The 57671-nt window shown below is 59.9% G+C and carries 32 protein-coding genes, 1 tRNA gene and 1 pseudogene (1 of these 34 running past the window's edge); 16 read left to right on the forward strand and 18 right to left on the reverse strand.

Annotated features, from left to right (window positions below; genetic code table 11):
• Positions 1-441: 441 nt before the first annotated feature.
• The 10 genes from lysM to OE747_RS20200 form a co-directional block, all read right to left on the reverse strand.
• The gene (gene lysM / locus OE747_RS20155; protein WP_263830274.1) at positions 442-870 is read right to left on the reverse strand and encodes a peptidoglycan-binding protein LysM; all 429 of its coding nucleotides are present in this window, start codon (positions 868-870) and stop codon (positions 442-444) included.
• 63 nt (positions 871-933) lie between these two features.
• On the reverse strand, positions 934-2733 hold the full coding sequence (locus tag OE747_RS20160) for an ABC transporter transmembrane domain-containing protein (protein ID WP_263830275.1): 1800 nt from the start codon (positions 2731-2733) through the stop codon (positions 934-936).
• A gap of 517 nt (positions 2734-3250) precedes the next feature.
• Positions 3251-3324, reverse strand: a tRNA-Gly gene (locus tag OE747_RS20165).
• A 286-nt stretch (positions 3325-3610) separates the two neighbouring features.
• Positions 3611-4387, reverse strand: coding sequence for an HNH endonuclease (locus OE747_RS20170; protein ID WP_263830276.1), 777 nt, complete (start codon positions 4385-4387; stop codon positions 3611-3613).
• 4 nt (positions 4388-4391) lie between these two features.
• Positions 4392-5546, reverse strand: a complete 1155-nt coding sequence (locus OE747_RS20175; RefSeq protein ID WP_263830277.1) for an ImmA/IrrE family metallo-endopeptidase — start codon at positions 5544-5546, stop codon at positions 4392-4394.
• A gap of 3 nt (positions 5547-5549) precedes the next feature.
• The gene (locus OE747_RS20180) at positions 5550-9461 is read right to left on the reverse strand and encodes an Eco57I restriction-modification methylase domain-containing protein (protein ID WP_263830278.1); all 3912 of its coding nucleotides are present in this window, start codon (positions 9459-9461) and stop codon (positions 5550-5552) included.
• Between the two features lie 2 nt (positions 9462-9463).
• Positions 9464-12265 (reverse strand): DEAD/DEAH box helicase, encoded by a 2802-nt coding sequence (locus tag OE747_RS20185; RefSeq protein ID WP_263830279.1) that lies wholly within the window; start codon positions 12263-12265, stop codon positions 9464-9466.
• A complete protein-coding gene (locus OE747_RS20190; protein WP_263830280.1) occupies positions 12237-17414 on the reverse strand; it encodes a DEAD/DEAH box helicase in 5178 nt (1725 codons plus the stop codon). The genes OE747_RS20185 and OE747_RS20190 overlap by 29 nt, the downstream gene beginning before the upstream one ends.
• Before the next feature lie 462 nt (positions 17415-17876).
• Positions 17877-21326: a YhaN family protein gene (locus OE747_RS20195; protein ID WP_263830281.1), complete on the reverse strand. Its 3450-nt coding sequence runs from the start codon at positions 21324-21326 to the stop codon at positions 17877-17879.
• Positions 21323-22666, reverse strand: a complete 1344-nt coding sequence (locus OE747_RS20200) for a metallophosphoesterase family protein (RefSeq protein WP_263830282.1) — start codon at positions 22664-22666, stop codon at positions 21323-21325. Before OE747_RS20200 ends, OE747_RS20195 begins: the two co-directional genes overlap by 4 nt.
• Before the next feature lie 424 nt (positions 22667-23090).
• On the opposite strand from OE747_RS20200, the gene OE747_RS20205 reads away from it, so the two are divergent.
• From OE747_RS20205 to OE747_RS20255, 11 genes are all read left to right on the forward strand, one after another.
• Positions 23091-24086 carry a helix-turn-helix transcriptional regulator gene (locus OE747_RS20205; protein WP_263830283.1) on the forward strand — a complete coding sequence of 332 codons (996 nt, stop codon included), beginning with the start codon at positions 23091-23093 and terminating at the stop codon, positions 24084-24086.
• A gap of 73 nt (positions 24087-24159) precedes the next feature.
• Positions 24160-26751: a PD-(D/E)XK nuclease family protein gene (locus OE747_RS20210; protein WP_263830284.1), complete on the forward strand. Its 2592-nt coding sequence runs from the start codon at positions 24160-24162 to the stop codon at positions 26749-26751.
• Entirely contained in the window at positions 26748-29891 is a 3144-nt protein-coding gene (locus tag OE747_RS20215) for a UvrD-helicase domain-containing protein (protein ID WP_263830285.1), read from the forward strand. The genes OE747_RS20210 and OE747_RS20215 overlap by 4 nt, the downstream gene beginning before the upstream one ends.
• Positions 29891-31060: a DUF6361 family protein gene (locus OE747_RS20220; RefSeq protein WP_263830286.1), complete on the forward strand. Its 1170-nt coding sequence runs from the start codon at positions 29891-29893 to the stop codon at positions 31058-31060. Before OE747_RS20215 ends, OE747_RS20220 begins: the two co-directional genes overlap by 1 nt.
• Entirely contained in the window at positions 31050-32882 is a 1833-nt protein-coding gene (locus tag OE747_RS20225; protein WP_263830287.1) for a phospholipase D family protein, read from the forward strand. Before OE747_RS20220 ends, OE747_RS20225 begins: the two co-directional genes overlap by 11 nt.
• Complete coding sequence (locus OE747_RS20230) at positions 32879-36049, forward strand: helicase-related protein (RefSeq protein WP_263830288.1); 3171 nt, start codon at positions 32879-32881, stop codon at positions 36047-36049. Before OE747_RS20225 ends, OE747_RS20230 begins: the two co-directional genes overlap by 4 nt.
• 234 nt (positions 36050-36283) lie before the next feature.
• A complete protein-coding gene (locus OE747_RS20235; RefSeq protein WP_263830289.1) occupies positions 36284-38344 on the forward strand; it encodes a hypothetical protein in 2061 nt (686 codons plus the stop codon).
• The gene (locus tag OE747_RS20240; RefSeq protein WP_263830290.1) at positions 38341-39456 is read left to right on the forward strand and encodes an OmpA family protein; all 1116 of its coding nucleotides are present in this window, start codon (positions 38341-38343) and stop codon (positions 39454-39456) included. The genes OE747_RS20235 and OE747_RS20240 overlap by 4 nt, the downstream gene beginning before the upstream one ends.
• Positions 39453-40790, forward strand: coding sequence for an EH signature domain-containing protein (locus OE747_RS20245; protein WP_263830291.1), 1338 nt, complete (start codon positions 39453-39455; stop codon positions 40788-40790). Before OE747_RS20240 ends, OE747_RS20245 begins: the two co-directional genes overlap by 4 nt.
• Positions 40783-43902 (forward strand): DEAD/DEAH box helicase, encoded by a 3120-nt coding sequence (locus OE747_RS20250; RefSeq protein ID WP_263830292.1) that lies wholly within the window; start codon positions 40783-40785, stop codon positions 43900-43902. The genes OE747_RS20245 and OE747_RS20250 overlap by 8 nt, the downstream gene beginning before the upstream one ends.
• Positions 43903-43926: 24 nt before the next feature.
• Positions 43927-44796: an ASCH domain-containing protein gene (locus OE747_RS20255; RefSeq protein WP_263830293.1), complete on the forward strand. Its 870-nt coding sequence runs from the start codon at positions 43927-43929 to the stop codon at positions 44794-44796.
• 101 nt (positions 44797-44897) lie between these two features.
• On the opposite strand, the gene OE747_RS20260 is transcribed toward OE747_RS20255, so the two are convergent.
• The 4 genes from OE747_RS20260 to OE747_RS20275 form a co-directional block, all read right to left on the reverse strand.
• The gene (locus OE747_RS20260) at positions 44898-45581 is read right to left on the reverse strand and encodes a thermonuclease family protein (protein WP_263830294.1); all 684 of its coding nucleotides are present in this window, start codon (positions 45579-45581) and stop codon (positions 44898-44900) included.
• A gap of 80 nt (positions 45582-45661) precedes the next feature.
• A complete protein-coding gene (locus OE747_RS20265; protein WP_263830295.1) occupies positions 45662-46849 on the reverse strand; it encodes a COG3904 family protein in 1188 nt (395 codons plus the stop codon).
• Positions 46833-48440, reverse strand: coding sequence for a coiled-coil domain-containing protein (locus tag OE747_RS20270; protein ID WP_263830296.1), 1608 nt, complete (start codon positions 48438-48440; stop codon positions 46833-46835). Before OE747_RS20270 ends, OE747_RS20265 begins: the two co-directional genes overlap by 17 nt.
• Before the next feature lie 184 nt (positions 48441-48624).
• On the reverse strand, positions 48625-49482 hold the full coding sequence (locus OE747_RS20275) for an OST-HTH/LOTUS domain-containing protein (RefSeq protein ID WP_263830297.1): 858 nt from the start codon (positions 49480-49482) through the stop codon (positions 48625-48627).
• Positions 49483-49907: 425 nt separating this feature from the next.
• Here OE747_RS20275 and OE747_RS20280 point away from each other — a divergent pair, with 425 nt between their 5' ends.
• From OE747_RS20280 to OE747_RS20295, 4 genes and pseudogenes are all read left to right on the forward strand, one after another.
• On the forward strand, positions 49908-50732 hold the full coding sequence (locus OE747_RS20280; RefSeq protein WP_263830298.1) for a tyrosine-type recombinase/integrase: 825 nt from the start codon (positions 49908-49910) through the stop codon (positions 50730-50732).
• A 12-nt stretch (positions 50733-50744) separates the two neighbouring features.
• Positions 50745-51080, forward strand: a pseudogene (locus OE747_RS20285) (IS91 family transposase); the annotation flags it as partial.
• 326 nt (positions 51081-51406) lie between these two features.
• The gene (locus OE747_RS20290; RefSeq protein ID WP_263830299.1) at positions 51407-52240 is read left to right on the forward strand and encodes a macro domain-containing protein; all 834 of its coding nucleotides are present in this window, start codon (positions 51407-51409) and stop codon (positions 52238-52240) included.
• Positions 52241-52312: 72 nt separating this feature from the next.
• The gene (locus tag OE747_RS20295) at positions 52313-52867 is read left to right on the forward strand and encodes a TIR domain-containing protein (RefSeq protein ID WP_263830300.1); all 555 of its coding nucleotides are present in this window, start codon (positions 52313-52315) and stop codon (positions 52865-52867) included.
• A gap of 43 nt (positions 52868-52910) precedes the next feature.
• On the opposite strand, the gene OE747_RS20300 is transcribed toward OE747_RS20295, so the two are convergent.
• Together OE747_RS20300 and OE747_RS20305 are read right to left on the reverse strand one after the other, a co-directional pair.
• On the reverse strand, positions 52911-53906 hold the full coding sequence (locus tag OE747_RS20300; RefSeq protein WP_263830301.1) for a hypothetical protein: 996 nt from the start codon (positions 53904-53906) through the stop codon (positions 52911-52913).
• Between the two features lie 310 nt (positions 53907-54216).
• Positions 54217-54450 (reverse strand): hypothetical protein, encoded by a 234-nt coding sequence (locus OE747_RS20305; protein WP_263830302.1) that lies wholly within the window; start codon positions 54448-54450, stop codon positions 54217-54219.
• A gap of 225 nt (positions 54451-54675) precedes the next feature.
• Here OE747_RS20305 and OE747_RS20310 point away from each other — a divergent pair, with 225 nt between their 5' ends.
• A complete protein-coding gene (locus tag OE747_RS20310) occupies positions 54676-55341 on the forward strand; it encodes a HEPN domain-containing protein (protein WP_263830303.1) in 666 nt (221 codons plus the stop codon).
• A gap of 985 nt (positions 55342-56326) precedes the next feature.
• Here the strand turns inward: OE747_RS20310 and OE747_RS20315 are convergent.
• Positions 56327-56695, reverse strand: coding sequence for a hypothetical protein (locus tag OE747_RS20315; protein WP_263830304.1), 369 nt, complete (start codon positions 56693-56695; stop codon positions 56327-56329).
• 28 nt (positions 56696-56723) lie between these two features.
• Positions 56724-57671 carry the 3' end of a virulence-associated E family protein gene (locus tag OE747_RS20320; protein ID WP_263830305.1) on the reverse strand. It continues 1833 nt past the right edge of the window, so 948 of the gene's 2781 nt are visible here — the last part of the coding sequence; its start codon lies beyond the right edge, outside the window; its stop codon occupies positions 56724-56726.

Raw genomic sequence — 57671 nt, forward strand, 5'->3', positions numbered from 1 at the left:
ACCATGGAAAGCTTCCTGGGTTTCATCGACATTACCTCCATCCGGCTTTGGCTCAGACATTTGTCAACATGACCTAGACCGTCCGCAACTTGGGCAAACATAGGTGCGCTCAGCTCCAGACCCGGAGACCTTGCCTCGCGCCAAGTTCGAACCAGGAGTCGCTGGTCGGCCGCGCCCATCTCTTGGGTCAGGTAATACGCCGTAAAGGTCACAAATTGGATTGCGGCAGAAATTGACTGAGAAACCTCCAGGCAGGCGAGGAAGCCGAGTTCTCATTTTGTTCGCAGATTTTTGCGAAGCCTTCTTGGGTTCCGGTACGTCACAAGCTCTTATTTCTAAACGAAAACGACCAGCAGCCTAACTGCTAGTCGATAGCTCGTCAACATTTACCTATAGTGGCTTGCCGGCGGGCCGCCCCCTTCCTTTGCCCGATGGCTGGCCTCAGTTTTGCGGGATACGCAACATCTGGCCCGGATAAATCTTGTCGGGATGGCTCAACATCGGTCGGTTGGCCTCGAAAATCTCGTTATAGCGGGTGCCCTTGCCGAGGGTCTTTTCCGCAATCGCCCACAGGGTGTCGCCCTTGCCCACGGTGTGGAACACCGGTTCCGCTCCGCCGCCTGTGGTCTGGTCATCGACCGCACCCACACCTTCGACATTGCCGACGGCGAGGATTATCTTTTCCTTCAACTCGTCGCTGGCCGCCGCGCCTTCAAGTTTGACAGTATCACCCTCGACCGAGATATCGACACCGCTGGCATCCAGGCCCAGATCAGCGATCTCCTTTTTCAGCGCCTCGACCTGCGGGTCTTCGTCCCCGCCGCCAAAGAGTTTCTTGCCGCTGTCCTTTGCAAAACTCCACAAACCCATCTCTGTCTCCTTTGGTTTTTCACCGCCGAAGATGGAGGGAGGGTACGGCCAGGATAAGGGGAATTATTCCGCCGCAAGCCCATCGGTGAACTGGAGCCGCGCCAGCCGGGCATAAAGCCCGCCGCCCGCCACAAGCTCGTCATGGGTGCCCTGGGCGACGATGCGGCCTGCTTCCAGCACCACGATGCGGTCGGCCTTTTTTACGGTCGCGAGCCTGTGCGCCACGATCAGCGTGGTGCGGTCGGCGCTCAACCGTTCCACCGCCTGCTGCACCGCACGCTCGCTTTCGGCATCGAGCGCCGAAGTGGCCTCGTCCAGCAGCAGCACCGGCGCGTCGCGCAGGATGGCGCGGGCGATGGCGATACGCTGTTTCTGGCCGCCCGACAACATCACGCCGCGTTCGCCCACGAAACTGTCATAGCCTTCGGGCAGGGCCGCGATGAACTCATGCGCGGCGGCGGCGCGGGCGGCGTCCTCGACTTCGGCGTCAGAGGCGGAGGGGCGGCCAAAGCGGATGTTCTCGCGCGCGGAGGCGGCAAAGATCACCGGATCCTGCGGCACCAAGGCAATATGGCGGCGGAACGCGGGCCGTGCCAGCATGGTCAGGTCCTGCCCATCCAGCAGCACCCGGCCCGATTGCGGGTCATAGAACCGCTGGATCAGCTGGATCACCGTGGTCTTGCCCGCACCCGAAGGACCGACAAAGGCCACCGTCTCGCCCGGCTGCACGGTCAGGCTCATGCCGTCGAGCGCCACCTGATCGGGCCGCGCCGGATAGCGGAAAGTCACGTTGTCAAAGGTGATCTCGCCCCGCACCGGCAGGGTCAGCGCCGCCGGGGTCGATGGATCGGTTACCGTATCCTCGGCATTGAGCAGTTCGACAAGCCGCTCGGTCGCGCCTGCGGCGCGTTGCAGCTCGCTCCAGATTTCAGAGAGCGCGGCCACCGCACCGGCCATGATCACCGAATAGATCACGAACTGGATCAGCGTGCCCTCGGTCATCAGGCCCGCGCGCACGTCGTTGGCCCCCATCCACAGCACCCCGACGATGCCAGAAAACACCAGGAAGATCACGATCACCGTCAGCACCGCGCGCGTGGCGATGCGGCGGCGCGAAACGTCATAGGCGGTTTCGGTCACCTCGGCGAATGCCGCCCGGCTGGCGGTCTCGTTGGTGTACGACTGCACCGTCTGCACCGCGCCCAGCGCCTCGCCCGCATTGCCGGAACTGGCGGCGATCCAGTCCTGATTTTCGCGGCTGATGGTACGCAGGCGGCGGCCCAGCACCAGGATCGGCACCAGCACCAGCGGTACGATCAGCAGCACCATCGCGGTCAGCTTGGCCGAGGTCAGCAACATCAGCACAAGACCGCCCAGGAACATCAACAGGTTACGCAGCGCGATCGAGGCCGAGGACCCCAGAACCGACTGGATCAGCGTGGTGTCGGTGGTGATCCGGCTCAGCACCTCGCCGGTCATGATGCGTTCGAAGAACTCGGGGCTCATGCCGATGACGCGGTCGAACACCGCCTTGCGGATATCGGCGACCACGCGTTCGCCCAGCCGGGTGACAAGCGTGTAACGTAGACCGGTACCCAGCGCCAGCACAGCGGCGATACCAAGCGCGGCCATGAAGTAGACATCCAGCATGTCACCGTTTTCAATACGGAAATTGTCCACCACCCGGCGCACCGCCAGCGGCAGGACCAGCGATGTCGTGGCGGTCAGGACAAGCGCCGCCAACGCGCCGAACATCAGCGCCTTGTAGGGCGCGATGAACGGCCAGAGCGAGGCGAGCACCCCCACTTTGCGCGAGGTTGCGCGCTGTTCGGTCGCTCCGGGAGCCGGGTTTGATCGTGCCATGCGGTATGCCGTCCTGCCTGTGCGTCTGATGTCCCGCAACTGCGGGCCTAGGCTCAGCTTCTTGGCCTCGTCCCGGCCCGGGGTCAAGCAATCAACGCCCGGAAGGCCGAATTGACGCAAGTCTGGCAGCGGCAGCGGGGATCACCCCGCAACTGCCGAATTGACCGTTTTGTACAGGCCTTACGGCGGCATTTGTCCGTTTTGTACAGGTCGGTACATGTTTCCGGTGCAGCGCCCACAGGCTGACTCAGACAGAGAACGATCGCAGCGGATGCCGAACCGAGCGCGACCGATGTCTGGCGTGGCGACTTGCGCCCATCCAGTCTGCGCGAATAGAGGCATCACGCAGCCTTGGCGACAATGTTGCGGAAGAAACTGTCTGGAGCGGGCTACGGGAATCGAACCCGTATCTCTTGCTTGGAAGACTACAGCGTAAATCTCGCAAAATGTCTAAATATCAATGCCATGCAAGATCACGGCGACAAAAATTGTAGGCAATGTGTCGGAAAAGATTTTTTGGAGCGGGCGACGGGAATCGAACCCGTATCTCTTGCTTGGAAGGCAAGGGTCTTACCATTACACAACGCCCGCTCGACGTGGTTGGACGTATGACATCGTTGTTCCGAGGTCAATAGTCTGTCTTTGAGGTCTAGTATTTTGCCGACTATTCACGTCCCGTAGACTGACTGCGGAGGCGACATGCTGGTTGATAGGATGGTCGTCACCGATATACCTGCAGCGACCCGACTCTTCGGCGCACGCGACTTAGTCAACAACGGCTCGACCGAGGAGACCGTCAACTACGATTGACCAAGGATACATGTCGAAATGGATTCTTGGTCTCCCGACGGGGTAATCCTCGCCTTGTTTTCTTGGCTCAATCAGCAGGCGTGACGGTGGGGGTTTTAACCTCGAACACTTTCGTTCTGTGCCAATCCAGGAAGTTTCGATGCTTGTCTGTAAGATGAAGCGGTCCATCGAAGTGTAGACTGGCACGGGCTCGCTCGCTTAGGCGCTCCGAAAAGACCGGACCCCCATCGTTATCGAAGGTAACCAGACCGCCATCGAATACGGCGTCCCAAAGAGCTGACAGAAGCAGGCCGTTATGGACATCCAGACGCTCTGCGTCGTTGTCACAGTCGCGCCATGGCTTGATATGAGAGGCCCGGAGAAGCGGCTTGTCGACAATCCCGGTCAAGGGGCAACGACCCTGCCAGTATTTTATCAGACGCTCGCGAAAGATGTTCTGGCCAACGCGTTGAACCACAAGTCGTTCCGCCTCAGTCGTCTTCGGCAGGTTTTTCGTTCTGTGGATGAACTCCAGAAGCGGTGCATCGGGAAGGCTTGCGGCAAGCTCATAGATCCTTGGCATCACGCCATAAAGCATAGGCAACGAGGCAAACCGGAACCGTGCGAGGCCTGGTCCTGCGGCATCGGACGCCTCAATCCCGATCTCTGCAATGACCCCGGCGTGATCCAGGGCGAGGAGCCACGGACCGGAAGTGTCCCGAGCGAGCCAGATCGACCCCTGCGCGGTCGTCGAACTGTACCGCTGCCAGCCATCGAATTCGCCATGGGGGCGCCGGAAGCCGTTCTGGTACGTGACCTTCTCGCATTCCTGGCGGGTCACGAAGGATTGGGGCGTCTCGATCATTCCCTCACGCCTTCTCGTTCCAGAGCTTCTGGGCGGAGATGCCCATCGCCGTTTCTACGGCATTCGCGGTCCTCGTCACCGCGTACAGGTTCAGGTCCTCGAAGGCGCCCTTGTAGTTCGACAGGTAGCTTTCGCTCCTCGGCGTGAGTCCGTTGCGCATCGCCACCAGGTAGGCCGCCATCTCGGCCTCCACTTCCATCAGCGCGTGGGGCGTGTCACGCCGATCCGGAACACGGCGTCCGTTATCGGCTCCGAGGTGGCCGAGGTACAGGTGCGCCAGTTCGTGGGCGACAGTCACGAAGCGCGTCGGTGCGGCGTGATTCCGGTTGTAGGCCAGCTGGTAGACGTTCTTGCCCTTGTCGTTCTTCGCGCGGGCGAGCAGTCGGATCCAGCCTGCCTGACCGTCACCTGCGTCCAACTGCACGAGATCGATCTTCTCCTTGCCGACCGCCCGCATGAACTCGGCGAAGCGGTTGTCGCTCAAATTGCCGAAGGTCGGGAAGGAGAACGCATCGACCGGCAGGTCCTTGCCCTCGGTATCCTGCACGTCGAACACGAAATCGACCGGGCCCTTCATGCGCAGCACCAGGAGGGGTCGTGCGCCCTTCTTTGGCACGCGACCGAACCTGTGCCACCAGTCATGCGCGCTTGCCGCATGCGTCAGGCCCGGTTTCTGGATGTGCAACAGCATCGCGTTGAACGGTGCAAATTCGCGAAGGCGGACCGTGAAGGCGAACAGCTCCTGGATCGCCTCGCTGCTGTCATAGAGCTTTGTCGCCGCGATCAGCTGGTCGATCAGGGCGCGCTCGGACTCGGTTCTCGTGCCCGTTCCGTCGAACAGGTCCTTCTGAGCGTCGGGCGATGCGGGCGGTGTCAGCAGTGCGTCGAGGTCGAACTTTGGCGGGTAGTCGACGAAGGGCTCATCGTCGACCTGCGGACTGAAGCCGCTGACCTCGCCCTTTCGGGCCTGTTCGACGAACAGATCGAAATAGGGGCGAAAGCGGCGCTCCTGCTCGGGCGTCATGCCACCCTCGCGCATCAGCACGAGGATGGACTCGGCATCCGGCGTCCAGTCGAAGCGCGAGTCGAAGATCGACTGGACCGCGCCGCGGATGAAGTCGGCCACGCGACCGTTGACGACGGGGTCGATGACCGCCATCGCTCACATCCCCATCGCCGCGAACTCGCCGTTCGCTTCCATCCGGTCCCAGGCTTCGAGGACGAGGCGGCGGGTGCGGTATTCGCCGTGTTGGCGGATTTCCTTTTCCTTGAGGACGCGGAAGGTTTCCGAGGGGTAGTCGGGGCCCTTCACGTCGGCGGGGTCGAGGATGTAGCGCAGCTCGTCGCGGGTCAGGCCGTAGGCGCGTGCGTAGAAGGCGTCGAGATCGGCGCGGAGGTGCGCGCGGCGGTCCTCGTCCCAGGCGAAGGGTGGGCCGTCATGGCCCAGATCGCGGGCGAAGGGGGCGAGGCTGTGCGAAGTGTAGGTGAGTTCCAGCACCTTCGGGGTGATGAAGGCGAGGCGAGGTTCGGTGTAGAAGTCGGGAGGGCATACTGGCAATTGTTTTAGGTAAACATGAGCGAAAGATGTGCTGCTCAACTTCTGTCGAGCCACAAAGTCAAACGGAATTGAAGAAAAATTGCACAATAACGCAGCAGCCAAAAATGGATCCTTAGAAGTTGAGAATATTGGAAGCTTGTGGTTTGCCCCCCAGCGAGGGAAAACTGAGCACACCATTGTACGCTCCACCTTGGAGTTGGCAACATCACGCCATCCCATAAGCCAATTTCGCTCGTACCCATATTCCTTTAACCTTACTTCGAGTGTTTCTTGACGAACCCAGTACTGAGGTAAAATCTCGAAATCTGGATCGGCGTACTCTTCCTCTAGCACAGGCGGAAGCCCTCTACCGCCGCGACCTTTAATTTTTCCAACATTGTGATATGAACTGAAGCGGTGATCGAAATGCCAAATGAACTTTCCCTCATACAAAGGAAATAGAACTTCATCTGCGCCAGTATACTTGCGCACGCCGTTTTTACGCGTAGAAACTCCGTCGAGCTCAGTATCTTCTATAAATAGGCCACTGTCGCTAGTCATATTGAATAGGCTTAGAAACATAACCTCCCAAGGGTTTTTAGCTTCGCCTCCACTTTCGTTGACTAAGACAGGTAGTCTTTTATAGATCGCTGCGGTGACATGAGAATCTTCCTCTGTTCGAAAAACTGGGCAAGTTAGAGTGTTTGGGTTGAGTAACTCAAAATCGGAAGCCTGAAGAGAGAATCTACGTTCGCGGCGATCAAGGTGTTCCGGTCTTCGAAGGTAGAATGCAAGCTCTATAGCCGATTGGTCGCTGTGCCCAGAGCCCAAAGTCAATAGGGTGAAACGATTAACATTTGCAATTCCTGGAAAGATGAACTCTTCATTTTCAAATGAAAAAGCTGATCGAAGATTATTGTTTCTGACGATATCTTGAAAGAAGAATTTGGAGTTATCGCCAGATAATATGTCTGCCGGAACTATGATCCCAACCCTACCGCCTTTGCGAATTAGGTCTTTAGAAAGCTCAGCAAACAAGCCATATGTGTTGATCTTACCTCGCGCGGTAAGATTAAATCTGGCGGATTCTCGAGTAAATTCGGTTCCCGCTTCGGCATTGCGCAATGCGAGCTGGTAATTCAAATATTCATCTGGTCTATTTTTTTGCAGGGCGGAAATAGCCTTCTTTCTTTTGGCGCCGGTCATCACTGCGATGCTGGAATCAATAGTTGCAAAGTACTCCTTTTCTGAAAGCTGCATCACCTCCCAAGGCGGGTTGCCCAACACAACATCGAATCCGCCGCGCTGCATCACGTCTGGGAACTCCAGCGGCCAATGCAGGGCACGGGCGTTGCGGGCGGCCTTGGGAGCCTCGACCATTGCCTGGCGCATCTTGCCCTGATTGAGGGCCATCCACAGTTCCTCGGTCGTCGGCACCGTCCGCTCCGACGCCCCCGCCGGTGCGCCGCCCGTCTTGGGCAGCAGGAAGGCCGCCACATAGAGGTCCGCCGCCGCCTTGGCGCGGACAAAGGTCTGCCCCTTGCGCAGTTCCTTGAACCGCTTGGCCTTGGCGCCGATCTGCTCGACCGTATCCTCGGGCAGGTCGCGGAAGCCCGAGAAATCCAGCGCCAGCGGTTTCATCGCGGGCATCGACGCCTGACCGGTGCCGAAGTCGAAACCGCCTTGCCCCGCCGTCGCATCGCGATTGGCCTTGAGGTAGTATTTCGCGGTTTCCTTGTCGTCGCCGGTCAGCGGCTTGTAGGCAGCATCGGGAATGCCGTCCTGCAGCACCTTCAGGTCGAACACCCCCAGCAGCGCATCGCCGCAGCGGATCTGCGCGTCGAAGAAGCCGAGGGGAAGGCCGGGGTCCACCGTCTCGATCCAGAGCGCGACCTTGGTCAGCTCCACCGCCATTGGGTTGCGGTCCACCCCGTGGATGCAGCAGCGCGCGACATCGCGCAGCGCATGGCGGAAGTCGGCGAGCGAGGGCGTGCCCTCGGCCCGAATGCGCGCGAGCCGCGTGGCGATGCGGCGGGCGGCGGCCAGCAGGAAGTGGCCAGAGCCGCAGGCGGGGTCGATGACCGAAAGCTTCAGCAGTGCCTTGGCCGGATCGTCCGCCTCGGCCTCTGTCTTGTCGAGCACGGGGTCGAGCGCGGTATCGAGGAGCGCCTGCACGAGGCTGTCGGGCGTGTAGTAGGAGCCGGTGGTCTTGCGCTGGTTGCCCTTCTGCTCGGCCGCTTCGGAGGCGAAGACGAGCGTCTTGCCGTCGTCGCCCAGCTGGGGCTGGAGTTCGAGGAGGGATTCGTAGACCGAGCCCAGTTCTTCGGTCTCCATCGCGCGCCAGTTGACGGGGACCATGCCGTTCTTGTCGGCGAGCCAGGAGAGGCGGTAGAGCGCCTCCATGAAGGCGCGGTTGCGCAAACGGGCGGTCTCGAGATGGGGCAGCCGGTCCTCGGCAAAGAGGCCGCCGAGGGCGGGCAGCGCAAGGGCGGGCTGGCCCTGCGTGAGGGCGCGGAAGACGATCTTCACCCCCTCGTAGCGGTCATGGTGCTTGTCCCAGGTGGCGGCGCGGTAGCATTGCTTGCGCAGCGACTGGAGCGAATAGCCCTGGGCGTAGAGGGCGCGGGCCTCGGGCTTGGCCTTTTCAGGGTGAAGTAGGTTCCGGTCCTCGGCCACCATCAGGAAGATCAGGCGGTAGACGAGACGCAGGAGTTCGTTGAACCATTCGGTCAGGTTCACTTCGCCGGAATGCAGTTTCGCGGCAAGGTCGGGGTTGGCCTCGAGGAAGCCCGAGCCGAGCAGTTTGAGGGCCAGCTGGACCTGACCGGCCAGGCGGTCACGCGCGGCTTCGCCCTCCTTGGAGCCGGCATCGCGCCAGCGTTCAAGGGGGCAATCGGTGGCGGGGGTGTCTGCCGCGCCGAAGCGGGTGCGGTGGATCAGGAGCCAGAGCACCGCGAAGGACGCGATGTCCTCGTTGGTGAACATCTGCGCCAGATCGGCCTCGATATAGGCTGGACGGGTCAGCGAGGCATTGTCGCGCATGAGGCGCAACTGCATCCCGTTGGTCACGATGCCCCAAAGGGCCTCGTCCCGATCATTCAGGTGGTCCTGAAGGGCGAAGGCCGGAGAGCGCGACCTGTCCGTCGAGAGCGTCGGGCTGCGGCGATCAAGCAGCTCGGACGGCGGCACGACGACAACGGGCACACGGTCGGACGCGATCAGCGCGATCGGTGCCGCCGCTACCGCGAGGTCGGTGTACCCGAAGGTTTCCTTGAAGAAGTCTGCGATGAAACGCGAGGTGGCGGCGGCCGAGGGGTGCTCCATCTTCGCAAAGGCATCGAAATGTGATTGGCCTACGCGGAAGGCGGTGGCGATTTCCTCGCGGATCTGTAGGCCTTTGCGAACCCCGTATTCCTCGGGGGATTGCTCGGGGGCCTGGCGCTGATCGATCTTGGCGATCATCGCAGGCGCGATCAGGTTGCCTTCGAGGCTCAGCGACGGCCACGCGGACATATCGGTAATTGGTTTGCGGGCCATGATTACACCTCCCCCGGAACAAGAACGAAGAGGCCGATGACGTCTGGGGGAATGATCGGCTCGACACTGACACGCGACGCGGACCCGGCGGCAGCACGAAGGCGGGCGTGGTCTTCAACCAGCTCCGCGGCACGCTTTTGCACGAAATCGGCAATCGGGCCGCCCAGCAGGTCAGGAAGGGCCGCCTTCGCCGTATTGATCATCCGGTCGCGGGCGACCGGCGCGAGATCAGCAGTCGCGGGAGAGGCAAGCAGCGCGCGCGCCTCGTTGCCAGAGGCGATCACCGTGTTGCTGTCGAGGGCGACAAGAGCGGCTTCCTCTGCCAACAGCAGGCGTTCGCGCCGTGCATGAACCGTGAGCTTGTAACGAATACGCAAGAGCGCGACACGCGTCATCTGAGTGACGGCGGCACTCGGCCAGGCCCCGACACGACCGATGCCCAGATCCGGCAGCGCTTCGGTGTCAAGAGAGGCTTCAAGCAGGCTTTCTGCCAGGGACGATGTCAGCGGATGGGTTCTGGTCAGAAGTGAAGCGCCTGAGGGCACCGGTTCTTGCGTGGCCAGTTTCAGAGAGCCCTTCAGCCCACGCTGCTCCAGCTTTTCCTTGAGGCTATCCTGAAGGGCATGCACGTGGGCGAACTGCAGCGATTTCTTCTTCTCGAGGGGCACCCCGAACCGAGACATCGCGCGCTCGAGAAATTCGATCGTTTCTGCTGGCGATCCAAGCAGGGACTTCACCTTGTCCCATTCAGGAGCGACTTCACTCGGCTTCATGGCGTTTTGTGCAAACCGGGCGCGTGACCGCTTTTCGTTCTCGCTTGCATCGCGCCAGCGGGTCTCCATCACCTGGATCCCGTCGCCGATTTGCAGGTCCAGCGTCAGCTGCTTGTGGCTGCCACCACCACGGCGGAGCATCATTGCAGCCATCAGCGCATCGGTGACCGGTCCCCGCTCGTCGGGAAGAGGCACAGTCACGCCCGTCGCCTTGCGGATTTCTTCAGCCTTGCGGAGAATGACGTCCAACACGGCACCGTCGATGGCGCTGTCGGGCGAAAACATCATGATCGAGCGAACGAGTTCGGCGGGTTGCCCGAAGCGATCCACGCGACCTTCGCGCTGTTGATGTCGCGTCGGATTCCAGGAAAGGTCGTAGTGGATCACGGTGTCGAACAGCTGTTGAAGGTTAATCCCCTCAGACAGGCAGTCCGTGGCGACAAGGATGCGCTGATCTGTGGCGGCACTTTCTTCCGCCGCCATTTCCGCGACGCGATCGCGACGTTCGTCCGGCGTCAGTTCACCCGTCACGGCCTGCACTTTGAGTTTGGGGAAGGCCTTACGAAGCCCTTCCTTCACGTGTTCGGCAGTGGCGAGATAGCGGCAGAAGACCACGGGATTAGCGCCGTCTTTGATCAAGGGTTTGAGAGCCTTGATGAGGGCGTTCAGTTTGGGATCTTCGGCCGAAAGAAGTTCGCTGGCCTTGTCCAGGAGCCCTTGGAGAGCGGGGTCACTTGAGAAGACGGTGTTTGGCTCAATGTCCACGGCGTCTTCGTCATCGCCATCTTCATCGTAAATTTGCGGCTCGAGGCGGTCGTCTTCATTGGACGCCCGGTTTCGCAACGCGCTCATTGCGGCTGCGGGTGACGATCCGACACAGCGCATCAGCGCCAGAGTGCCCCAAAAGGCAAGCCGGCGATCCTTTTGTGCGTCTCCGGCCCGTGACACGACCGAGAAGCAATAATCAAGTACGGCCTCCTGGAATGCCAAATGCTCGTCGTTCAGGCGATACGAGTATTCGGTCGTCTCGTGCTTGGGGAACGAGCGGTTCTCATCCCAGTCGCCCTCGACCAGATCGACGCGCCGCCGTTGAACAAAGTGCCTGACAAGGCGCTCGCGGTATTTCTGGTTGTCGAAGTTGACGTTCCCGAATTCCGTGTCGATCAGCGACAGAAGCCGAGCGAACGCATCTTCATCCCCTGAATGTGGCGTGGCGGTCAGCAGGATCAATCGACGTGCAGGATCGCGTGCGAGGCCTTGGAGCAGGTCGAAGCGCTGCTGCTTTCCCTTGTGCGTGCCAACGCAGGAATGCGCTTCGTCCACGATGACAAAGTCTGGGCACGCCCTGGCAAATCCATCCCGGCGTTTCTCGGCTTTGATGTAGTCGAGGCTGACCACCGTGAAGGGATAGGCATCGAAGAGGGTTTGCGCCAATGGGAGATTGCGCTCCAGACGTGCCGCAGTGCCGGAGGTGACAGCAACGGCATCGATCCCGAAGCGATCCTTCAGTTCGGTGATCCACTGGTCCACGAGATGCGGAGGGCAGAGAACCGAAAACGCATCGACCTCTCCGCGATCCATCAGTTCGCGCAGGATCAGACCCGCTTCGATGGTCTTGCCGATGCCAACGTCGTCGGCAATCAACAAACGCGGGACCTGAAGCCGAAGGGCCATGAGAAGCGGGACGAGCTGGTACGTCCGAGGCTCAAAAGCAAGCTGTGCGGCGGATCGGAACGGGCCTGCCCCCCGGCGGAGGGTCAGTCGCAACGCGTCAGCAAGAAGGGCTGCCTTGGACTGCACTGTCGTACGTGCATCGTCAGGTAGGTCGAAGCGAGCAGCTTCTACCGGTGTAAGCTCGAGATCCGGAGCAAGAACCACGATGTCGTTTTCATTGCCTGAGAGAGGGCGCAGGGCGAGCAAGCCCTCGCCTGGTGTCGGCAAGGTTACCCATTCACGGCCGCGTGCTCTGACGAGATCTCCGGGAGTAAAGTTTACTGTCATATCAACCTTCAAAATTCTTGGTGAGGCCATCCGGCAGTCCTTCCGACGGAGCCGAAGGCAGCCCAAAAACGACCCAGCCCTTGTTCATTGCGTCTGCCTTAGCTTCTGGTGTCAGTTCTGCGGTCGTCGCGGCGACCGCATATGCGCGCCAGACGAACTCGAATTCGTGTCCGCCAAAGATTGCGGACATCATATCGACGGGTGGGATGCCTGCGGCGCTGAATGCCTCAAGCCAAGGTGATGGCACGGTTCCGGTGGCCGGCTTCGCAGCAAGGGAAATCTCTCCGCGTGCAAGATCGATCAGGAATTGCGCAACTTCCGGGCTCGAGCGGTCGATCAGTTCATGATCCGGTTGGTTGAAGTAGGACAGAAGGCAACGGTAGCAGCCGCGAACACAGGTTCCATCTTTCTTCTCCTTCAAAAGATCCACGTCACCCGCAGCAATCGCAGCATCCACATTCTCGAAATGCATCAGGCCCAGAGCGGTCTTCGCCACCTCGTTGATTGCCTTTCCGTCATCAATCAGGCGCGTGAGCACACCTGCGCCGCCCTCTGTTGCCTCGTAGGCAAGGATTGCGCGTCGGTTGTCTCGTGCAGGCAGCGGTTCACCGAGGATTTCGCCTTCCTCCAACTGGAAGACCACTTCGATTCCACGAAGCAACGCGTGCGGAACCGTCGTGATAGTCTCGGGCGCGTACTGCTCCGGTTTTTCAAAGCGGAACAACAGGGCATTCTTTCTGTCACGTACGATAGGGACAATCCGCACCGGCTTGACCACGTCAGGTGGGACATCCGTGTCGCTGTCCTCGTCGTCGGATTTCGCCCAGTAGCCGGACCTTGGATCAATGTTGAAGCCGAAGACAGTCTGGTCCTTGCGGCGCTTCAAGCCCTTGTTCAGTCGGCTGATTTCCGCGCTATTGGCGTATTGAAGTGCCAGCAGCGAGGTTTCTCCACAGACGAATTTGGCGTTGGTGACTTGAACCTGCCCATCCCTCTTCGGCCAAGAGAAAACAGTCTGAATATCAAAACCCTGTCGAACGCGTTCTTCGTCGTTAGCAGTGATGCGCTCGGTAGGAGCTGCTTCAACGTTGTCGATGCGCAACGTCTTCTTGATGGGAACCTCGCCCGCCATGTGGTTGTTACATCCATGGCAGCGCTCGACTTCGCCTTCATGCGACGCACCGCAGTTCGAGCAAATGTAGATGTCCTTGGTTGCCAGTTCCGATCCGTCGCCCTGACGCGCCTCGGGCGGCAGTTTGGCTTTCATGACTCGGTAGGCGCGGCCTTCATGATAGATCAGACTGCGCGGGCCGAACTCAGAAATGGCTAGGAAGCGGGCTCTGGAAAGGAATGATCCCGTTTTACCTTCTCCCGGAACAAACGCGTAGAGTGGAAGGCGCGGGAAGTTGTACCCGGGCAAGAAGCCCTCCGTGGCCAGATACCGATACGAATAGAAATCAGAGCCATTCGAGGCTTTGCCTTGTTCGAGGATGGCGATCTGATCCTGGGCCTGCATTTGCACGGCCTTGATCTTGCGCCGGTCGGCTCCCGAGAGCCCCGTAATCTCTGAACGCTTGTTGGCCTCGGCCAACTGCGTCCTGGCGGAGCTGTAAAGCTCTCGCCAACGGTCGAAGGCGCGGTCAAACTCCTTTGGGGCATTCATGGCCGTGTGGAGGACGAACTCGTCTGGGTCGTCCATCCAGATCGGGACTTGTCCTCCGTCGGACGCCAGAATCTGTTTCAACACACGCGCCATCGGCCCCCGTGCCTGCGAAACCAGCGCGGGTTTCGAGATGACCTCCAGAACGTCCTCCTTCAGCGGGAATTTGTCCCCGTGAAGGTCCAGAATCTCTGGGATGTCGGGGGATAGTGCCAACTTCGCTTCCGCAAGCCACACCGCGTGCAGGTGCGATCGGACCAGCTCTTCATTCGTGATGTCGAGTGCCGGCGGGCGCACAACGCCGGCCACCATATCGTTTCGCCGCTCAAAGAAATACTGGTCGTGCGGAGACCCCGAGGCGCAGTAGGTCACGACAACCGCGGCCTGCCCCGAGCGACCGGCACGACCGGCGCGTTGCGCGTAATTCGCCGGCGTAGGCGGAACGTTCCTCAGGTAGACGGCGTTCAGTGCGGAAATATCAACCCCGAGTTCCATGGTCGGGGAGCAGAACAGCGCAGGCAGGAACCGGTCTGACTCCCCGGTCGCCCGAATTTCCGTGCGGTACTCCGAGGTCGCGAGATGGTCCATGTCGTCCTGCTCGAACCGGAACCGCCACTCCCGCCATTCACGCTGCTTCTGCGAGACCTGAGCCGTGTGCTCGCGTCCCTCCAGCCCCCAGTAGGAACTACGCCCGTCGCCAAGGTCACTGGCAATCGCGGTGTAAAGGTCGTGGAAATAACGGTTGCCACGCTGGTTTTCATCATCGAGGGCCCGTCCAGGCACAAGCCGAACCGCAGATGGTGACAGGCGCCAGCCCGTCACATCGCTATCGAGTTCGACAGGCACCAGCAGCCCTTCGTCGCTCAGGAAGGCAAGCATCCCTTCCATGAACTCGTAGTACTCATCCTTGTTCAGCTTCGTGCCGAGAACGGATTTCCGGTTCACGAGCCGTGCGATCCGCGAATTGGGACCTGCCCGAAGAAGCGTTTGTTCTTCACGCAGCGTGACGACGTTCCTGCTGCCCGCGCGCAGGACAAGCGAAGACCGCGCTCGAGGTTCCTCTTTCTGATCAATCGCCCACGGCGTCTGAAGGTGCTGCCTTGATTCCTCGGATATCCCTTGGAGTACAGTGCGGTCCAACGCTTCCGATTGTACCGCTAGCCCTTCGAGCATTGCTGACAGAATGTCTTCGAGAATTGACCGTCGCTGATCACTAGATAAATCGGCCAGAGCCGAATTGATTGCCACAAAACGTTCGCGATCCTTTGCAAGCTCGTCCAGACCACGGAAATGCACATCAATTAGATTCAGAACTGACAGGCTTGGATTCGTAAAGCGCCAACCGCGTCTCAGGTCTGTCCAGACGCGATGGGCAAGTACGCTAGCGAGCGAAAGCTGAGCGTCCTCGCGCTTCATCACACCAGCGTTCGGATCCAACAGCCAATGTTGTCGAGCATCCTTATTTTCGGCGGTAAATCCAAGCGCCTCCACAACTTTCAGGCCAAATTGATTGGGCGGGAGCCCGCCTGAGCCCGCCGAGATGACCGCACGAAGGATGGCTCCGCGCAACAGGCTTACGAACAGGAAGTCATTGAAATGGCCAGACTGCAGCGCGGCATCCTGACGGTTATCCGTGAACCCCAAAAGCTTCCGCTTCGTCTCGGGAACGCCGCTGCCAGGTTTGTTCATCCACTCCAGGGCGCTGGCGACCAGCAAGGTTGTTGCCGAGCTTCGCCCTTCGCCGGAGAGCCCCGCCAACTTGCTGCGCTCTCGCATCCCCTGCGTCGGTTCGTCATGGCAGCACAGGCAGAACGCGAACTTTCCCGGGATGAACCAGAAATCGTTTCCGCCCGCTCCGTGGCGACCATCAGCACCCACGACGTAGGACACCGGCATACGCTTCTTGCGATACCCTCTCAGCCGTTCAATGCCGTTTTTCTCTTCTCGCCAGCTTTCGGGGTAACCCTCAAGCTCGCCAGTGAACTGAAAGTCAGCATCGCCGGGCGTCACCGGACACAGATACCCTGCGACCTCGTCTTCCTCAGTGTCGAGCGGTGTGTCGTCGATGCTTCGGGGCAAAAAGCGCAAACTCCCATCATCGTCGACCTTGGTCACGACATGGTATTCTTGGCCACAGTTTCGGCAGAACCGCGTAGGGTAAAGGCGGTTTCCAGGGGCTTCGGGGTCCTCGAGCTGCCCTTCAAGAAGGATCCGACGCGGCCTGGCTGTGAGCGTCGTAAAGACTTCACCGGCACCAGAGATGAACCGGTGGAGTTTGAAGGCGAGAAAGGCTCCATCCTTCGTGCCGCCGCGCTCATGCTCCGGCAGGCTTACCCGGGTCAGGAATTTTTCGAGATAGTCTCGGCAGATTTCGGCATCGACCTCACTGGCCAGAGAAAGCTTTTCAACGGCTTCTTCGAAAGGGATAGGCTTCTTCCTGCGAAGCTCAAGCCCATCGTCCAATCCTAGTTCGAGTTCGGCCCACACCGATAGCGGATGGCGCTTCAGGGTTTCGTCATCGAGTGCGTCCGGCAAAGGCTGCGTCAGGGCCGTCTTCAAAGCGTCAAGGACGTGCTCGGTCTTCAGGGTGTCATCGGTCGCGCGCTGCAATGACTCGTCGATGACCGCGTCCGGGCCAATGTCGGTGCCAAACAGACGCGACGCGACCTTCGCGACAGCAAGTGCGCGGCTCTCGTCCGATCCCTCGGAGGCCATCGTTGCCGAGGTCCCGATGCAGATTGGCTCCTTGTCAGGCGAGCACCTGTCCCGCAGGCGTCGAACGAGGACCGCGACATCGGCACCTTGGCGCCCGCGATAGGTATGGAGTTCGTCGAGAATGATAAACTCGAGACCGGACGCGTTCGAGACGACTTTCGAGTCCAGGTCGTCCTGACGCGTCAGAAGCAATTCTGCCATCATGTAGTTCGTCAGGAGAACGTCGGGCGGATTGGCAGCGATGCGCTCCCGCTCTTCACGGCTTTCCTGACCGGTGTAACGTTTGACCACCGGCTTGAGCTCATCGGGCAAACCTGAACTGGCGATGAACTTGTCGATCTCCTTCATCTGGCTGTTTGCCAGTGCGTTCATGGGGTAAACGATGATTGCCGTCGTGCGGCGCGGCTTTCCTGCGCGCCGCGCGCGGATGATCGAGTCGACGACCGGCACGAAGAAGCACAGGGATTTCCCCGACCCCGTACCGGTTGTGACGACATAACTCTTTCCCTGCTTCGCCTTCGCGATCGCCTCGGCTTGGTGCCGGTGAAAGCGAAGCGGCGTGGTACCAAACCGGAAAACCTTGCCCGTGCCATCCTCGAGATCACCCGTGGCGACGAGTTCATCGACCGTCGGCCCAGCCATGAAGCGTGGGTTCACAGACAAGAGGGCATCCGGCCAGAATTTTCCGGCGTCATACTGGGCATCGATCTCGGATTTCAGATCAGGTGCACGAATCGCGCTGAATGATCGCGAAAAATGCTCATAGGCGCGGATCAACTGATGGTCGAACTCAAACGCTTTCATCGAGTAACCTCTATCTTCGCAGCCAAGAACTTCACCTTTATCGAAGCTGCTATCAATTGTGCGCAGCTAGCTATGTATGCCGACATACAAGGCTTTTTTCGACCGTAGCCACCGGGTATTTTTAGATCAACTCAAAAGAGAGAGTCTTGCGCGCAATTATTCCAATGATTGCTGTAAGTTAAGCGCAACGGCGTCTACCACCGGCTTCACCGGCGCGGCCGCGAGATGGGAATAATCCTCGCACGTTAGCGGCGACTTCCAATAGACGCCTAACGGTGACTCATTTTCCCTTGGCTCGCAAACTCCTGATGCATCGAAACAAACATCGTCGGCCAATTGAACGATCACACCCTAAAATTGGGGGAATACACAGCCGACCCTCTGTAGCTGTAGTATGACAACAAATCATCGATTGAAACTTCTCCTTTCCAGGCAGTGACGAAATCCGCTTGAAAGCACGCTCTAAGCTGTGATGCAGTGGATCTGCACCCCCTCCCCACAAACCTCGCGCGCGATATTAACGACGTGCTGATGATGGGTAAGATAGATCGCCTGTCCACGCCGCCCGACCCGCTCCATGACGCGGCAAGCTGAGCGTGTTCGTTCCTCGTCGAAGGTCTCGAAAATATCGTCGCAGAAAAAGGGAAGCGCCGCCCCCTGATCAGCCAATTGCTCGTAGGCCGCAGCGCGCAAGGCAAGATAGAGCTGGAACCGGGTGCCTTTGGACATGTCCTGCGCTTGTTTTGCCATGCCGCTCGCATCCAGCGCCAAAAGGGTTTCGGAAGCTCCGTCAATCTGCGTCTGAAGTTTGGAATAAGCGCCATTTGTCAGTTCTGCAAAGGCGGCCTCGGTGGCCTGCATCATTGCACTGCGGTGTGCGTCCCGGTACCGGCGGATCGCCGCTTCGGCAAGGCGGTGGCCCAGGCTCAATTCGAGATGTCGGAGCGCCGCTTCCTGCATTTCGAGTTCCAGCGTCGTCTTTCTCTCGACCAGGAGCGCGACATCCGCATCGCCGCCAATGGCACGCAATGCTTGCTCGGCAGATGTCCGCGCCTCGATCGCGCCCTTGTAGCGGTCTTCAATGCCTTCCAGATCGGCACTGACCTCGTCCATCTCGGCCTGCAATCCGGTCTGGGTCTCCTCCGACAAGACGGCGCGCGCATCCTCAAGGTTCTCTAGACCCAGAAGCGAGGTCAGGGCACGTTCCAACTCCGTGCGCCTGGCCCGGTCAGTTATGACATCCGAAGCCTTGCTGACAGTTTGACGCAGAGCGCCCAGAGAACTGATATCGACATCGTCGGGGAACACCCGAGCCAGTTCAGCAACCGCAAGGTCGATGTCTCCCAGAACCTTTCTGGCGTCGGCCAAAGACTGTTCGTGCGCTTTGATCCGCTCGTTCAGGTCACATGCTATTTCTTCCGCATCAACCGCCTGCTGCGCCAAGGCTTTCAGTGCATCATAGTCAGCCAAGGGCGAGGCCGTCGTAACGGCGCCAACATCCTCGACCAGCTTTTTGACCTTCTCGGCAAACTTTGTTTGGTCATCTTGCATGGCCGAGACCTGACGCTCCAGAACCACGCGCTCTTTGTCATGCTCGCGCAAATCCTGAAGCGGTTGCAGGGAGGCTTCGAGCACGCTGGCATCCAAACCCTCTGGCAAGGCACTGGAGACCATTGCCGTCCAGTCGCCGCGTGCTGCAGCGGCTGCCATTTGTATACTCGAAAGTTTGTCAGCACGTTTCGCTTGGTCGCGCGTCAGCTCGTCGAAACGCGCTTTGGCGCTTCGCAGGTTTTCCTGATGGGTGCGCTGCGCCGCAAGGTTGGTCTTTGCCACGGACACAAGTTCGTCAAACTCCGGCGCATCCCGGCGTATGTGTTCCGAGAGCACTTGGACCAGCCGGTCCGCCTTTCGAAACGTTTCCTGGTGCTCATCCTGAAGCCGGCGCAGTTCACCATCGGCCTGCCCCGCAAGATCAAGCTTGCGCAGCCAATTCACAAAGGCTTCTGGCGCAATCGAGATTTCGATGCCAGCTTCGGTCGCTGCCACCGCCAAACGCTCCGACACTGTATTGCGCGCTTGCTCCAACACTTCGAACTGTTGCTTCACCGTATCCATCTTGGCTTTCGCAGCCGCGAGATCCTGTTCCTGCTGGCGCAGTGTCCCGAGATCAGCCGCCTGTGAGAGACGAATATCCATCGCGCTATCGACGCGCTGCATTGCCCCTTCGAACGCTTCTGCGGTTTGGTCAGTCAGACTGGTCCTGTGCGCCTTCCAGAGATCGTCGCGGCCCGTGCGAATGTTGCGCGCATGGTCATCATCGATCAGCCCCTCTTTCGTCTTGATATGGGCGATCCGTGCACTGCGCTCCGCGATCTCGGTACGTATATTCTCCAGGTCTAGGGCTGCGGCCGCATGTTTCTGGCTCGCCTCCTGCAAATCGGCAAGCAGCGTTTCAGCCTCTTCCAATGTCAGGCGACTGGTCGGCAGAGTGTCAAAGCTCTGCCCTTTGATGGTCAGCGCATCCAAAGCCGCCCGCCGATTTCGATGGGCCGTCTTCAAAGCTTCTGACGCCACCGCATGGCGCGCGGAAAGCGTATCGACATCAAAGCGGTCGAAGATATCGGCCAAATCGACAGTGATAGAGATTTCTGCACCAAGGGTGCCTAGGTGCTCCTTGGCGGCCTCGATCGTTTCGTCGATGGCCGCCACCTCGTCCTGCTCACGCGTGACCGCGGCTTCGGCATACCTCATCCGCTCCCGGGCCTGCTCGAGTTCCGACAAGGTGGCCGAGGACAGCACCAGATCCTTCGGATCGATACCGTCGGGAGCACCAAGATCCCGGGCGGCCAGGCCCATATCTGCGAGAACCTGATCGAGCACCTTACGGCGTCGCTCCAGATCCAGATCGGCCGTCGCGTACCGGCTCCTCAAGGCGTCCAGATCCTCCAACTCCTGGGTCAGCGCGAGATGCTCGGGACGGTGTTGGATCGCGGCCAGCCTCGAACGCAATCCTTCGAGCTCGTCGCCGAGTTTCGTGATGTCCCTCTGAGCCCTGGTCTGTTCGGTGAGCATCTGCACGAGGTCTTCAGGATCAACGTCCAGCTTCAAAGGCCACGCGCTGTAATCCGCAAGTCTTTCGTCAAGTGCGCCGATCTCGCCCAGCACCGGCAGTGCCTTGATCCTCGCGTCCAACCGAGCCTTGGCCGCGAACAATTCCTTGCGGCGTTCGGAAACCTGCGCTTCTTGCGCAAGAGCGTCGTCCGCCGCCTTCTTCAGGTTGCGATATTGCGAAGCGGAAACATCGAGCTCCCGGATCTGTCTCTCGACTTCGGCATGTTCCTTTTTCAGGACAGCGAGCCGGGTCGTGCTCGCCCGCTTGCGAAAAAGACCGTCAGCTTCCGCCTGCACACCGTCGAGAACATCGGAAAGCTCGCTGATCCCGGCCGCCGCAGAAAAGAGCAGGCGCCCGATGTCACCCTTGGCGCGGGTTATTTCCTCGCCGCCCTTTTCGATCGTCAGGTCGTCCAGACACAGAAGGTTCCTGTAGTCTTCCTCGGACAGGCCGCCGAGATGCGCTTGCAGCGCGCCATTGGACAATTCCTGACCATGGGCATCGCGGAGCGACGGCTCGCGGGTCGGAAGTCGCGTGAAGGCCGTTTCAACTCCGTCGATATCCAGCAGGCCAGAAACCCGGAGGTTCTTGCGCTGGTGCAGGAAATCGTAGGGTTCGCGATGCGGGAACCCATAGAGAAGCCGGAGATAGCCCTCCATCGTCGTGGTCTTGCCGGCCTCATTTGGCCCATAGATGACATGGAAATCCGGACTGCCGGCATCCCGCCGGGGCCCGAAGTCAAATTGCTTTCCGGTAAACCCGCCGAAGAGGTCCAGATTTAGCTGTCGCAGTCGCATCATTCAGAAGTTCCCTTCATCAGGGCAAAGATGTGCTCGGACCCAGCTTGGGCCAGCTTGGCTGTCAGGGCAGAGAGGGCTGCGGCATCGGACATGAGCTCAGCACGCCGGGCTGGCGGAAGCTGCGACAGCACCTCGTCGACTTCAGCCTGCGCCTGCGCTGCAAACCCCTCTTCCGTCGCGATCTGCTCCATCAGGCGGCCAAGCTCTTCGGTGGCACTGGTATCGGCTGCCACAGCGGGCGCCTCGAGCGCGAAGCTGAGTTTCTCGATCCAGAGCCGGCCGGTTTCTTCCGCGATTTGAGAAACGGTTTCGCTCCAGATGTCCCGGTCACGCAGGACATGCCAGTGCCGGACCGTTCGCCCAGAAAGGATCAGACGCAAGATCGCGTCTTCTTCAGGCCGCAAGTCTGCAATTGGTGCATGAAGGCTTTGTCGGATCCGCTGGCGGATTTCATCATCATTTTCGGCCCCGGACACATCGATTTCGTGGCCGATAAAAGACACGATGGAGGTTGGAACTTCCTCCACGGCAATCTGGCCATCTTCGATCGTCAACAGCGAGGCGGACTTGGGACCCGACTCGCCAATGTCGCGCCCTTGCGGGATGCCGGGCATGACGACCCACGGTGCCTCACTGTGCACCTGCCGTTTGTGAACATGGCCGAGCGCCCAGTAGTCAAAACCCAGGGCGGCCAGCTCCGCCACAGAACAGGGTGCGTAGTTGTCGTGACCTGATGCGCCGGCCAACGACGTGTGCAGCATCGCAATGTTGACCGCGCCGGGAACCGGAGCACCAAATTTGCCGAGGAGACTGTCGGGAGCGTGTTTGCCACTGAAGCTCACGCCGTGGATCCAGATTTCGGTGCCTGCCAACTGCACCTTGCCGCCCCGCCCGTCAAACACGTGGACGTTGTCAGGAAGGGCGACTTCGCCGGTGATCGGGTTTTCGGCATCGTGATTGCCCTTGATGTAGAACACCGGGATATTGGCGGCCCGAAGCCTCTCGAACTGACCCACCAGAAAGGCGGCCGTTTTCGCGCTGCGCTGTGCACCGTCGTATAAATCCCCGGCAATCAAAAGGGCGGCCACGCCTTCCGAAAGCGCTGTGTCTATGATCCCTGCAAAAGCAGATCGCGTCGCAGATTGGATGTTTGCGCGCAAACCTTCATCGCGAAGTGCCAGAGATGTCAGTGGCGAGTCGAGATGAACATCGGCGGTGTGCAAAATCTTGACCAAAAATATTCTCCCATAATCCGGTGCAAAGACGGTCGCGTGATTTTTTTGCTCGATGATCACTTTCAGCAATTTCGTCGGGCAGCGCACGACGAATCGAACGCTCACTTTGAGAACAAGTCTATTCGTGACGGGTGTCAAATTTTGACATGGAGGTTAAACCGCGGGCTTTTGCGAGACCGAGCTGAAAGGTCTTTGGTCCTTTCGCCGCAAGGGTTGGCCGACTGCCAACTGTGAGCACCTAGGGTGTAGGGAAGCGTTGTCGCACCGAGATGCCTCGGAAATCATCTTCGCGGCAGCAAATTACATTTGCCTGCCCGTCGGTAGTACGAAATGTCAGGATTGATCATTTCGGTGACCTGCAGGCAAGCGAACCGCGGAAATTTTCCAGAACGAGTGCGTTCGTTCTTACACTCTCCGGTTGTTGGAAGTTTCCCTGACTTGTTGACAACTCGATGTTTCCGGTCGACCGTGTCAAAATCTGTCACCAATTTCCAGTGACACAGCCGATTGATTCCATGAGGATTTTGAGATGTCGTACGCCAAGGCAGCCGACTTGCTCCGCGTCGCCGAGATGGCCTTGTCGCGTTATGATGGTATTTCCCTTTCGGATCTGATCGAGGAATTCGGGTGCGATCATCGCACGGCGCAGCGAATGATGCGGTCTTTCGAAACCGTGTTTCCCCAGGTCGTAATTCGCGAAGATGAGGATCGACGCCGGCGCTGGCAGATGCCACGTCACGATTCCCGTTGGCTTCAGGCGCAGGGCATTCGTGACAGCGAACTGGCGGCACTCGACATGGCGGTCAAGCGAGCCGAGCGGGACGCTGCTCCTGATGAGGCGCAAAGATTGAAAGTCCTGCGTGACCGTTTGCTTGCCGCGATGCCGTCCAGCCAAGCCCGGCGGGCTGAAACCGACGCCGAAGCATTGCTCGAAGCGCAAGGTTTTGCCTCACGGCCTGGTCCGAGAGTTGCACCGGACCTGCGAATACTGGGGGTTCTGACCGAAGCCCTACGCGCGCCCTGGACGGTAACACTAACGTACCTTTCCGCGGACGGCAGTATGTCGGATCGCCTGCTGGAACCTTACGGGTTGCTCCTGGGCATTCGCCGCTATCTTGTCGCGCGTCCGGTCGACGGAGATGGCAAAATGCGTCGTTTCCGGCTCGATCGTATCCGTGACGCCAAAATCACGGGCCAGAGTTTTTCCCGCGACCCAGGCTTTGACCTTCAACGCTTCTCGTCCCAGGCTTTCGGATCATACCATTCGGAAGCCGAGTATGGACCGGTCGAATGGCGCTTTTCACCGTTGGCCGCGCCCGTGGCGCGACAATTCGAATTCCATCCTGAACAAGAAGTTACCGAGGAGGAAGACGGTGCACTCACCGTCCGCTTCAGCGCATCCGGACACATGGAAATGGCCTGGCACCTGTACCAGTGGGGCGACCAGGTCGACGTCATCGGGCCGCCGGCCCTGCGGGCCATGATCGATGCGCACAGGCGCAGTGATTTCCCGGCGCTCCCCTGATGGGCGGCAAGTTCTGACACCCCATCATGTGTACCCAGTTCAAAGAAATAGTTAACGATTCGAAAGGCACCGGATGCGCATAGATCCCCTGTTGACTCGAAGCCCCATCACGGATGCCGTCCGCCATGTGACGGACGAGTTGCTGGCCGAGGTTTACCTCGCACCGCGTGGCACGGCCCCGGACCTGACCACAGTGCTGGGCCAAGGCACGCCCTGGTCGGACAGCTTTCTGACCGCTCCGCAGGAAACAGCTCGGGCGGTAGAGGCCGGTCTGATCGCGGTCGCGCATGCCACTCCCCACATCGACGTCTCGGACCTTGCTCCCGAAGCCCTGCCCGAAAGCCGCGCACGGTCGCATCTTGAAGCACTGCGCGACCTCTGGCGCGACCTCGGCAGACTGCCCGCTCCATTGGACATCTGGGTTCATGTTCTGCGGTCGAAGGCGAGCGATGCGTTGGAGCCGCTGCCCCTGATCAGCGCACCCTGCCTCTTTGCATCCGCTGCCGAAGCGGCCGTGGCAGACACACTGCGCGATCATCATGGCACGCTGGAGCACACCCTGGTGACGGCCCATGCCGCACGCGGGAGTGTTTTGCGGCACATCCAAGAAAACCTTGGGCTAAGTTCGGAACACGTTGCCCGGGACGATAGCGTTGCGTGCTACGGCCTCCGGGATCCGCGCGAAGAGGTCGAATTCGCCGCCGCGCTTGCCCGCGCCATGCTGGACGAGGGCACCGTGACATCTCCGAAGGATATCGGCCTTCTGGTTCCGGATCAGCCAGCCTATGCCTTGGCCCTGCCCGAAGCATTCGACCGGGTCGGCCTTCCCCTGTCCGGCCTGCCGACAGAGGCGGCGACGCGCGATCAGGTCGGCGAATTGCTGTCTCTCCTGCTCGTCGTTCTGGCCGGACCTGCACCACGAACGGCACTGGCTTCCCTCTATGTTTCGCCCCTGATGCCCTGGACTATGGAAACCGGCCGCCGCATGGCGCGGGAAGTCATCGAGCGTGGCTATTCCCGGACTGCCCGGCAACTCGATGGTCCTGCGCGCGAAGTGCTGGATGCCCTGCGCCCCTGCGAGACCCCGGCCCAGCTCTTTGCCCGGCTGGGTGCCGTGGCCCGCACCACACTTGCCGCAGATCTATACCCGCGCATCGCCACACTGAAGGCCGTGACCGGCGAAACGGTTGATTGGGCGCTGCTCCGCCGCCTGGCCGAACCGTCCCCGCTGGCTGCCGATGGACATGACCGCTTTGTCGAAGGTGTGTCCCTGTTCAAGGAAACAGCCCTGCCCTGGCGGCCCGTTCGCCAGTTGATCGTCCTCGGCATGGCAGGGCCACATTGGCCCCGGCTGCCCGGATCGAATCCGCTTTTCACCGAAGGCGAAATCAACGCGATCCGAGCCACCGGCCTGATGCTGCAAGGCCGCGAGCAAAGACTGGCGCGCGGCCTTGCCCTGTTCCGTCGTCAGCTTGGCGCCGCCTCGGATGGCCTGACCTTGCTGGTTCCCGCGGTTGATCTGAAGGGCGCGCGGTTGACACCCTCGACCGGCATGGCGCTGATTACCCACATCCTGGGGGCAGAGGATCCTGCCGACCTCGTGCAGGATGTTCGAAACGCCCCCGAGCCGGATTGGCCCATCGCCGCTCATCACCCCGTCCCGGTGCCGCTTGGTGGTGCGCCCGCGTTGCCGGAAAGCGGACTGCTCCACCTTCACCGCGGGCTTGGCACACGGGATCAACCGGGAATCGACCTCCTGCGGCTGCGGGAAACCAACGCAGGCCCGTTGCCACATTCCCCGTCACGTCTGGAAACCCTGCTTGTCAGCCCGCTGGGCTGGCTGCTGGACGAGCTGGGCGCAAAGGACCGGACATGGGCACCCGAGACACTGGACGTGATGACGCTTGGCACCCTGATGCATCAGGTTCTGGAGGACGTCTTTCCGGAGGGTCGCCCGGTGCCCGAGGACGAGAGCATTTCGGTGTCCGTCCCGAATGCCCTGGACGGCGCGCTGAAAGCACACGCCGATTGGCTTCTGGATCGGGCCTGGGCGACAGAGCGGCACAATCTTGAACGCGAAGCGCAAGACATCTGCCTTTCCTGGGCGGCGTTCCTGCGCCGGGTCGGGGCCGAAATCCTCCACAACGAGATCGAGTTGAAAGGCGATCATGGTGGCATCCTGTTGCACGGCAAGGCCGACTGCCTGCTGCGTTTGCCCGATGGCCGGGTTCTCGTCATCGACCACAAACGCGCTGGCTCACGGGGACGGCGGGATCGGATGTCGAAGGGCTGGGACCTGCAGGTTGCGCTCTACCGCGCGATGCTGGAGCGGCCTGCCGAGGAGACGCCGCTCACGCAACTGGTGCAGGGCGGCGCGAAGGTTGTGACCGCCTATCACACACTGATGGATGGCACCGTGCTGTCCGACGCCGACGGCGCGGGCCTGGCCGGGGTCGAATGCGCCTCCGAAGATGCGTCGATCAATGCCATGAACGCACTTTCCCAAATCCTGAAGGAGGTCGGCGCAGGCACCATCCGCCTCAACAGTGCAGGCGATGCCGAGGCGTTCACGAAAGAGCGTGGCATCACCGCCTACGCCCTGGACAACCCGCTGGTGTCGGCCTTCAGCAAGCCGGAGACGATCGAAGAGGAGGAGGCGGAATGACCGATCTGTCCCTTGTGCCCGCCGGGGCAGGTGCCGGAAAGACCTACCACATCCAGAAGAAGCTGGCGGATTGGGTGGTCAACGGCGACGTCGCCCCTGGCCGCATCCTTGCCGTGACCTTTACCGAAGCCGGGGCCGCCGAGATGCGCGACCGTGTGCGCGCAGAGTTGATGGCGCGTGGCCGCATCGCGGACGCGCTGGAGATCGACCGAGCCTATGTCGGCACGATCCACGCGCTGGGACAGCGCCTTCTGACCGAACACGCCTTTGCCGCGGGGCGCGCGCCCGAAAGCCGCCTGCTCAGCGAACCTGAACGCGACCTGTTGATCCGTCTGGAAATGAACCGCTGCGAAGCGTTGCGTCCCCTCATGCAGGACCTCGACCGTTACGGGTATGCCCCGGACTTCTTCAGCGGGCGTAGCGCCGAGGACGGTTTTCGCGCCGATGTGCTGAAGGCCGTGGACCTGATCCGCAGCCTTGGCGACCGTGGACGCTCGCCCGACATACTTGCCCCGGCCCTGGACGCAATCACAGAAAGCTATGGGCCCTGCGACCCTGATGGCTCGGCATTGACGGCAGCGCTGCGGGGGGCTGTTCAAGACTTGCTGGAGGCCTTCCCAGACAGCCTGGCACCGGGGTTTGCAGGCAATGCTTCTGCCGTCAAGAGCTTTGCCGACAACCACCGGGACCTGCGTCGGGCGCTGGCCGGCGATGCCCTGTCGACAAGCTGGTCTCTCTGGCAAAAACTGCGCGGCCTGCGGCAAAGCAGGCGGGGCGCCGCCACACCGGACGGCTACGACGCGTTGGCCGAAGCCGTCATCGCAGCCGCTGACGCCCTGCCCCGCCATCCCGGTCCGCTGGCCGATGCCAAGGCACACCTGACGGCGCTGGTCACCGGCGCACAACAGGTGTTGGACGCCTACGCCGCTGCGAAACGTCGGGCCGGGTTGATCGACTACGCCGACATGATCGCCGATACAGAGGCGCTCCTGCGCACCCGTCCCGAGATCCTGGACTCAGTTCTCGGAGAAATCGACTGCGTCGTGATCGACGAGTTCCAGGACACCAACCCGGTCCAATTCGCCCTGCTCTGGCGCCTGGCACGTGGGGCGAAAAGGGCGCTAATCGTTGGGGATACCAAGCAGTCGATCATGGGCTTCCAAGGCGCCGACGCGCGCCTGTCGGAGGCCTTGTCGCAGGCGCATCCCGATACCGTCACGCCGCTGGATCGCAACTGGCGGTCCGAGGCCCGGATCATGGACTTCGTCAACGCGCTCGGGCCCAAATTGTTCGACGCCTATGACCCGCTGGAAGCACAGCGGGTGGTCGGTCCGGACACCGCGCTCGAGGTCGTCTGGAAACCCACGGGCCGAAAGGACACCTCAGCCGAGGTCATTGCGAACCGGGTGGCAGACATCCTTGAGGCCCGGATTCCGGTCGAGGACAAGGCCACCAAGGCATTTCGTCCTGCGCGTCCGGGCGACATCGCCGTGCTGACCTACACGCACGTCAAGGCGGCCAGGACCGCCGCCGCGCTCAAGGCGCATGGCCTGCCTGTCCGCATCCAGCAGGATGGCTGGCTTGCCTCGCCCGCGATGCGCGCCGCCCGTGCCGCTCTGGCCGTCGCCGCCGATCCCGAGGACAGCCACGCCGCACTCACCTGGGTAACCCTCGGTCCGGCGCGCGTGCCACTGGAGGACGCATTGCGCAGCGCGATGGATGGCGTTCTCGGCACACACACGGCGCTTGAGCCATTGATCGCGCTGACAGCGGGGATCGAAGCGCGGCCTGTGGCCGAAACCGTCGCCGACGTGTTGCGCCTGACCGAGTTGCGCGACTGGGCAGCGGGTTTGGCATCGCCTGCCCAGGCACTGGCCGACCTTGCCCGGCTCGAAGCCGAAGCGCAGGAGTTCGACGCCATGGCCCAGGACCTGCGTGCCGCGGCAGGGTTCCATGGTGCCGGCGTGCTACTCTTTCTAGGCTGGATTGCCGGCCAGACCGGCCGCGATTGGGATCGCCACCCGGACCCTGATGGATGGTCCTCGTCCGGTATCGAAATCTGCACCTGGCACGCCGCGAAGGGCCGTGAATGGCCGATAACGGTGGTCGCGGGGCTCGACCAGAAAATTGCCGAGCGCCCCGGAACCCTTCGCGCAGAGTTCGCCGGGTTCGACGATCTCGACAACGTGCTGGGCCATGCAGGAATTGGGTTTCTCCCGGATCTTGCTGCGCCGGAAAGTCAGGAGCCCTTCGCCGATGCCCGCCGTCCCGATGATGAACGCAAGGCGGCACGCGAGCTCTACGTGGCACTGACCCGGGCGCGGGATCGATTGATCCTGCTCTTGCCGCGCCCGACCAAGAATGCTCCCGAACATCCGAAAACCATGGCCGACCTGTTGCGGGCCCGTGCCGGCTTCAACGTCGAGGCCGGAACACTGGACATCGCGGGCAGCCCCTTTGCCGTGCAGGTGACCGACGGCATCCCAGACGGACCCGAGAAACCTTTGACAGACATGCAGGCGAGCCTGCAACGCTTCGGCATTCCATCAGCGCACGTCTCGACCATTCATACCCCATGGCGGCGCAGCCCTTCGACCATTGTAGCACTCGCGCAGCCCGAAGCGTTGCGTCTGGAGACCCTCAGGCTTGCCCCCGGCGTGGACGAGACCCGAACCACCGATGCCGCGGATCGCGGAACCGCATGGCACCTCGCGTTCCGAGTACTGGCCGATCGACCGGACCTTGCGAACCGCATCGCCGCCGCGACCGGGCTGCCAGAAAAAGCCGTGGAGCAGATCGCCTGTCAGGCCAAAGCGGTCACGGGCTGGCTGAAAGAACACGGCTACCAGAAGATCCATTTCGAACTGCCTTTGCAGGAAGCGGCTCCTGACGGGTCCGAGACCAATGCCATACTGGACTGCCTGGCCGAAGGACCGGCGGGCCTTCTGATCCTCGATCACAAATCCGGTCCCTGCCCCGATCCTACCGCGCGGTTCGCAACCTACATGCCTCAATTGTCCGCCTATGCCGAGATGGTACGCCGCAAATGGCCCGACAAGCCGCTGAACGGCGTCGCCATTCACTGGATGAGTGAGGGCAGCCTGTCAGTCGCATCGCTGCAAACGGAGGTTCACCTCTGATGTCCTTTCTTGGATGGATAGATTTCGATCAGGCCGACCGAGACCGAACGCGTCGGATCATTGACCTGTTCGGGCAGGAGGACACTCGCGATGAACTGGGACTTGGCGCCATCCGCGATGGTCTGGCCGATCTCATGTTCCCCGGGACATCGACGATCCAGACCCGGCTTCGCTACATGCTGTTCACACCCTGGATCTATCGCATGGCCGGTGAAAGAAACATCAGTGCAGCCGGACGCCGGGATATCGCCCGTGGGCTGGAAATCCTCCTGATCGACGCCCTGCAACGCGGCGGCGAAACGAGAGGGGTCATAGGCAGCGAAGCCCGCGAAAAGCTGAAGCGCCTGCCCAGCGATGTCTACTGGGCGGGTTTGTGGGCCCTCGGCATCCGACGGTTCCAGGGCACGCGTAATGCATGCTTCGAGGTCCCCTCCTCCGAAGCTGCAACGCTCTGGGCACCGGGCTTGCCTTCACATCCGGAAAACTTCCTTCAATCCGATGAGGCGGCAGTACGCTTTGCCTTGACACAGGAAGAGGCAGGCTTCCTCCGGGACAGACTGGTCCAGGCTGCCCCTGACAGCCTTTTCACGTACTTGTCGCGTCAGCAGACAGCGGCGGAATGCGACTGGGTCTGGCTTCATCCGGACTTCGCTTCGTGGCCGGAACGCCTGCGCCGGATTGCGACCCATGCCGAGCGCTTCTCGCGCCTGATGCATGGCGCAGCGCTGCTCTACAATTTGATGTTGGCAGAGGAACTGGCGGCGATACAGGGTGAGACCGTCGCCATCGGCAAGGAAAAGGTCGAGGCCTACACCAAGAGCCTGGATGCCTGGCGAGAGGAGATCGCCGGGCTTGCGCTTGCCGACTGGTCCCTCGACGACCTTTGGCTCTTGGTGGAACAGACAGGCCACACCGTTACGACCCAGGCACGGCGCTTTGTCGAATCCTGGCGCATGGTCACCGAGCAGGCCGCCGGCAATGTCCGCATAGATGCTCAAGCCCGCAGCCTCGTCCGACAACGCGAGGAACGACTGAAAAATCGCAAATCCCGCTTCATCAACGGCAGCGCCCTGCGTAGCTGGAACGGGGCGTCCGGTGTGGCCCCGTTCAACTATCGCTGGCAACCCGTCGTCTCCGACCATCTGAAGGATCTTGCCGATGCAGGGTAAGGCCGCGCTCGATCCCGAAAACCGCGCTCTCTATGGCGAAATCCTGCGCCCACCCGCTGGCTGCGAAGTTGATGCCGCCGTGGCCACCACCTACACGCTCGATTTCGAAACGGCCCTTGTGGTTCCGGCAACCCTCGCCTTCCACGCTGCCGAGACGCGCGCGCAAACCCTGGACACGCCTCTCGCACTGCTTGAAGGGCTCGAACGCCTCGCGTCGCGCATTGCGATCTTTTGCGAAGCGGGCCGCATCCGCGCCATGCCAAAAGAGGGAAACCGTCTGACCGCGCTGCTCGAGGAAACGGTGACCGAGGTCCTTGCACCCGAGGGTGGCGCGTTTCATCCGAAGCTGTGGCTGTTACGTTTCCGGCCCGTGACAGGCGAGGGACCTGCCCGTCTGCGCCTTGCGCTGCTCTCACGCAACCTGACCACAGACACATCCTGGGACATGTCGCTTTGCCTAGATGGTGCGGTCGGCGAGGCAAACATCAACGGCAATGCCCCATTGGTAACGCTGCTGACAGAGCTCCCCAATCTCGCGTCCGGCCGACCGACCCCCACCCGGGTCAAGACCATGGTCGCTTCGCTTGCCACGGATCTGGCGCGGGCCGAGTGGGAGTACCCCGAGAACATCCGCAAGATTTGCTTTGCGGTGAACGGATTGGGCGGCAAGGTCTGGAAACCACGCGTCGGCCGCACTCTCGGGATTGTCTCGCCCTTCGTGACGGATGGCGCCCTTTCCGCCCTTTCCGCCCGAGTGTTGCCCGAGAACGCCATTCTGCTTGGTCGCAGTGAAGAAATGGCACTTCTGAAGCCCGAAACACTCGCCCGCTTCGAACAATGCCTGACACTGGATGAGATGGCGGAAACCGAGGATGGGGAAGAGACAGAGGATGCACAGGGACCTGTCCCGGCACATGGTTTGCATGCCAAGGTATTTTTGACCGAAAACCATTCAAGCACCGAGATCACCATCGGGTCTGGTAATGCCACGACGGCAGCCCTGATCGACGGAAGCAACGTCGAGGTTTTTGCCACGCTGTCTGGGTATACACGGCACCTCGGAACTGTCGCCGACCAGCTGGCAGAAGACCTGCTGGGCCGCTTCCTGCGCCCATTCAGGCAAGATCATACTCCCGAGACACCCGGAGAGGATGCCGCGGCACGGAGACTGGACCTGCTGCGCCGAAAGCTGGCCGAAGCGGCCCCGGAATTGCGCTGTGTCGAAACGGGCGAGTTGGTTAGGCTGCACCTTTCAACAGGCACGCCCGTTCACCTCCCGGACGGGATCACCCTGTCAGTCTGGCCTCTCATGGCCGGACGAATGCATGCCACCTCCCTGCCCCTTGTCGATTGTGCGGAACGCGCCCTGATGCCGCTCCCGCTTCGGGACGTGACGCGCTGGATCGGTGTGTTGCTTCGCGACGAGGAAACCGGATTGGAACAAAGCTTTACCCTGGGAACGACGTTGAAAGACCTTCCCGACCGTCGTTCGTCGGAAATTCTGCGCTCTTTCATCGAAAACCGCGAAACGTTCCTGCGGTACATCCGCCTGCTGTTGGGGGATGTTTCCGCGGCAACGCAGGCCCTGTTTGCCGCCGGCAAGGGTGGCAAGCTGGACGGGGTCTTCGGAACTGAACGGGACAGCCCGATCCTCGAAGACATGGTGCGTGCGCTCTCCGGTGACGGCCGCCAGCTCCGAGACATCGAGCGATTGGTGCGCCGGCTCGCTGGTCCGGACAGCGATGAGACAGATGTCATACCCAGGGAATTCCTCACTCTTTGGGAAACATTTCGTCAAGTACTGCCCGAGAATGCGCCATGATGGACCGCTTTTGTGCCGAAGATGCCCTGCGTTCCCTCAAGGCGTTCCAGCGCGCTACGGTCGACTATGTCAGTCGGCGACTATTGATCGATGCGGACGCCACACGCCATTTCCTCGTAGCCGACGAGGTCGGACTCGGAAAAACCCTGGTAGCGCGAGGCGTGATTGCCCGAACGATCGAGGCATTGCAGGATACGATCCCGCGCATCGACATCGTGTATATTTGCTCGAATGGCGCCATTGCCCGGCAAAACGTGGCCCGCCTGAATGTCATGGGAAACGACGATGCCCATGTGCTGCCCACGCGCCTCACCATGTTGGCCATGGAGCTGGCTCGTGCAGGCGGCATAAGGCCAACTGGTGTGAACTTCTTCAGCCTGACACCCGGAACCTCGCTCGACGTCAAGTCCGGCGGCGGAATGAAGGCGGAACGCGCCCTGATCCTCCGATTGATCCGCCCGCTTCTCGAAGACCAAGAGGCGGTCACACGGATGCTGCAAGGCTATGCAGGAGTGGATGGCTGGAAGGCCACGCGCAACTGGGTCGACGCACAACCCGTCGAGCCGCAGATCGCAGAGAAATTCAGGCAAGCCGTCGCAGCCCGCCCGGACCTTTTGCGCGAACTCGAGGACTGTGCACAGGCCTACAAGGAAGAACTCGGACACAATACAAATTTGAACAGAAGACGGGAAAAGATTGTCGGTGAACTCCGGGCGCTTCTGGCCCGAGAGAGCGCCGAAGCCTTGGAACCGGACCTCATCGTTCTTGATGAATTCCAACGCTTCACAGAGTTGCTGCATGGAGACGGTGAGGCCGCAGATCTCGCGCGCAAGCTGTTCGATGCCAAGGACCCCGATGGCAATCAGGCGAAGGTGCTCCTGCTGTCCGCCACTCCCTATCGCATGCTGTCGCTGCGGGATGACGAGGCGGATGCAGGCGATCATTATCGTGAATTCCTCGACGTGATCGGCTTTCTTTTCGGTACGCGCGGGCCCCAAGTGCGGGCCGAGCTGGAAACCGAAATGCGCCGCTTTCGCCACGCTTTGCAAAGCCTGCCAGCTTCCTTCGACCGTGCTTGCACGGTTCGAGAAGGGATCGAAACCACCCTGCGTCAGGTCATCGCCCGAACCGAGCGCGTATCCGAGACGCAAGACCGCGACGCCATGATGCGTGACATCGACGTTCCCGTGACGATCGAAGCGGCCGATCTGGTCGCGGCGCGTGCAATCGCGCGAGTTGCAGCCGAGGCCTCCGCCCCCGGCACGGTCGAATACTGGAAAAGTGCCCCTTACCTGCTCAGCTTTCTGCGCGACTACAAGCTTGGTCAAAGGCTGGAAACCCTGAAAGACAATCCCCCCGACGAACTGCTCGATGCGATCCGCGCAGCACAGTCCGCACAGTTGGATACCGTCGCGATTGATGCCTATCAGGCGATTCCGGAGAACAACGGCCGACTGCGGGCTCTGAAACAGATCGCCTTCGAAAATGATATGGCCCAACGGCTCTGGGTCCCGCCAAGCCTGCCCTATTTCGGGCGTCCGGTGAATGCGAGCAAGGTTCTCGTCTTTTCGCAATGGTCCATGGTTCCCGACGCGATTGCGGCGCTTCTTTCCTATGAAAGCGAGCGAGCGATGGAGATGGGGCACACCAAACGCACCTACTCCGCCCGGCATCCTCAGTTGTTGAACTTTCGGCGCAACAAGGATCGCCTGACCGGCCTCAGAGTGCTTCCGCTGGTCATCCCTTCTCCGACCCTTGCCCGGTTGGTCGATCCCCTCGAAATCTTCCGTAAGGAAGGTCCGCTTGGCGATGTGCAGGCCCTCAGGGTATCAGCGCGACATCGTCTGAAGGACGTAGCAGAGACCTTGTCAGCGCGTCTCCGGGCGGTGGCGCGTGGCACCAACCTTCCGTCCCTGCAAGGCGAAGACCAGTTGGAACGCGCGGAGACCTGGGATTGGGCCTGCGCCGCATCTCTGGATATGGAAACCACAGGGTATGACCAGTGGCTCGGCACGGGAAGAATACTGACAGAGATCGTCAGAGACGACGGTCAGGAGGCTTGGCACGAGCACCTGCAAGCGCTGGACGCCGCCGCCCGGGACAACGTTTTGCACGGCACACCGGAAGTGGACGCGCTGCTTGATCATCTCGTCGATCTCGCCCTCGGAAGCCCGGCCACCTGTGCCCTGCGTGCCCTTCACAGGGTTGCGCCCGACTTGCCTCTCGATCACCCGGCAATGCTCGACGCGGCAGCCCGGATCGGCATGGCTTTTCGCGGGTTGTTCAACCAGCCCGAAAGCCAGGCATTGTTGCGCGGCGGCGAAACGGACGAAGTTTATTGGCAGGCCGTTCTCCACCACTGCATCGCGAACGATCTGCAATCCGTTCTGGACGAATACGTACATGTCTTACTCGAAGCCGAGGGACTGAACGACGCCACGTCAGAGAAGATCGTGACCGCATTGGCTGCCACGATGGACGAAGCTCTCTCGATCAAACCCGCCCAGATCGAACTCAAGCAGTACCAGGCTCGAGACGACCGCATCGAAATAACACCGGCGTTGAGAATGCGTGGGCGTTTTGCCACCCGACTTCTGCAGGGCGCACAGGAGGACGGCGCCGCTCAGCGCACCGACAGCGTGCGCACCGCCTTCAATTCTCCTTTCCGTCCCTTTGTCCTCGCCACGACCTCCGTAGGGCAGGAAGGGCTGGATTTTCACCCGTATTGCCATCGCCTGGTACACTGGAACCTGCCGACGAACCCTGTCGATCTCGAGCAGCGGGAAGGACGGGTGCATCGCTACAAGAACCACGCAGTCAGATTGAATCTGGCCGCGCAGCAGGGCGACAGCCTTCGCTCTGGTTCGCATTCCATGGACCCGTGGCAGCAGATGTTCCTGCAGGCGAGAGCGGTGGCCAAGCGGGACGGAGACATGGAACCCTACTGGCTGTTGGAAGGTGAAACATGCATCGAACGCTACACCCTATCCCTACCTTTCAGCCGGGAAGAAGCCTTGTCCCGCTGGTTGAAACGATCGGTCGCCCTTTACAGGATTGCATTCGGCCAACCGAGACAGGATGACCTGCTGGCATTTCTTCAGACCCTGGAAGCAGACAGAACCGGTCTGGACCTCCAGAAACTTCAAATAAGCCTGCGACCGCGATGAACCCGACGTTGAACAAGAAGTGGAGCACTCTGGCTGGCAGCAGAATGAATTTCGAAGGAGCGAGACCTGGCAAGGTTCCTGAAGCGATATTTTTTTCGCCCTTCGAGCAAACAATGCAGAGTGAAAAAGATTTCAACAAAAACAGCAATTTGAAATCTTGAAGCTCCCGGATCTCAACCGTACGGTTCAGGTCCGAAGATAATACAACTGAAACGAATTCGACAGGAGTAGCACGTGCAATTCGAGTTTGGTGATGACCTTGGCCTTTTTCTGAAAGACGGCATCATCGCCCTCGCAGAAGCCTTGACTCTATCCGATAGTCGTCCCGGCTATTTGGCCGGTCTCTTTTTGTTGCTCACGGTCATTGCGGGGATCCTTTACCTGCGCCGGACGTCTCGGCAAGTGGGGGCCGTAAAGGAACTGGACACCCGGGTGCGCAAGCATGATGGCATCGAATTCTTCGCCGAGGGCTATGACGAATTTCGTGCGTCGCTTCGAGAGAATTACCGGACCAATCGCGATCGCGAAGCTGTCTGGGAAGCATTTGACGAATTCAATGAAACAGTGGTTCCCGATGACCTTGACGGACCTCTGCGCCTGCGAAATTCGATCCGCCCTGCGTCTTTTCTGAATGTCGAGGATCTCGAGTTCGGCCCGGGGATCTATCGTATTCTTCCAAATACCTTCGTGTCCGCAGGTCTTCTGCTCACCTTCCTCGGGCTGGTCGCAGCCTTGCACCAGTTTTCGCAGTCCCTGAATGCGGGATCCGGCGGCATGGACCGTGCCATGCAGGACTTCATGCAGATTGCCTCGGCCAAATTTGTGATGTCGCTGGTCGGTCTGTTCTGCTCGATCCTCTTCACGTTCTTGCTCCGCGCGAGGCAAAACCGGATCGAAGCAGCTCTCAACCATCTGTGCTCAGGGATCGAACGCCGTCTGGTATTTGTAAGCCTTGAAGACATCGGGTTCCGGCAGCTTCGCGCAGCAACAGAACAGCGCGAGCACCTGCGTGAAATTGGAACTGGAATGATTGCGCAACTCCGAGAGCCTCTTGACGCCCTGCCCGAGGCCATAACGACCGCCATTTCCAACAAGATGGATCCAATATTTGACCGTGTTTCCACCATGGGAACCAGCAACATGGAAGGTCTGGTCGGTGACCTGTCCCAACAACTGTCGCATTCCGTCGGAAACGCCCTGACCCGAGCAAGCGAGTCGCTGGGCGAAGCAACCGACCGGATCGGGCTGATGGTTGACCGCATGAATACCTCGAATTCGCTGGCCGGAGATGGGCTCCGTGATGCCCTGGACCAGATGGCGCGGGCCATGGCGGAAATGCGCTCCGAAGTAGCCGCCAGCGGGCAAACAGCATCTCAGGCAATGAACGAAGGCGCTGATCGCCTGCTCTCCGTAATGAACGATACTCTGTCCAGCATCCGGGACAATACCGGCCAAGGAGCCGAGGCCATGCGGGCAGCAGCCGATGAGATGAAGAACGCGGCCGAAGGTTTCCGGAATACCCTTGAAAGCGCAAGCCAGGATAGTGCAGAAGCCGCACGACAGCGCATAGCGGCAAGTACTGACGAGGCGGGCCAAGCGATCACAGGCGCCGGCCGCGCACTTCTCGACAGCTTCAATCAGACCAGCCAGGACATAGCAAAACTTGGCACTGAGATGGGCGACGTGATCGGTGAAAAACTCCTCTCGCGCCTAGAGGACATCGGCACCCGTCTGTCCGAGATGGCCGAAGCGGTACAGCGGGGGGCATCCGGAGCCCAAAGCGCCGCACAGGGATTGAACACAGGTGCAAATGCCATCCAGGGTGCGTCCGAAGGCTTCCGGAGCGCCAGCCAGAGCCTGACCGCCGCAGCCGAGCCGATCCGGGCCTCTCAAGAGCGGATCGAAAACACCCTGCGCCGCGTGGGCGACCTGGTCGAGACGGTTTCGGAAACCTTGATGCAGAATTCCGCATCAGTTGCGGAAAACGCGGCTCATGTGCTGGAAAGCGCCCAGACGGCGCTTGGCACCGAACGCGAAGGCATCCGCCGAAACCTCGAAGCCACCCGAGCGGTTATCGAACAATTGTCAGACGAGGCTGAGAAGCTGGACCAGATCGACGAAATGCTGGGGCGTGCGCTCAAGGAATACAATGCACAGCTCGATGCAGCCCTTGGTTCAGCCCAGGATCACGTTGGTCAGATGCGTGATGCGTTGGCACCAGGCCTGGACACCCTCAAGAGTGTCGTTGAACAAGCTGAAGCCTTCATCCCGCGACAGCCCCGAGGCCATTCATGAGAGCGCAAGCAAAGCAAATTCGGCACGAAGAAGAGGAAGAAAGCGCCTTCGTCTCGATGACCGACATGACTGTCGGATTCCTGTTCATCATGATGATCCTGCTGGCCTTCTTTGCCAGCCAGGCACGCGAGACCGAGACAGTTCCGCTCAGCCGATTCGATGAAATGGTCGAGCAGCGCGATGAGTGGCGCGCCTTGGCGGAAACCCGTGCTGAAACCATTGCGCGCCTCGAGAAGGAACTGGAAGCGCTAAGGTTGCGGGTTACCGAACTCAATGCACAGGTTAAGGCGCTGACCGAAGAAAGGGATGCCCTTCAAGCCGAAATCGCATCCCTCAAAGCCGACAACGAAGCTCTGAAACAGCGTGTCAGGGAACTCGAGGAGCTTGTCCTGAACCTGCAGGAAAGAATCCGAAACCTTGAAAAACAGATCAAGGAAAAAGATGAGGAAATCGAGAAGTTGCAGGCGCAACTTGCCGAATTGAAAAAGGTCGATCCCCTCGAGGCCTACCTGGCGCGCGTTTCAATAGCACGGCGAGAAGTCCTGACCCGCCTGCGCGACGCCATCCTTGCCGATTTCCCGGACCTCAAGGTCGAATTGAGCGAGGAGAGTGACGCCCTTCGGTTCCAGGGCGAAGGGCTGTTTGCATCAGGTCGGTCGAACCTAGCACGCGACAAGGCGGCAATTGTCTCGAAGCTTGCCGAGCGGCTGGACGAAATCCTTCCCTGTTTCACCTTGGGCGACGCGTCGCGCTTCGACGAGGCCTGCAACCCGGCATTTGCGTTGGTGGAGGCTGTCCAGATCGAGGGCCATACCGACAACCGGGGAACAGACCAAGTCAACCGGTCCCTGTCTGCTGCGCGCGCCAACAGTACGTTCTTTGCCATGACCGGAGCAGCGAAAGGCGTGATGCAGCATCTGAATCTGAAGCGGCAGCCTGTACTTTCCGTCGCAGCCTACGGTCCTGACCGTCCCGTCACGACGAACGATACGGCCGAGGGCCGGGCCACCAACCGCCGCATCGACCTACGTTTCATCATGGTGACGCCGCAGGACACCGGTGGGATTCAGGTCATCCGCGAAGCCCTTCAGGCGGTAGGAGAGCGGCAGTGAGCAACGAACCGGCAAATGCGAACAGCATACACGCCCTACTTGGCCGGCCGAACCCGCTCCGAAAACGTGTTCTGCCGCCACTGGACCAGATCCGCCGCTCAGTTAAAGACATTCTCTCCCGATGGCCCGACGCCATAAAAACACCCGAGGATCGTGATCGCGAAAAGCTCGCCTTGAACATGCTCTTTCGTGTCCAGGACTGGAAATGGGAAAACATAACCACCCAGCGCGTGATCTCGGCCGCAGTGGCCGTCTTCGATGAAGAAAGGCGAACACGGTCGGACTTGGCACCCGTACACACTTTCTATCTTTCGGAGATTGCGACACGTCAACCCGGTGCCTTCCTTGACGGAATGGTTGGCGTCTACATCGACAGTTTCGAACCCGGTGCCTCCCATACACGGCTCCTCGCCCAGGCACTTGGGCAGCGCAGTACCGAACTCGGGGGGCGACATCGCAAACTGACTGAAACCTTGCCCTCGCTGTTTCGACCTGATGCAGCGCCACTGGACCTTGCGAGAATCATGCTAGGTTCAGACGACCCATATAAGGCTCTCAAATCCATGGGCCTTAGCAGCCCTCATACTTCGGGACTTGCAAAGGCCGCACACAAGACATTCGTCGAACGCCTGGCCCCGGAACTTGCAAAACCTGAAGCACGGTCCAAGCTCTTCAACTGGCTGACACCTGAAAACGGGCCGGTCCTTCAGGCGGGAGCCGGCCCTGCTGTCGAGGCCCTCCTGTCTGTCTGGCGCAACCGAACACCGACGGACGCTTTGCGCAACGAACTGTCAGAGCAGATCATTGCCGGCTGGAACGATCCGCGCCTGCATAACGGCGGCATCTGGTCTGGGTTTGATCCGGACTTGAAGTCCGTCCTACTGCGTTGGTTGACGCATCAAGACATGAAGTTCTTCTGCGATATGGTCACGGCGACTCAGGACAGCCACATGTGGCCACCGCGCAGGGACTTCTGGCTGAAACTCTATGACGACAAGATGATAGATGAGGCTTGGGTTGCTTTCGGCTCGGAGGCACGCCGCTATGCTCAACAGAACCTGATACGCAGTGGCAAGACAGACATGAACCGCCGTTTCGGCCGTCAGCTCGACCGAGGCAGCAGCACCTCACTATTGATCATGCGGATCGGCAACAAGATCGTCGTCGATGGATGCCATAGCTACAAGACACACATTTTCCGCTTGGACGATAAGGGAGCTCCGAAACTATACCAGCGCGAGTACTACTGCGATGACATAATGAGGGCATCGCGCAACTCGAAACCGCACAATTCAATTTACCATTGGTCTCAGTGGGTCCTCCAAAATGTCTGATACCGCGCCTATCCATACAGTATTCGACAATGCCATCGAGATCCGCTTCCCTCAGGCAAAGCAGGGGCTGCTCTCTCGCCTCATGGTCAAACCATCCGCGCGCAGTTTCACCGACTTGGCGCCTGAAGATCGCGACCTGCTTTTTGCGATTGGCGACCTGCGTGCATGGGAGGACAGTCACCCGGGTGAAGTCACGGTTGCACCGGATCTCCTCCGCATTTCCCATGATGCCGCGGCCAGCCTGTCTGCCGCGGCAGCCGATGCGCTGGGCCTGCCGCGCACCGTCGACCTGATGTTGCGAACGGATGTGACCGGTGTCCTGGGGCGTCCGGACTTCAAACTCCACTACGAATGGTTCCGCCAGGGGCAGCGCGAGACACCGAAGCGCACCGGCGCGATCCTTCGCTCATCCGAGGGGCCGCGCCGTATTCCGCTCTGGATGAAACGCGCGCTGGATCTTGCTGACGGGTTCGACGCCACCCAGCCCATAGAAGACCACTGGCGGGCCTTGGCCGAGTTCCGCCGTGCCATCGAGCCGGGTTCCGATATCGACTCGGAAATGCCTGCCAATCGCGAGATGGCCGGCCTTTCGATGACCGCCTTTCTGCGTGGCCTCGAGGTGCGCATCGCCGACCGCTTCTCCATCTCGCCGGACAAGGCTCTTGGACAGTTCGAAGTGGTGCCCTATTCCGCAGAGCGGTTGGAAAGCGCGGGTTTGACCGACGACATTTCGGAGGAAAACGCCGAACTGAGCGGAGAGGCGCTGGCCGTCTTCCAGTTCGGGTTGCACCAGCATGGCGCGAAACCGGCCTATCGGCTTGGCAACAACGCATACCTTGTCATCGACAAGGGCGCGGCACCGGTGCTTGAGGAAATGGTCCGCATCCAAAAAGCCCCGCGTGAAGAGCGACGCGCCTTTATCGAGAACCCACGTGCCTTCATCACTGAGGCCGTCAACCAGCACCTTGCCAGGACCGGGCAACTGGACGGGCTGGATGACGCGCAGCAGGCCGAGATGGTGGAGGCGATCGCCGGTCCAGCGCTGATCGAAAGCCGGGAGTACTCGGACCGGGTAACGGGGGTGATCGTCTACAAACGCACCTCGGAGATGGGCGAAGGCAGTGGCACCACGTGGCTGCCCGAAGCTTTTGCCCAGCACCTGGTCGAAGCGATCCAGTCCATGCCTGAGCCCGAACTGAGGGCACTGCGCGACCACATGGCCACAGTTCTCGAAAGCGACACGGACACCTCCGCCGAGATCGCGGGAGAGACAATTCAGATCACCCCTGCCCGTCTTGCCGCCATCGAGGGCGAGATCCAGAGACGTGAGGCGCTCGTCGCCTTCCGAGAGGAAGATGGTGAGAAACCAGATGAAGCCGAGGGGCCGATCATCCTCGAGACCAAGGAAAACTTCGATGAACTGACCTGGGAGGCCAAACTTTCTCCGCGCACGCCTTCCATCCCCATCGTTCTGCCCGAGACCATCCGCACACCGCTCCGCGAGCATCAGCAGGTCAGCTTTGACTGGGCGATGGAGGCCTGGAAAGCGGGACTTCCCGGCATTCTGAACGCCGACGAACAGGGCCTTGGAAAGACCCTCCAAACCATCTCGTTCCTCGTCTGGCTGAAAGAGCACATGAAGCAACCCACTGCGGCAAACCGGGGTCCGATCCTCGTGGTTGCGCCGACCTCGCTGCTCCGGAACTGGGAACAGGAAGTTGGAATACACGTCGAAGGGCGCGGCTTCGGATCCCTGATCCGCCTATATGGGTCTTCGCTTGGCTCCCAGAAACGACACGACGCGCGCGGTACGGAGACACAATCCGGCCTTCCTCAACTGGATCTCGATTGGCTTGACGAGGCTTTCGAAGAGGGGCGCGCGCACCGCTACTGGCTCCTCACAACATACACCACTCTCGCCAACTACCAACATTCGCTTGGAAAAATCCCGTTCTCCGCGTTTGTCATGGACGAGATTCAAAACATCAAGAACCGGGCCACCCTGGCCTCCAAGGCCGTCGAGGCCATGAATGCGGATTTCCGGATCGGCCTGACTGGTACCCCGATCGAGAATGCGGCTATCGACCTCTGGACCATTATGGACCGGATAGCACCGGGCTGCCTCGGGTCCGGATCGGAGTTCAAGGCACAGTATGCGACGCCTGACTCCAAGAACATGGCTGAGCTCCACGCCCGTGTTTTCAAGCCGCGCGGATCAGTGCCGCCACTCGGCCTCCGCCGCCTGAAAGATGAGGTTGCGCGTGACCTACCAAAGAAGCGCCGTTTCCTTCATCCGCGCCTGATGCCCAAGGTGCAGGCTGACGCCTATGACCTCGCGCAGGTTAAACTCGCCAATGGCGGGCCTGGAGCCGCGCTGAAGATGTTGCACCACATCCGCTCTGTCTCGGTCCACCCCGGAGCGGCGAAAGCAGTGCCGCCCGAGGAGTTCATTTCTCAGAGCGCCCGATTGGATGCGGTGATCGATATCCTGCATCGGATCAGGGACGCGGGAGAACGCGTGCTGGTCTTCATCGAACATCGCGACATGCAGTTCCGCTTTGCCGAAATCGTCCGCCACTTGTTCGGGCTGGAAAAGATCGACGTAATCAACGGCGACACGCCTATTCCAAGACGTCAGGAAATCGTCAACCGCTTCCAGCGTCACCTGACGGCGGACGGGGGTTTCGACATGCTCATCCTCGGACCAAAAGCAGCTGGCACCGGCCTGACCCTGACCGCAGCCACCCACGTCATTCACCTGTCACGCTGGTGGAACCCGGCGGTCGAGGAACAGTGCAATGACCGCGTCCACCGCATCGGCCAGGCGCGACCTGTCTCGGTCCATATCCCGATGGCACTGCACCCGGAGCTGGGAGCTCAGAGCTTTGATGCCCTCTTGCAAAGCCTCATGCAGCGCAAACGCAAGCTCGCAGAACAGGCGCTCTGGCCCATGGGCGACAGCGCCGCGGATGTATCCGGGCTGACCGCAGCCGTAGCGTCCCCCGAGCGAGGCCAACACGCAGTGATCGCGGACAGTATGGCCGAACAGTTTCGGCGCGACGGATTACCGATACCCAACCCTGATGCTCAGGGCGCCTGGGAACTGTCATGATTTCCTGAACAGAAAGACAAGCAGATGATAGTTAAGCGTGGCCTGATAATTGACGAACCGTGGATCGGGCACATTCTCGAAGGCCGAAAAGACTGGGAAATGCGTTCGCAGGCAACGTCGCATAGAGGATGGTTCGGCCTGATCCGCAAGGGGAGCGGGCTGGTTGTGGGTCTGGCAAGGCTCGTCGATTGTGGAAAGGCTCTCAGCCCCTCCGAAATGATTGCTTCGCAGGACCATCACCGCATCCCGGACTCCATGATCCGTAGCGGTGCGGTCTCAAAATGGGTCGTCCCCTGGAAACTTGCCAACATCCAACCACTTGAGCACCCGGTTTCCTATGAACACAAGAGTGGCGCGGTTATCTGGGTCCTGTTTTCGGATGAGGTTTCAACCCGCTTGGCTGAAGCACTCGAAGCAACATCGACGATTGCCTGCAACACCATCGCGACTCCAAGCCCTACGCTCGACACGAGCCTTGTCATGAAGGCCTCGGGTCACCCGACCACAGACGCTTCATTCAGGCAACAAACACCAGCAGCGCCGGCACATCCTTTGCCCGAAGCCCCACGGCACCTTCTCGGCCGAAGCCTGATAACCGGTGGAAACCTTCGGAACAGTCACTTTTACATTGGAGATTTCCTCGACAAGTTCCCAGCCGACAGCATCGGCGGAAGCAGCAAGGAGGATGCAGGCTCCAGAGATATCACCGTGGATTGGGGTGGCCCCTCAACGGTAATGACGGACATCGACCGAACCAAACGAATGTTCCGGAAGCGCGGCTGGGTACGGCAGTTCTTTTTGGCTTCCGGAGCACGTGAAGGCGACACGGTCGTTGTTAACGCTTCCGCACCATACCATGTCCATGTCCACGTTGAACGCGGGTCCAATTCCTGAACTCATCAGTCTGGAAATGGAGCATTGCACACCGTCAGTCGAAAAAGACCACATCCGTCAATTTCAACTGGCGGGAGGTGGCTCGGTTGATCCGAGCAGGATCAGCGCGCAGGTCGCCAGCCTGCCTTTCGCGCCTCGGCCTCCGAGCAGAACCAGCGCTCTCCCTTGGTCTCGTTGATCCGGGTGCGGTCGTACCATTCCGTTCCCGGAAGGTGATAGATCCGCTGCCCCTTGGAATTGATGTTGCCCTTGATGGCGCATTCGGCTGGGTCTGAACGCACCGGGGCGGCCGGTGATGTCCGCTGACCTTTGCGCCAGAGGTCGGGACGGGTAAACCGGCCTTGCCAGATGCCCAGCCCCGCCTCTCTGGCGGCACGTTCCTGAGCAACGTAGTCATGCGAATACTTACGGTAGGCCACCGCCCAGCCCTGTGCCACCATCCAGGCGTTGAGGTCACGACCATCCGCAGCGCAGGTAGCGATCAACCGCCCGTAGCGGTCGGTGTCGCTGACGAGGCAAGAGGCGACGGAGCGCCCGATCTGGTCAGCAAGCGCGAGGGCGGATTTCTGACCGCAACGCCATATCCGATCCTGGGCGTCGTGACAGGACTGACCGCTTTCAGGCGCATCGATTCCGTGCAGGCGGATACGGATGCCCCGGATTTCAATCGTGTCGCCGTCAATCACGCTCGCGCGCCCGTCCACCTCCCCGGGCTCGCCAGCAATCAAGGGGACGGCCAGGGGAAAAAACAGGCAAAACAGGATGGATTTCAGAAGTCGCGTCATCGGACCATGCATGATTTGGTTAATATTTGGTTAAGCAGCGCGGGAATCCAAGTCTCTGCCGCGGCGGGCACCGCCCCGTGTCAGGAGGTCAGGACGCCCCAGTCCCGCAATTGATCGCGCGAGAGCCACAGGATTTCATCGGGGGGAACGGAGGAGCCCGCGATGAAGAAGTCCTCGCTCACGCCGGCCTCCTTCATCAGGGCGACAAGCGTTCCGGACAGCAACTGCGCGTCGCCCTCGTTGGTCTGCGCGCCGACAGAGCGCCATTGGTGCACGCCGACACTGCCCTCCTGCGTGATCGACCGGCTTTGACCGGCCAGGAAAAGCAGGGTGCAGGCACTGGAGCATTCGCCGGTCACGACCGCGTCGATGTCCTTGTCCTTCAGGGCAGAGAACCCCCGCATCGCATCCTCCAGCGATCCGCCGGGAGAGTTGAACAGGACGCGGCTGGCGCCGTTGTCCACGGCCTCGATCAGGCGGTCCACGCTTTGCGCGGTGACTTCGCCGGAAAACACATAGGCCGCTCCGCTCGGGTCCGGTGTCGCCGCGGCAAGATCCGGGTTCCCGTCCAGCCACGGGCAGGCATTGAACAGGGCCAGGTGGTCCGCCCGGCTGATGCCGACCTTTGACAGTTCGCTGGCATTCGGGGCCTCGATCTGGGGAGACGCGGAAGGCAGCTTGTTGCCCAGCGAGACCCTGACCGTCATGCCATCCGCGAATTCGCTGATGTAGCACCAGGCATTCTCGAACTGCGTATCGGTGCCCTTGTTGAAGTGATGTCCGGCAATCACCTCGAACAACCGGGTGCCGAGCTTGATTTCCTTTTCCCGGAACAGGGTGAAATTGGTGGTGACGACGGCTTCCTCGGACCCGGTGCCCCCGCTCGGTTCGGGCATGTTGGGCCAGACCGCTGCTGGGGCGGGCGTCGGAGCGGGCGCTGGGGCGGGCGCTGCCACCTCGACCGGCGACGGCTCTGCGCGGCTGATCCTCTCTGCCCCCGCGTCCAGGACCAGCGAGACCGCAAAGCCAATCGCCAATGCCAGCATGGAAACCCCCGTCAACACGATGAAGGCCCGATGCGCCTGCGCCTTCAGCAAGGCCGTTCTGGCGCTTGCATCTGCCGCGGCCACCGCTTCGTGCGTGCGGGCGGTCGAGGCCTGGGAAAGCCGGTCCGAGGCGGCCCGGATCTCACGCGCAGGGGTTTCGAGCCGCTGCGAGATCGCGTTGATCACCTGTTCCAGCATTTTTGTGTCATGCTGCTCGCGCATGATCATCTCCTTTTTCGGATCGTTCGTTCTTGCTTGCCGACAGAAGGGTGTGCCCGGACCTGCTGTCCCGGGGGCTTGCCACCCCCTCGTCTGCGGGCGGGCTGCTCGCCGGAAGCGCGTCCGGGGCCGCAAATCCGGAGGCCAGTTGATCGCGCAGGGCCCTGGCCGCCTCGGGCGGCAATGCCTCGAGAATCGCATCCAGTTCCTGTTCGAGGTCATTTCCGACCGGCACCGGCACGTACACATGGTGCAGGACCGGAACCTCGACCTCGCGGGTGACCTCGACCTCCTTCTCGACGATCTTCTCGACCGCCACCTCCTGGATCCGGACAACCGGTTGCACGCCCCGGACGTGGAACCACTGCGAATACATGGCAACGCTGGCGCCGGTCAGCGACGCGACAACGCCCAGCACAGCGCCGAAGATCGCCCCAATGGCCTTGGCCTGGTTGTCCTGCACCTCCGACGGCTCGACCCCGAACACGAAGGACGCCCAGCGATGCATCTGCGACAGTTGCGCGGCATATGCGATTTCCCGTTGCGCAACGACCGCCTCGGCCTCCAGCGCCTCGATCTGGCGGGACCGCTCTGCCTTGTCTGACTGGATGTCTTGCAGGGTCGCGGTCCGCTCGTCCGCCCGCCTGCTGCTGTCACGCTCGAAGGCGGTCAGGGCCTGTGCGGCCGCGTCGCGCTCGGCCTGTTTGCGCGCCACGTTTTCGAGGGCCTCCGGCGACGGTTCGGTGATCGAGCCTTCGATGGCCTGGTTGAGTTTCAGGATCTCGGCGTCGAACTTGGCACGGGCAGCATCGACGACTGTGACCTTCTTGGGCTGCTGGCGAATGACCCGCTCGGCATAGCTTCGCATGTCATTGCTGAGCGATGCATCCGATGCGCGCGACCGCAGGTCATCCATGTATTCCTGCCAATCCGCTCCGGCCTGATCGCCCGCCTCGTTCTGCTGCTGGATGAGGTTCGCCAGCTGCGCCTTGAGCTCGCGGGTTTCCTGGCTTTCAAGATCGGCGCGCGCGTCCTGCAAGGCCCTGTCGCGAATGGCCAGCGCCTGTTCGAGCTGCGCCATCCGCTCGGCATCGGCGCGGGCAATGTCGTCTCCCGTCAGGTCGTCCTGGCCGGAATGGCGCAACTGCTCGATCTCCCCAAGCAAGGCCGCATGATGATCGCGCGCCACGCTGACGGGATGGGTCGTGACATGAGCATAGCGTTCAATTCCGTTGAACACGGTCTCAAAGGAAATGACCGATGCAACCAGCAGCCCGCCAAGCGCCAGGTAGCGGGCCATGCCGCGCGCGTGAAAGACCACGGTCGCGGCCGGAATCTTGGCCAGTTCGACCGCCGAAAGCACCACGAAAACGCCGAAGACCGGAACCGCTTGCAGCAGGCTTGTTCCGCCCGGAATGCTGGCCGCCTGAGCGAAGGCGACGCCAAGGCCCACCGAGACCAGCACGATTTCGATGAACCAACCCAGCCAAAACAGCTTGGTGGCCCATTTCTGGTTTTCGGCCCGGAGCTCGTGGGCTTCCCTTTCGGAAACAGGTGTTTCGACCCCGTCGTGACGGGACGCATCAATTGTCATAAGCGGCCTCATGGTAGCGTGGCGCGCCGTGGCCATCCCCCCGGACGACAAGCAGCGCCTTTACACTTTCTTAACTAACCATGAGGGGTGTCAAAAAGAGACGTGGCCATCGTCCCTGGGCTCCAGTCGCCACCTGTGTGTCGGTACACCGGAAGTGGATATACCTGGCCAGATCGGGAGCGCGTCAGTGGGAGCGCAGTTTCCTGTACTTGGCAGAGCGCGGCCCATCAGTTTCGAAGTATCGCAGTTCGAAGACGCGAGCCTCATGCAGGACCTGCCGCCAACCGCGACAGCCGTATCGTTTGGGCGCCTGATCGGGATAGCGTTCGGCGATCCATTCGCCAGCGTCCTTCACAGGAACCCAACCATCGACCGCCAACGTATCGGCCGCTTCATTAAGGGCGTCCACAATCCCCGCGAAAGGCCAGTACACCGTGCCATCCGGGAGGATGCCGTTGACGATCAAGTTCCGGATTGCGTCGGACTGGAGATACTCGGACATCTGCTGTTTAGCTCGAAGCAGATCATCTGTCCAAGCGCGCAGTTGTTCGAGATGATGATCGATCCAGTCCTGGGCTTGGATCAGGGCATCTCGCGCAGAGGGACACCCTTCCAGGGTTCCAAGGTCATGCTGCTCGATGAAGTTGTGGACGAGGGTGTTTCGCATGCTCACCAGGTCTTTCAAATCGCAGACCAGTTGCCCGAACTCCGCGTCCGGGATGCCGATATACATCCTCATACTGCACGGGGCTTCCTCATCGGTGATGTCGTCGGCCATCTGGCGTTGTTCGGCGGTCGCGTCGGAAACGATGCATGATCCGAGCATTTCGCCAACAAGAGCTCCGAGCGTTTTGCGGGCGGTCTCGGTGATCCGCGCCTCTCGTACCGCCTGCAGGGTTTCCGCTGACCCCGAGAATTCGTAATGCGCCATGATCCCCTTCAACAGGCGCTCATAGTTCTGAAATGTCAGCAAACACCGGCCCAGCAATCGCTGGATCTCATGCTGCTCCGCTCGCAACATATCGTCAGTCGCGGCCGTCATGGCGCACATGATCTCCAGATTTCATATGCCAATCCTGCACCGGCCGGCATTGCTCTTGAGCCGGAGAGATACCCACGCCAAAATGGCAAGAATTAGGAAGACTCATTCTTGCGAACGCCCGCGACGGAGGCGGCTATCAGTGATCCGCTCGCAGCCACCTGTATCCGCTGGGCGGTAAAGAGTATGAACTCTGCAAAAGGGCCCAGGTTTCTCTTTTCGCTCATAGTAGAGCTCAGAGCCAAGTGCCACGTTCTGCTCTTTGGGCGGACTCCGTTGAAAAACTCGTTCGTTTTGGCGCTGTCGTTCGCGCGATTTCGTTGATTTGATTGGTTTAAGCGGAGGTGGCCCCCGCTTGTTATCCTGCGGCTGGCGTCATCGGCTTGAGCTTGGCCAGTTTGCGGAGGTTTTGGGCGGTTGCTGCGAGGGTGGGCGAGAAGGCACAGGCCGCGCATATCCGGGCGATCAAGAACTTCGCCGCCTATCTCGGGCACTCGCCTGATAAAGCGACGCCGGAGGAGCTTCGGTCCTATCAGCTTCAGATGACGGATGCCGGGGTTTCGGCCACGACGTTCAACGTGCGGATTTCATCGCTGCGGTTCTTCTTCGGCATCACCTGCGTGTGCGAGGACATGAAGCGCTACATGCAGTTTCGGGCCAAGCCGCGGAGATTGCCGGTCGCCCTCAGCGTCGAGGAGGTGGGCGACCTGATGGCCGCTGTGCCCGGGCCGGGTCTGAAGTACCGTGCTGCCCTAGGCATCAGCTATGGGGCCGGCCTTCGCGCCGCCGAGGTCTGCAACCTCAAGGTTACGGATATAGACAGTGACCGGATGCTGATCCATGTCGATGACGGCAAGGGCGGCCGGGACCGCAAGGTCATGCTGTCGCCGGGCTTGTTGGACCTGTTGCGCGACTACAGGCGCGAGGCACGGCCGGAACGTTGGTTGTTTCCGGGCAAGCCGAAGATCAATCCGATCTCGCCGCGCCAGCTGAACCGGGCATTCACCTCGGCCAAGCATATGGCGGGGATCAACAAGCCCGCGACGCTACACACGCTCCGCCACAGATTCGCGACGCATCTCTTGGAAGCAGGAACGGATGTGCTGGTGATCCAGGTCCTGCTCGGCCATGCCAAACTGACCACCACCGCCTGCTACGCGCATGTTGTCACGAAGACGATCCGCTCCACCGTCAGCCCGTTCGAACGTCTGAAGGAGCTTCAGGATCATACCCTCCGACGCGGGTTGGAGTGACCGGCGTCGGACGTGACCCGACCGAGGCTGGAGATCGCTGACATCTTTCGAAGGTTTGGCCCTGCGTGGCGGCGGGCCAACGCCGGGCATGTCAGCCTGACCCAGCTGAAGGTGATGTCGGCGATCGAGGCTTGCGGGACCGAGGCGCTTGGCGGGCATGTTGCGGGCTGCGCCAAATGCGGCCACCACCATATCGCCTACAACTCCTGCAAGAACCGGCATTGCCCGAAGTGTCAGGGGCCCGCGGCGCGCGACTGGATGCCGGCACGGGTGGAGGACCTGCTGCCCGTCGAGTATTTCCACGTCGTCTTCACCATGCCGGCCGAGATTGCTCAGGTCGCTTACTGGCCCGCATCGAAAAACCTTCAGGGAAGCCGCCATTCGCTGCTCTTGCGAAAGCATCCGGTCAAGGCGTGAAAGCGGCCATTCGCGCTTCAGATTCAACAGTCCCTATGCTGCGACAAGGAGCAACGACAGCTATGCAGCGAAAACGTTATGCGGGGCAAGCAAGCCTAGGTACCCCGGATTGTTTGGGTCATTCCATTGGGCCTTCGTGCTCTACCAAGGGACGATGGGCGCCGCGAGGCGAAGCCTAGCCGACAATGCAGGTTATGATTGCAAATCAACATCTCATCGCTATGCTCACACACAGTGGGTAGCTGGCGGGAGCAAGTTTGAAAGTAACGATATACGATAGGCAGGTACGCGATTCATTCTTCAAAATCGCTGCGGGCATAGGAACCGCGCTCTCCACATTGCTACTTTTTGTAAGTATACCAGACGAGTGTAAGCTCTACTCACTTATCGGTTTCGCACTAGTCCTGTTCATCATTTACCTTGTGATATGGTGGGGCGCCAATAGTCTAAAAGAGGTGGCTATCAAAATAGATGGCACAACAGTGACGGTTAAGTTTGGGGATATCTTTAATGAAGAAGGGTTGAAGGCTATCGCATTCAACGAATATTTCGACACGATTGTAGATAATACTTTGATTAGTGATCGCTCTCTAAATGGCATATTCCTAAACTCGAAGTTGAATGGAACCATTCCAGAGTTAGATGCGGAGATTGAGCGCTACCCATTTGAGGAAGGAGAAATCTTACAGAAAGAGGTGCCTCGAACCGCCGGAAAGACAGTAAAATTCAGGTTGGGCACGATCTTTGTCAAAGACGACTTTCTCTTGACCGCAATGTCTAAGTTCGACTCTAGTAATCGGGCTAATCTCACTATGCCGGAGTACTTGGAGTTTCTAATAAATTTTTGGGACAGAGTGAACAAAGTTTATGCGCAACGCTCTGTAGTGACGCCCATATTTGGATCAGGAATTACACGCATCCGCGGACACAGGAATATTAGTGATGAAGATCTGCTAAAAATAATGCTGTGGACTTTCCGCATTAGTGAAATGCGCTTCAAGTACCCTGCCAAACTTACGATAGTCGTTCACGCTAGCAAGATTGATCAAGTAAATTTGCTCGACCTAAAGTCGCTGCGGAATGGTGTATAATGCCCTCCTCTCACCTCCAAGTTAAATTCGAACTTCGAACTTCGAACGTGCTCTATGTAGATTGAGGCCAATATGGTAAATCGAACTGGAACCTACATCGCATTTGACGGACTCGGGCAGCAAGACCCTACAAAATCAGATTTCCGGTATTACGCCACGATCCAGGGATGGAGCGCCTCAAAAAGCTCAGATTTTCGCCTTACCAATAGTCATGAGAAGGCAAGTGCCGTCCGGGACACAAGTAAGCTCGCCACCTTGCAAGCCAGCATAAGACAGAGGCTTCAGGCTTCCAAGAACATGTTAATTGTGCTGTCGAATGATACGCGAAAGAGCGGCAGTGTGCTATCTTGGGAAATTGAGAAAGCAGTGGATAGCTACGATCTTCCTTTAATCATTGCGCATACAGGTTTTGACTATGTGATGAACCCGAAAGGTTTATCGGATCGTTGGCCTGCAACTTTGGCCACCAGATTGAATAATGGATCAGCGAAAGCAATCCACATACCCTTCAAGCAAGACGCTATTTTTGACGCCATTCAGCGCTTCACAGTAAATGGAGAGAAATTGAACGGGTCCTTTACGTATTACGATGAAGCGACCCATAGGCGGTGGGGTTATATCAGATAGTGCTCCTTGGGAAGTTAAATGGTCAGCATTAAAACCTGGGTGTTTATAGCCCGACTTTCTTCGATAGCTCGTCGCTGAGTTCTTCAATCAGGTCAGCAAACTCTCGCACTGCGGAGTCTCGGATCATAATTCTTTGCCCTGCAGCATAAGTTTGGTCGCCGCTTCGATCAATGTAGTCCTGATCTACAATTCCCTGCTGATGAGCGAGAAGATGGCGCTGTTGGAAGTAAACCCTGAGCTGGTCAAGTTTGTCTTGTCCGATTAGATCGACGTAGGCATACCCAATCTCCGCGCTCCACAGGTCCGACCCCACATCAAGATTTTGGAAGGCATTGCGTCGAGCCGTCTTTCCGCTCTGACTTTCGTATAGCTGCTCGTTCAGCCTCTGGAATGACATTACCGTATCTTGGACGGCCTTCTCCAGGAGCGTTCTGATCATAACCTCGGCCTCATCACGACCGAGCGTGTTCCGCAAGGTTTCCCCAAGTCCTGCGGCGGTGCGGATGGTATTCAAGGTCTGCGTGAAGGTGTGGCTTGCAGAGTTCGCACCACAGCTTGGACAAAAGTATGCAGCGCCAACGTAGGAATAGCGGCAACCGCAGCTCTCACAGGCGGCACGAAGCCGCATCGGCTCCGCAGCTGCTAGTGGCACAAGCACTGCGTCCCGTCCGCCTTTCACGTCCAAGGTGATACTCAGGAAGGAGTGGCGGTTCTGGCGGCGCTTCGACGCCGCCGCGTCCGCTCTCATCGCTTTGTTCATAGAGTTGGTGATTGTGCCGAGCGCGTAGTCTCGGGCGGCCTCAACCTGGGCCCTCGGATACCAGGACTTGGCAGGAGCCACATGCCCGCAGGATGGACAAAACACCTCCTCGTCTCGAACGATGTTCGACCAGTCATCACCATGAATCTTGAAGAGGAAGAGGCATGGCTCGGAAGGGCATTCCTTGTCGAGATACCCTTCGGAGTCAGGCTCGATGGGGACGGATATCTCCTTCATCCGTCCAAGCCTTTCGAGTTCACGCTGTAAGTTTTTGAACATTTGACTCGCTTCATATTGTGTTTCTTAAAACTTATAATACCTCATATAGAAGCGCGCGATCTAGTGAATTCAGTGCTCCTCTCATGGCTATATGAGCCCGAGCTTCTGGTCTCCCGGATCAGCAACCTTGAAGATATGAGGGCCGATCGCAATGGTTTTTGCCGCCCACAGCTTGGTAGAAGCGGACCTTGGCGCATCCGCAGCGAATTAGCGCTCCATCCGCGTTGTGTGAATTCACCCGTCGTTTGATTTCGCCCCCTCGGCGAAAGTCCGGTCTCACGGACCGCAACGCAGCGGTCGAGGCCGCTGGTCAATGGCCGCTCTGGGCCGCTTGCCACAAGGTATCAGCCTCGATACAGAATCCTACGGATATCTGAGATTGATCGATTTTGCCCCCTCGATTGATAAAGTTAGTGGCCGAGGACGTGACCGTGGATAATTGAGTGGCACTCTGGGCAAACCGGAAAAAGCCATGTAACAGCCAGAACCAGTTGCCATTCTGACTTCTGGTTTTGTTGACAAGGTATCGGTCGACGATCAGCATGGCAGTACCCAACGGCTGGCTAGTCGTGCAGTCCAATGCCACGGCCCGTATGAAAATAGCCCGGTATCTCTACCAATGGAGCATCAGGTTGAAGTGCTGGCCTCTGAAACCTTGCATGACATGGTCACAGTGTATCGTCGGTCCGATTTCACGCCCCTGCCGTGAGGGATATCCATACTCTGCCGTATGTTTTGCCTTAATGAACTGGTAAAGGGAGAAAACCCGATGCTCGATAGCCTGACATTCCGTGCTCTGAAGGAAAAGCAACGTGCCATCCGCACCGGGTTTCCAGAAGCCATGGGTCTGCGCATTCATCGTGCCATCAGCTGGATAGGTCGGGCAGAGGCCTGCGGCGAAGATGAGGATGCTCGTTTTATCTTTTTGTGGATTGCCTTCAACGCAGCATACGCAGACGAGCGGGAATTCCAGTCGGTAGCACTCGGTGAACGTTCTGCCTTCTCGGAATACTTTGGAAAACTGGTTACGCACGATGAGGGGCTCCGGATCTACAAGGCGCTATGGCAACGGTTCTCCGGCCCTGTTCGAATGCTGATGCAAAACCGCTTCGTTTTCAACCCGTTCTGGCAGCATCAGAACGGGATAAAAGGGTTCGAGGACTGGGAGGACAAATTCCTGATATCCTCGCGCAGTTTTGGGCAGGCGTTTCAGGATGGCGACTGTGTTCGCGTCCTCAGTTTTGTCTTTGACCGCCTTTATGTTCTACGCAACCAGCTAGTGCATGGCGGATCGACCTGGAACAGCGGAGTTAACCGAGCACAGGTGCGCGATGGTGCAGCAATACTCTCTTTCCTGCTCCCGGTTTTTGTTGACCTGATGATGGACAACCCGAGGGAGGATTGGGGGCGACCCTTTTATCCAGTGATCAACTGAATGTGTAGCGCGAACGGCAGTGTCAGGTTAGCCGCCAAAGTGGCCGGATGGTTCCCGGAGAAGCACCTGTACCTTGGCGTTAAACATGACCACGCCATACGCATCGGCCTTCGGAATGTCGTACATTTCAGAATCGCTTCCTAGTCTTTTGCGGGTTGATGTCCTCGGCCCTGAACCGCGCCAAGGTATTGTTTTTGTGCGCTCGTCTGGCCGACCGGACATCCGGACCGTTCGACCAACCGGCATGGCAGGGCTTCGTCCTTCAAGGGCGCCATTCAGTAAGTGGGTCCTTCCGACGAAGATTTGATTGTCGCGGGTGGCGCGGAGCGCGGTATTCGAGAGTTCTGCGCGGTCTCTATAGAACACCCGCGCTTTGTGGCTGTTATGCTCACTTTATTCCCGGAGATTGTGCGGCGAGTTCGTCATGTTGGGCCAAACAGTCCAGGTCCACGCATCTGCGCACAAAACGGAAAACTGATGCCAAGAAATCCGAGTATCCGCACACCGGGACTGCCTGGCGACCGCTCATTCCGGCATCAGTAGAATTTTTTTCACGGAATCCGCCCTGGGGACACCATCTACCGGAGTGTCCATGTGTCCTTTGGTGTCCATTGACCGAAAACTTTAATGGACATGGTTTTACCCCTTATTTTTATGGCTACTGTCCATGTGTCCATTAAATTATTTGGTTTGGAGAATATTGAGAGAGAGAGGTGTAGATATAGACATTGAATCACCCCCTCCTTCGTTTGACAGGCAACAATGGTCGAATCCAATGGACACACGGACACAGAGCCGGCAAGTTATTGATTCTTAATGGGTAATTTGTGGCCGTCAAGAAACTTCGCCTATTGGCCGATTCAATGGACAACCCAGCCATCGACCCGGTAAGTGCGCCGGGAAGCCGCCCTCCCCCGTCGTTCGACCAAAACTAGATCAACTCTGAATCGAAAAAAACCCGGCTCCAGGGCCGGGTCTTTCAGGGCTAGCGGATGATCTCGATCATCTGTCGCGGGATCACTGGTCGGATCGCTTCGAACGCATGGAAGGACGAGTCAAAGACTCGGACGCTGACCCGCGCCTTCGAACCCTTGCCCCATCGCCGGGAGGGGCGGACCAGAATGATATGCCACTTTCCCTCCAATTCGTCGTTGACCCACTGTTGGGTAATGATCGCCGCTGTGGGAACGGTGTCCTCGTACCCGGGCACTTCTTCGGTGAAATACTCGAGCAGGTCCTCCAGGTCCCCAGCGTAGATTCCCGTCTCGTCCAGCGCCACGCGCACATCGAAAGGGGCGACCAGCCGGTCTTTCCAGTCGAACAGATCGCGGATTTCATTGCTCGGCGCAGTCATAAACAATTTCATGCCTCTGGTGCTCTCCTCAGTTCAGTAGATCGTCAATTTCTGTGTCCCGGGTTTCGGGGTCAGCGGGCGCGGCGATCCACTCGGCGTCGTCGTTAGTCCGGCGGAACCAGACCGCCCGTTGCTTGTGAAGCACGACCTTGCCCAAATCCGTCCAGCCGGGGATCAGCTTGAGCGCCTTCCCGTAGGTCCGCACCTCGGCGTTGCGATACGGCTCCAGCACTGCCTCCGTGTGCAGCGCTTCGAACGCCTGTTTCGCCGTGACCATGTTGCGGATGAACCGCTCGCCACTGTCCGCCTCGTCATCGAACTCCCGGTCGAATTGGGAGTGCGAATGCACCTCCATCTCGTCGCGGTTGACCGGGCGGTCCAGCCATTCCTGGATGAACTCTGCGATAACCTCGGTGGCCGTCTTGCGGCGGCTGCCCTCCGCAATCTGGCGCTGCTCACGGATCGCCTCGTTGGTCTTGAGGCCGAGGTGCAAGTCGCCGTGCGGGTTCGCCTTCCGCATGTCGAGATACGCCTGGTAGGCTTCCCCGATCAGCAGATGGCGCTCGCTCATCAGCTTGTCCTGGTCGATCAGGTTGAACTCGTCGTAGCGCGGGTGGACCTTCCAGACCCAATACCGGCGCACCGAGGTCGGGTCGGTCAGGTAGTCGTTCTCGTTCGACGTACCCACCATGACGGACTGCCGGGGAAACTCCATCTCGCGCTTGGCGTAGGCAAGCCTGATCTTGTCCACCGGGGAGGAGAGGAACGACTTGAGCAGGGCCGAGTCCGAGGACTTGGCCTTGACCATCTCGTCCATCTCCAGGAACCACGCCCCGCGCATGGCCTCAACCGTGCGCTGCACGTTGTCCAAGTCCACGCGGAACTCGTGGCAGAACCAACCGGAGATGCCCTTGAGCCAGGTCGATTTCCCTGCGCCGGTCGCGCCCTCAAGGATGAGCATCTGGTCGAACTTGCA

This window comes from Ruegeria aquimaris, assembly GCF_025751555.1.
GTDB lineage: Bacteria > Pseudomonadota > Alphaproteobacteria > Rhodobacterales > Rhodobacteraceae > Ruegeria_B > Ruegeria_B aquimaris.

Coding starts and splice junctions, on each gene's coding strand:
- lysM (WP_263830274.1), bottom strand. CDS start 870: ATGGGTTTGTGGAGTTTTGCAAAGGACAGCGGCAAGAAACTCTTTGGC.
- OE747_RS20160 (WP_263830275.1), bottom strand. CDS start 2,733: ATGGCACGATCAAACCCGGCTCCCGGAGCGACCGAACAGCGCGCAACC.
- OE747_RS20170 (WP_263830276.1), bottom strand. CDS start 4,387: ATGATCGAGACGCCCCAATCCTTCGTGACCCGCCAGGAATGCGAGAAG.
- OE747_RS20175 (WP_263830277.1), bottom strand. CDS start 5,546: ATGGCGGTCATCGACCCCGTCGTCAACGGTCGCGTGGCCGACTTCATC.
- OE747_RS20180 (WP_263830278.1), bottom strand. CDS start 9,461: ATGGCCCGCAAACCAATTACCGATATGTCCGCGTGGCCGTCGCTGAGC.
- OE747_RS20185 (WP_263830279.1), bottom strand. CDS start 12,265: ATGGCCTCACCAAGAATTTTGAAGGTTGATATGACAGTAAACTTTACT.
- OE747_RS20190 (WP_263830280.1), bottom strand. CDS start 17,414: ATGAAAGCGTTTGAGTTCGACCATCAGTTGATCCGCGCCTATGAGCAT.
- OE747_RS20195 (WP_263830281.1), bottom strand. CDS start 21,326: ATGATGCGACTGCGACAGCTAAATCTGGACCTCTTCGGCGGGTTTACC.
- OE747_RS20205 (WP_263830283.1), top strand. CDS start 23,091: ATGTCGTACGCCAAGGCAGCCGACTTGCTCCGCGTCGCCGAGATGGCC.
- OE747_RS20210 (WP_263830284.1), top strand. CDS start 24,160: ATGCGCATAGATCCCCTGTTGACTCGAAGCCCCATCACGGATGCCGTC.
- OE747_RS20215 (WP_263830285.1), top strand. CDS start 26,748: ATGACCGATCTGTCCCTTGTGCCCGCCGGGGCAGGTGCCGGAAAGACC.
- OE747_RS20220 (WP_263830286.1), top strand. CDS start 29,891: ATGTCCTTTCTTGGATGGATAGATTTCGATCAGGCCGACCGAGACCGA.
- OE747_RS20225 (WP_263830287.1), top strand. CDS start 31,050: ATGCAGGGTAAGGCCGCGCTCGATCCCGAAAACCGCGCTCTCTATGGC.
- OE747_RS20230 (WP_263830288.1), top strand. CDS start 32,879: ATGATGGACCGCTTTTGTGCCGAAGATGCCCTGCGTTCCCTCAAGGCG.
- OE747_RS20240 (WP_263830290.1), top strand. CDS start 38,341: ATGAGAGCGCAAGCAAAGCAAATTCGGCACGAAGAAGAGGAAGAAAGC.
- OE747_RS20250 (WP_263830292.1), top strand. CDS start 40,783: ATGTCTGATACCGCGCCTATCCATACAGTATTCGACAATGCCATCGAG.
- OE747_RS20255 (WP_263830293.1), top strand. CDS start 43,927: ATGATAGTTAAGCGTGGCCTGATAATTGACGAACCGTGGATCGGGCAC.
- OE747_RS20260 (WP_263830294.1), bottom strand. CDS start 45,581: ATGACGCGACTTCTGAAATCCATCCTGTTTTGCCTGTTTTTTCCCCTG.
- OE747_RS20265 (WP_263830295.1), bottom strand. CDS start 46,849: ATGCGCGAGCAGCATGACACAAAAATGCTGGAACAGGTGATCAACGCG.
- OE747_RS20270 (WP_263830296.1), bottom strand. CDS start 48,440: ATGACAATTGATGCGTCCCGTCACGACGGGGTCGAAACACCTGTTTCC.
- OE747_RS20275 (WP_263830297.1), bottom strand. CDS start 49,482: ATGACGGCCGCGACTGACGATATGTTGCGAGCGGAGCAGCATGAGATC.
- OE747_RS20295 (WP_263830300.1), top strand. CDS start 52,313: ATGGTAAATCGAACTGGAACCTACATCGCATTTGACGGACTCGGGCAG.
- OE747_RS20300 (WP_263830301.1), bottom strand. CDS start 53,906: ATGTTCAAAAACTTACAGCGTGAACTCGAAAGGCTTGGACGGATGAAG.
- OE747_RS20305 (WP_263830302.1), bottom strand. CDS start 54,450: ATGCTGATCGTCGACCGATACCTTGTCAACAAAACCAGAAGTCAGAAT.
- OE747_RS20310 (WP_263830303.1), top strand. CDS start 54,676: ATGCTCGATAGCCTGACATTCCGTGCTCTGAAGGAAAAGCAACGTGCC.
- OE747_RS20315 (WP_263830304.1), bottom strand. CDS start 56,695: ATGACTGCGCCGAGCAATGAAATCCGCGATCTGTTCGACTGGAAAGAC.